The following is a 55,535-nucleotide window of genomic DNA, read 5'->3' on the forward strand; positions in this document are numbered from 1 at the left end:
CCGATCGTCAGGCCGCTTCGCCGCCGCGCGGGCGCACGCCGGGGATCCGCTTGATCACGCCGGTTGCGAGCGCGGTGCCGACGAGCACGATCGCACAGCCTTCGATCATCACGGCCGACACGTGTTCGCCGAGGAACAGCGCCCCCCACAGCAGCCCGAACACGGGGATCACGAACGTCACGGTAATCGCGCGGGCCGGCCCGATATGCGCGATCAGGTAGAAGAAGATGAAATATGCGATGCCCGTGCATGCGACGCCGAGGGCGAGCACCGCGCTCCATGCGTGCACGCCGACCGGCGCGGCCGGCCACGTCGCGATCGCGAACGGCAGCAGCAGGATGGTCGAGCCGATCATGCTGCCGGCCGCGTTGACGAGCGGATCGACGCCGCTGAGCTTGCGTTTCGTATAGTTGGCCGCGATGCCGTACAGCAGCGTCGCGCCGAGGGCGGCCGCGGCGGCGAGCGCGGTCGCGCCGGCGCCCGTGTCGCCGTGCGCATTCGCGATCTGGTTCCACACGAGCGTGAGCACGCCCGCAAACCCGATGACGAGACCGAGCGCGCGCGGCAGAGACAGCTTGTCCTTCAGCCACAGGTAGGCGACGAGCGCGCCCCACAGCGGCGTGGTCGCGTTGATCACCGACGTGACGCCAGCCGACAGCGTCAGTTCGGCGAACGCAAACAGGCAGAACGGGATGCCGGAATTCAGCGCGCCGACGACAAACAGCGGCCACGCATGGCGGCGCAACCGGGCGCCGAGATCGGCCGGTTTGAAGCGCGTCAGCGCGAAGCCCGCGAGAAACAGCGCGCCGATACCCACGCGCAGTGCCATCAGCGGCGCGACGCCGAAATCGACCACGCCGATCCGGATGAACAGGAAGGAGGCGCCCCACAGGGCGGCGAGCACGGTCAGCAGGAAAGCGTTCTTGGGCGACATCGATCGGCGGGGCGGGGACGGGATGCGAGGAATCTTACACCGCGTTACCGCATCGTCGTTTCACGATCGGATGAAACGACAAGAAACGGGAATTTCGCCGCTTCCCGGGGGGGCGGATAGCCGGCCGCGCGTGGCGCGGCCGATCAGATCAGTGATGACGCCAGCCGCCGCGTCCGCCGAAACCGAAATTGAGCGACAGCGCCGGCCCCCAATAACCGCCCCATGCAGGCGCATACGCTGGCGCCGGATAGTAATAGGCGGGGGCCGGATCGACATACACGGGCGCGGGCTGGACCGGCACCGGCGCCGCCGTGTAATAGCCGCCCGGATAGTAGCCGTAGGGGTAGTAGCAGCCGGCAAGCGTCGTGCAGGCAAGCGCCGCGGCGACGAAGGTCCTGTTCATGATGTGTCTCCGGCGGAAGCCGGCCATCGGCAGATGCTTCAAGCTTAGGCCGCGTACCGATGACACGGTATGAAAAACGGTAACCGATCATTTCCGGGCGGCGCGGCCGCGCCTGTTGCGGCACGCATGCGAAAACGGCGCTTCCGCTCTGCGGAAACGCCGTTGAACCGACCGGCCTGCAGCTGGGCGACGCCCAACCGGCCGATGTCGTGCTGGTTACTTGCCGACCTGGTTACCGATGATGCCGCCGGCCGCCGCACCGCCCAGCGTCGACAGCGCGTTGCCGCCGATCGCCGCGCCGGCGACGCCGCCGACACCCGCACCGATTGCCGTATCGCGCTGGCGTCGCGACATCGAATCGCAAGCCGACAGGCTGGCCACGGTCGCGACGAGCAGCGCGCATACCCCAAAACGCCGAATCGAGTTCATGATCGTTGTCCTTGTGGTAGTGAACGGAAGGCGCACGACCGGCTGGCGGCCGCGCATGTCTCCAATCTACGCGCCGTCCCATGACGCTGCTGTAAGGACTTGTTAAGGCTCGCGCGGTTTCGTAATCAATTGTTTCGCACGGCCCCGCAGGCACACGGCATGCGCAAACGACATGCGCAAAAAAGCCCGCTCGAAAGCGGGCTCCGTGCATCGCGATGCAAGCCGGTGCGGCTCGCCGCGCGCGCTTACTGACGGTGGTAGATCTCGGCGCCGGTCTTCACGAACTCGACCGCCTTGACCTCCATCCCCTTCTTCAGCGCTTCGGTTTCCGACACGCCCTGCTGCGCCGCGAATTCGCGCACGTCCTGCGTGATCTTCATCGAGCAGAAATGCGGGCCGCACATCGAGCAGAAGTGCGCGACCTTGGCCGAATCCTTCGGCAGCGTCTCGTCGTGGAATTCGCGCGCCTTGTCCGGGTCGAGACCGATGTTGAACTGGTCTTCCCAGCGGAACTCGAAGCGCGCCTTCGACAGCGCGTTGTCGCGCACCTGCGCGCCCGGGTGACCCTTCGCGAGGTCGGCGGCGTGCGCGGCGAGCTTGTACGTGATGATGCCTTCCTTCACGTCGTCCTTGTTCGGCAGGCCGAGGTGTTCCTTCGGCGTCACGTAGCACAGCATCGCGGTGCCGAACCAGCCGATCATCGCGGCGCCGATGCCGGACGTGATGTGGTCGTAACCCGGCGCGATGTCGGTGGTGAGCGGCCCGAGCGTGTAGAACGGCGCTTCCTTGCACCAGTCGAGCTGGAGATCCATGTTCTCCTTGATCAACTGCATCGGCACATGGCCGGGGCCTTCGATCATCACCTGCACGTCGTGCTTCCACGCGATCTGCGTGAGTTCGCCGAGCGTCTTCAGTTCGCCGAGCTGCGCTTCGTCGTTCGCGTCGTAGATCGAGCCGGGACGCAGGCCGTCGCCAAGCGAGAAGCTCACGTCGTACGCCTTCATGATCTCGCAGATCTCTTCGAAGTGTTCGTACAGGAAGCTTTCCTTGTGATGCGCGAGACACCACTTCGCCATGATCGAGCCGCCGCGCGACACGATGCCCGTCATCCGGTTCGCGGTGAGCGGCACGTACTGCAGGCGCACGCCCGCATGGATCGTGAAGTAGTCGACGCCTTGCTCGGCCTGCTCGATCAGCGTGTCGCGGAAGATTTCCCAGGTGAGATCTTCGGCCTTGCCGTTGACCTTTTCGAGCGCCTGGTAGATCGGCACCGTGCCGATCGGCACCGGGCTGTTGCGGATGATCCACTCGCGCGTTTCATGGATGTGCTTGCCGGTCGACAGGTCCATCACCGTGTCGCCGCCCCAGCGGATCGCCCACGTCATCTTGTCGACTTCCTCGCCGATCGACGACGTGACGGCCGAGTTGCCGATGTTCGCGTTGATCTTCACGAGGAAGTTGCGGCCGATGATCATCGGCTCGGATTCCGGATGGTTGATGTTCGCCGGGATGATCGCGCGGCCGCGCGCGACTTCGTCGCGCACGAATTCCGGCGTGATCTCGGCCAGCGCGTTCGCGCCGAAGGCCGCGGCGCCGAACGCCTGGCCCGGATGCTGGCGGCCCATCATCGCGGCGAGCTTCGCGCCGTTCGGGCCGCTCGACTTCAGGCTCTCGATGTACTCGGCGCGGCGCTGGTTCTCGCGGATCGCGATGTATTCCATTTCCGGCGTGATGATGCCCTGGCGCGCATAGTGCATCTGCGTGACGTTCTTGCCGGCCTGCGCGCGGCGCGGGTTGCGGTGCAGGCCCGGGAAACGCAGCTCGGCCGTGGCCGGATCGGCCGCGCGCTCGAGGCCGTACTGGCTCGACAGGCCGGGGAGCACTTCGGTGTCGCCGCGCGCTTCGATCCAGCGCTGGCGCAGCGCCGGCAGGCCCGCGCGGATGTCGATCTTCGCGTCCGGATCGGTGTACGGGCCCGACGTGTCGTACACGTAGATCGGCGGATTCTTCTCGCCGCCGAAGCCGGTCGGCGTGTCGGCCTGCGTGATTTCGCGCATCGGCACGCGGATGTCGGGTTGCGAACCGGTCACATACACCTTGCGCGAATTGGGCAGCGGCGCGACAGCAGCGGCATCGACGTGGGCGTCGGCGGACAGAAACTTCGGATTGGCGTTCATGCAATCTCCTGATGTGGGGCGCTAGCTAAGCAGGAGACGAGATTCGTGAGGCGGCGGGTTTCGTCAGAGGGATGGCGGCGAAATCCGTACGCTTCCCTGCGCTGGCATTATCCAGATCAGGTTCAAAGGGTATTTCTCACCCGCAATGCCGGTTGTTTGACCGAACGCATTGCAGGACCCCCGCGTTAGCAAGGGCACACGATACACCGGCTTGGCGGCGGTTTCAACCGGGTGCGGCGCGGATGCCGCCGGGCGATGGCCCGCTCGTGGCCGCCGCCGTGCGCACGGTGCGCCGCAGCAAGCGTTGCCGTCGACCCGCCACGCGGCCCCGGACACAAGCGGCGCGCAGTGCAGCATTTCCTTCCCTTATTCCCGGCTTCGAAAAAATTTTCGCAAGCGCTGTCATTTCCGGCCGCGTGCTCCGTCTATTCGGCTCCTAAACCCATGTATCGGAGAGATGTCATGAAAAACGTATTCGTCGCCGCCTGTGTCGCCGCACTCGCTACGATTGCCACGGGGGCCTACGCGCAGAACGATGCGATGTCGAAGGACGGCATGTCGATGTCGAAGGACGCGATGGGCCACGACGCGATGGCGAAGGACGGCGCGATGAAGAAGGACGGCATGAAGAAGCATGCGATGAAGAAGGATGCGATGGGCCACGACGCGATGAAGAAGGGCGACGCGATGAAGAAGGACGCGATGAGCCCGTCGAACTGACGAATGCGGGCGGGGCGCGGCCGCCCGGTTACCGGCGCGCGTCGCGTCCCGCTGCATCATCCCGGGAGTCTTCATCATGCAAACGGTTCCTGTCACGGATCGCGCGGGCGCGCCGCCGCCCGCGCCGACGATCCATCCACGCTGGGTGCGCGCGAGCCATTGGCTCAACGCGCTCGCGGCGGTCCTGATGGCGTTGTCCGGCTGGCGCATCTACGACGCGTCGCCGATCTATCCGTCGTTCACGTTCGCGCACGGCATCACGCTGGGCGGCTGGCTCGGCGGTGCGCTGCAATGGCATTTCGCGGCGATGTGGCTGCTGTTCGGCAACGGGCTGTTCTATCTCGCGATGTCGATCGCGACCGGGCGCTTCGCGCGCAAGTTGCTGCCCGTGACGCCCGCGTCGGTGTGGCGCGACGTACGCGCCGCGCTCGGCGGGCGGCTGTCGCACGACGACCTGAGCGTCTACAACGCGGTGCAGCGTGCCGCGTACCTGACCGCGATCGTCGATCTCGTCGTGCTGGTGCTGTCGGGGCTCACGATCTGGAAGTCCGTGCAGTTTCCGCTGTTGCGCGAATTGTTCGGCGGTTACGACAACGCGCGCATCGTGCACTTCTGGGCGATGGGGCTGCTGGTCGCATTCGTGGTCGTCCACGTCGCGATGGCGTTGCTGGTGCCGCGCTCGCTGCTCGCGATGCTGCGCGGCCGCTGACCCGCGCGTCGCGGGCGAAGGAAATCATCATGTCGGAATCCGAAAAAAACCGGAGCGCGCCGCGCTGGACGCTCGATCGGCAATCGCTCGAACTCGACGTGCGCCGCACGCTCGAGATGCCGTCGCGACGCCTCTTCAACCGGCGCGTGCTGACGCTCGGCGGCCTCGCGATGCTGACCGGCTGCACGCTGCAGGACGACGCGTCGGTCAACACGTTCCTCGAGAAAGTGTCGCGCATGAACGATCGCGTGCAGGCGTGGCTGTTCAATCCCGACCGGCTCGCGCCGACCTATGCCGAAGCCGACATCACGCGACCGTTTCCGTTCAACGCGTACTACGGGATCGACGACGTGCCGCACGTCGACGAATCGACGTATCGGCTCGTGTTGTCCGGCCGTGTAACGGGCAAGCGCGTGTGGACGCTCGACGAGCTTCGCGCGCTGCCGCACGCGGAACAGATCACGCGGCACATCTGCGTGGAAGGGTGGAGTGCGATCGGCCGCTGGGGCGGCACGCCGTTCGGCGCATTCCTCGCGCGCGCCGGCGCCGACACGCAGGCGAAATACGTCGGCTTCAAGTGCGCGGACGACTACTACGAAAGCATCGACATGCCGACCGCGCTGCATCCGCAGACGCTGCTCGCGTTCGATTACGACGGCCGTCGGCTGCCGCCCGAATACGGTTTCCCGATGAAGCTGCGGATGCCGACCAAGCTCGGCTACAAGAACCCGAAGCACATCATGGAAATCTTCGTGACCGATACGTTCCCGGGCGGCTACTGGGTCGATCAGGGCTACAACTGGTTCGGCGGATCGTGAGCGGTGCGCGCGGCGTGCACCGCGTGCGTATGCGTCACGCGGAATCGCGCACCTGCAGATCGACGCGCAGGCCGACTGCCGAGGCCATGTTCACGAGCGCGTCGAGCCCGAACAGGTTGATCTTGCCGCGCATCAGGTCGGAGACGCGCGGCTGCGTGACGCCCAGCTGCTTCGCGGCCTCGGCCTGACTCAGTTCGAGCCGCGCGATGCGCTGCTTGAGCGCGATCATCAGTTCGGAGCGCAGCTTCATGTTCGCGGCTTCCGCCGGCTCGCGCTCGATTGCGTCCCAGACGTTCGCGTAACGTTCATCGGTCATCGTTTCAACTCCATCGTCAGCGTCCGATAGCGGCGGGCGGCGAGGTCGATATCGGTCTTGTTCGTGCGCGTCGATTGCTTGCGCAAGCGGTGCAGGACGTAGACGGCCTCGGTGAAAGTCGCGACGTAGACGATCCGGAATGCGCCGCTTGCATCGCGCAGGCGAATTTCCCGCACGCCGACGCCGATCGTGCGCATCGGTTTCCAGTCGTCGGGTGCGAGGCCGCGCTGCACCTGATCGATCGGGTGGCCGGCTTCGCGTCGCGCAGGCAACGGAAAGCCGCGGAGATCGGCCAGCGCGCTGCCGACGAAAACGACGGGCCTCGGCGGAAGAATGTCTGGATTATACAAAATTTTGTATGGTCTTATGCAGGTGTCGGAAAGAAGCCGCGGGCGCCACCAGGAGCGCGCGCCGTCCGTCACGATAGGCGCGTCACGACGCGCCGGCGCACAAACTGGTCGTCAGGCCGATGCTGGATCAAGGGGGGCGAATGGCGGCGCCGGCGCTCCGCGCCTTGCGTATCCGGCCCCGGATTTCGCCGCACCGCCGCGCGAAAAATGTCGCGCCGAAACATCAGTCGATAGGCTTTCAGACAGGTCCGACGATGCTTTCGAATCCTTGATGCCATAATGCCGAGCGTGTGCAGCCGACGCGGGTGCGCACGTTTTTTTTGCCCGTTTTTGTCCCTTTGCCGCCGCTTGCCGGTTCTCTTTCGTCGCCGTTCGCACTGCCATGTCGTTCCGCACGTTCGCTCTGCCTTCCCGGTCCCGCGTGGACCGTTTGCCGGCATCGCCGGCGTCTTTCAGCGGAGCACGCGGCGTGACGTGCGGGCAGGTGGCTCGATGACGCCGCTCGACCGCCTCCTCGATTTCCTTGCCCGCTTTTCGTTCCGGATCCGCCTGCCGCAAAGCCGCGGCGGCCGCGTGGCGCTCGCGCTCGTCTTCATCTATTTCGTCTGGGGCTCGACCTACAGCGGGCTGCATTTCGCGCTGCAGTCGTTCCCGCCGCTGCTGCTGTCGGGGCTGCGCAACCTGCTCGGCGGGATCGGCCTGTTCATCTTCGCGCTGCGGCGCAAGCCCGAATGGCCGACGCTGCTGGAAATCCGCAACTCGGCGATCGTCGGCACGATGCTCGTCGCGCTGTCGTCCGGCACGATCGCGCTCGGCATGCGCACGGTCAGCAGCGGTTCGGCCGCGGTGATGGTGGCCACGGTGCCGCTGTTCGCGACCGTGATCGCGGCGGTGGCGGGGCGGCCGGTGACGAAGGGCGAATGGGCGGCCGTCGCGCTCGGGATGGTCGGCATCGTCGTGCTGAATTCGGGCGGCGCGGCCGCCGCGAATTCGGCGCTCGGCACGATCTGCGTGCTGGCCGGCGCACTGTTCTGGGCGGGCGGCGCGCATCTCGCGACGCGCCTCAAGCTGCCGTCCGACCTGTTCCTGTCGACGTCGCTGCAGATTGGCCTCGGCGGGCTGATGTCGACGATCGTCGCGTGGCTGCTCGGCGAACGCGTCGAGCAACTGGCCGTCGGGCCCGTGTTCGCGTTCGCGTACCTGATGGTGTTCTGCACGATGGCCGCGTACGTCGCGTACGGCTACCTGATCCGCCACACGAGCCCGATCATCGCGAGCAGCTGCATGTACGTGAACCCGATCGTCGCGGTCGCGCTCGGCGCGCTGCTGCTGGGCGAGCCGGTGACGATGGCGACCGTGGTCGCGACCGTCGCGATCCTCGGCAGCGTCGGGTTGTCGTTCTTGTTCGATCCGGCGCGCCGGCCCGCGGCGGCGGCGACCAGTTCGCCGGCCGTGGCGGCCGAGCAGGCGCCGACGGCGGACGCTTCGCCCGTCGCCGAGCCGATCGCCGCGCCGGAGGCGGCGCCGATCCTCGCGCCTTCCGCTGTTCCGCTCGCGGTGCCGACGCCCGCAGCGGTGATGGATCCCGCCGCGGTGATCGATCCGGCCCCGGCGTTCGCGCCGCCGCCCGCCGCCGTCGAGCCGGCGGCGTCGCGCACCGACGCGTGACGCCGCCGTGGCCGGTCGCGCTCAGCCGCGCCGGCCGCCGCGATGGTGGAACCAGCCGGCGAGCGCCGTAAACAGCAGGCCGGCCGCGCACATGCCGGTCCAGCCGAACGCGCGCCATGCGGCGACGCCGGCCGACGAGCCGAGCGCGCCGCCGATGAAATAGCACACCATGTACACCGTGTTGACGCGGCTGCGCGCCTCGGGCTTCAGCGCATAGATGCGCGACTGGTTCGAGATCTGCGCGGCCTGTACGCCCACGTCCAGCACGATCACGCCGATCACGAGCCCGACGAGGCTCGATCCCGACAGCGCGAAGATCACGAACGACAGCGCGAGCAGCGCGATCGCGAGCGAGATGATCGCGCGCGGGCCGCGCCGGTCCGCGAAGCGGCCCGCATACGGCGCGGCGAGCGCGCCCGCGGCGCCGACGATCCCGAACAGGCCGGCCGCCTGCGGGCCGAGATGGAACGGCGCGCCGGCGAGCAGCAGCGTGAGCACCGGCCAGAACGCGCTGAACGCCGCGAACAGCGCGGCGCCCGTCAGCGACGCCTCGCGCAGCCCGCGCAGTTCGACGGCCAGATGCCACATCGAGCCGAGCAGCTTGCCGTACGACAGCGTCGACGTCGGCGAGCTGCGCGGCAGCCGCAGCACGATCACGACGGCGAGCGCGACGAGCGCCGCGACCGACGCGGCGAACACCGCGCGCCAGCCGAAATACTCGGCGACGAAGCCGGCGGCGGTACGCGCGAGCAGGATGCCGAGCAGCAGGCCGCTCATCACGGTGCCGACCGCGTGGCCGCGTTCGGCCGGCGGCGCGATTTCGGCGGCGAACGGCACGGCCTGCTGCGCGATGGTCGCGAGGATGCCGATCGCGAGGCTGGCGACCGCGAGCACGGCCAGCGACGGCGCGGCGGCCGCCACGATCAGCGCGATCGAGAGCCCGGCGATCTGCAGCAGGATCAGCCCGCGGCGATCGAAACGGTCGCCGAGCGGCGCGAGCAGGAACATGCCGGCCGCGTAACCCAGCTGCGTCGCGGTCGGTACCGCGCCGATCCACGATGCGCCGTCCGGAAAGGCCGAACGGAAGCTGTCGAGCAGCGGCTGGTTGTAGTAGATGTTCGCGACCGATACGCCCGCGATCGTCGCGAGCAGCAACAGCAGGCTGCGCGAGTAGTGGGGCGAGGCGGCGTCGGTCGGACGGTCGGTGGAGGAAGTGGACATGGCGGCAGGCACGGAGTTGGGCGGCCCGGCAGGCGGCGCACGCATCAGGTGCGCCGGCGAGCCGGGCGCCGGTCGAGGCTGCCGATCATACCGGAGCGACGTGAATCCTGCCGGCGGCAGCCGGCGCGACGGGACAGCTACCGCCCGTCACGGCACGCGCCGCGCGTCCCGTGGTCAGTCGACCAGCTCGCCCGTCGGCTCGTAGAACGGAAACGGCCCCGCGCCTTCGTCCACATAGACGTGATGCGACGTCATTCCCGTATCGGGTGCGTGGTGGTGGACCGCGAACGCCGGCGGTTCGAGCCGGAACGCGGATGGCCCATCGGCCCGCAGGTCGAAGGCGACCTGGTGCGCGGGCGACGGCACCGCGGACGCGAGCGTGCCGCCGAAGCGCGTGAACATCGTGCGGTGCACGTGACCGCACAGTACGCGCTCGACGTTCGGATGACCGCGCAGCAGCGCGTCGAGTTTCGCGGTGGCGGCGGGCGCGAGACGCAGCTTGTCCATGTGGCCGATGCCCGACACGAACGGCGGGTGATGCAGCGCGACGATCACCGGCCGCTCGCGTGCGGCGTCGAGCTGTGCGGCAAGCCACGCGAGCCGTGCGTCGCACAGGTCGCCATGGCTCGCGCCCGGCACCTGCGAATCGAGCGCGAGCACGCGCACCGCGCCGACGTCGAGCGCGTACTGGACGAATTCGCCGTCCTGCAACTCGGCGCGATCGGCGAACGCGCGGCGCAATCCGGCGCGGTCGTCGTGATTGCCGATCATCAGGTAGTACGGGATCTCGAGCGCCGCGAGCAGCCCGCGCAGGTTGCCGTATTCGTCGTCATGGCCGAAGTCGGTCAGGTCGCCGGTGACGAGCACGGCGTCGGGCCGCGGCACGAGCGCATTCAGCTTCGCGATGCAGCGCGCGAGCGCGGCCGCCGTGTCGACGCGCCGGTACGCGAGCTGGCCCGGACGCTTGATGTGGAGATCGCTGATTTGAGCAAGCAGCATCGTCGTTCCTCGGAATCGTCTGGTTGTTGTCGCGGCGGTGTGCGCCGCCGTGGGGTGCTGCATGAATGATGCCCGATCGACGCCTTACGCGCCGAGCGCGATCAGACCTTCCGGCGCGATCGCGAGGCCGACCGCCGTGCCGCGTGCGAGCGCGATGCGGCCCGGCACGTCGATCACGAGCGCGTCGGGTGCCGCATGCTCGATCGTGAGGCGCGTGCGCTCGCCGAGGAACGCGCACGCGCCGACCGCGCCGCGCAGCGGCGCATGCGCGGGATCGGCGAGCTGCGCGTCCTCGGGGCGGAAGAACCATTCGTCGGCCGCATGCGGCGTGACGATCGCGCCGCCGGTCGTTTCGAGCGCGCCGTCGCGCCACTGGCCCGCCAGCCGGTTCAGCGTGCCGATGAACTGTGCGACCGTGCGGTTCGCGGGGCGGTAGTAGATCTCGCGCGGCGTGCCGATCTGCTCGATGCGGCCCGCACCCATCACGACGATCCGGTCGCCGAGTTCCATCGCTTCGGCCTGGTCGTGCGTCACGTAGACGGTCGTCACGCCGAGCGTGCGCAGCAGCGTGTTCATGTCGCGGCGCAGCACGTCGCGCAGCTTCGCGTCGAGCGCGGTCAGCGGTTCGTCGAGCAGCAGCACGCGCGGCCGCACCGCGAGCGCGCGCGCCAGCGCGACGCGCTGACGCTGGCCGCCCGACAGTTGATCGACCGGTTTGTCCGCGTGCGCGTCGAGTCGCATCATCGCGAGCAGCTCGTCGACGCGTTCGCGCAACGCACGCGGCTCGGTCTTGCGGATCTTCAGCCCGTAGCCGACGTTGCCGCGCACCGTCAGGTTCGGAAACAGCGCGTAGTTCTGGAACACCATGCCGACCTGCCGGCGCTCGATCGGAAGCAGGGTGACGTCGTCGTCGCCGAACGCGATGGTGCCGCCGGCATCGGGTGTGTCGAGGCCCGCGATCAGGCGCAGCGTGGTCGTCTTGCCGCAGCCCGACGGCCCGAGCAGCACGAGCGTTTCGCCGGCGCCGATCGACAGGTCGAGCGGTTCGAGCACGCGTGTGCCGCAGAAGGTCTTCGCGCAGCCGGTCAGGGTGATGGGAGTGGAATCGAGTTTCATGTCTGCGAAAAAATCAGCGCGGGCGTTGCTTCGGCGCGCGCGTACCGGACGGATCGACGCCGAGCCACTGCATCGCGACGAGCAGCGGCAGCGTCATCAGCAGGAACAGGATCGTGTACGCGCTGCCGACTTCGAGCCGCAGCGACGCATACGTATCGGCGAGCCCGACCGGCAGCGTCTTGGTGTCGGGCGTGTGCAGCATCCACGTGAGGTTGAATTCGCCGATCGACAGCGTGAGCACCGCGAGCGCGCCCGCGACGATGCCGGGCCGCAGGTTCGGCAGCACGATCGTGACGAAGCGCGTGACGAACGGCGCGCCGAGGCTCGCCGCGCCTTCCTCGAGCGTGCGCAGGTCGGCGCCGGCCGCGACGGCCGCGACCGCGCGCACCATGAACGGCAGCGTGAACACGACGTGGCCGACGACGATGAACCACAGGCTCATCCGGAACGCGGTGAAGCCGCCGTACACGACCAGCAGCGCGAGCGCCGAAGCCAGCCCCGGCAGCGCGACCGGCAGCACCAGCGCTTCCTCGATCGCACGCGCGATGCGGTGCTTGCTGCGCGCGAGCGCATAGCCGGCCGGCACGCCGACCGCGAGCACGATCGCGAGCGTCGCGAACGCGACGTAGAGCGACAGCGCGACCGAGCCGTGATACTGCTGCCACACCTGCTCGAGCCAGCGCAGCGTGAGGCCGCTCGACAGGCCGCGGAAATAGTTGACGGTCAGCCCCGCGAGCACCGACATCACGACGGGCACGATCAGGAACGCGCACAGCAGCAGCGTGACGCCCCATTGCAGCGCGGCGATCGCGCGTGCTCCCGCGACGCGCGGTGCGTGCCGGGCGGCAGGCTTCGCGGGCAAGGAAGCCGGAACAGGGGCCGGGGCGGGCGCGGACGAGCCGGAAAGCGATGGCATGCGGAAATCCTCAGGCCGCGGCGGCGGCGGTATGGCCGGTGAAGCGCCGCGCGAGCGCGAGCACGGCCCAGGTGACGATGCCGAGCACGATCGACAGCCCGGCCGCCGTCGCGATGTTCGCGTTCAGCGTGAATTCGGTATAGATCGTCATCGGCAACACGTTCAGGTCGGTGGCGAGCGTAAACGCCGTGCCGAACGCGCCCATCGCGGTCGCGAAGCAGATCGCGCCGGCCGCGATCAGGCCCGGCGCGAGCGCCGGCAGCACGATGTCGACGAAGATGCGCCACGGCGACGCGCCGAGCGAACGCGCGGCTTCCTCGAGCGACGCGTCGAGCTTCGACGCGGCCGCGATCACGGTGACGATCACGCGCGGGATCGAGAAGTACAGGTAGCCGATGAACAGGCCCGCCACCGAATACGCGAAGACCCACTTGTCGCCGGTGAGCTTCGCCGACAGCATGCCGATCAGCCCCTGGCGCCCGGCGAGCATGATCACCATGAAGCCGACGACGACACCCGGGAACGCGAGCGGAAACGTGAGCAGCGCGAGCAGCACGCGCTTGCCGGCGAATTCGCGGCGCGCGAGCAGCAGGCCCGAGATCGTCGACAGCGCGAGCGTCGCGAGCGTGACGCCCGCGGACAGCGCGACCGTCTCGCCGAGGCTCTTCATGTAGCGGGCATTGCCGAGCAGCGCCGCATAGTGCGAGAAGAACGCGCCGTCGGCGGACACTTGCACGAGCGACGCCATCGGCAACAGCCAGAACGCGACGAATACCGCCAGCGCCGGCGCGACGAGCGCGACGCGCCAGCGCAGCGGAAAAGTCAGGTCGAGCATGACGTGGGGCCGGCCGCTTACTGCATCACCTGCAGGTATTGCTGGCCGAACGCCTGCTGCCCGGCCGCCATCTTGCCGAAGTCGACCGACTTCGCCCGCGCGTATTCGCTCGCCGGCAGGAACTTCGCGGCGACGTCGGCGCCGAGCGTCTGTGCGCGCACCGGACGCAGGTACGCGTTGGCCCACAGCTTCTGGCCTTCGTCGGACAGCACGAAATCGAGCACCTTCTTGCCGTTCGCATCGTGCGGCGCACCCTTCACGAGGCTCATCACGTACGGCACCGCGATCGTGCCTTCCTTCGGAATCACGAACTCGACGTTCGCGTTGTCCTTGTATTTCGCGCGATACGCGTCGAAGTCGTAGTCGAGCAGGATCGGAATCTCGCCGGACAGCACGCGCGCATAGGCCGTCTGCTTCGGCACGATCGGCGCGTTCGCCTTCAGCTTGCGGAACCAGTCGAGCGCCGGCTTGAAGTTGTCGAGACTGCCGCCGAGCGCCTGGTTGACGGCGACCGCGCCCGCGTAGCCGACGAACGCGCTCGACGGATCGAGATAGCCGACCATGCCCTTGTATTCGGGCTTCAGCAGATCGGCCCACGAGCGCGGCACCGGCTTGCCGTCCAGTGCGTCCTTGTTCACGAAGAAGCCGAGCGTGCCCGAGTGGATCGCGAACCAGTAGCCTTGCGGGTCCTTCAGGTTCGCGGGAATGTCGTTCCAGTGCGCGGGCTTGTACGGCGCGATCACGCCCTTGTCCTTCGCCTGGAACGCCGACGACACGCCGAGGTAGACGACGTCGGCCACCGGGCTTTTCTGCTCGGCGATCAGCTGCGCGATCGACTGGCCGGAGTTCTTGTTGTCGAACGGCACGCGGATGCCGGTCTTCTGCTTGATCGCCGCGATCTGCGCGGCCCAGTCGGCCCATTCGGGCGGGCAGTTGTAGCAGATCGCCGTTTCGTCGGCGTGGGCCGCGGGGGCGCCGGCGACGAGCGCGGCAACGGCGAGCGGCGCGGCGAGCGCGCGCAGCAGCGAGGTCAGGCGAAAGGACACGGTGGGTCTCCGGACGAGTGGGGTAGCGCTGGGGTAGCGGGGTGATCGGCGGGCGTGACGCGTGCGTTCTGCGATCACGCCTTGCGCAGTTGCAGCTCGGTGGCCGGCGGTGCGATCGTCGCACCGTCGCGCACCGCGTGCGGCAGGATCATCGACGTGCGCTCGATCGCCGCGCCGCCGATGGATTCGACGAGACGCTGCCATGCGTGGCGGCCGATGTCGCGGTTCGGCGTCGCGACGCTCGCGAGCGGCGGCGCGAGCAACTCGCCGATCGCGATGCCGTCGAAGCCGAGCACCGACAGGTCGTCGGGGATCGAGAAGCCCGCGCGGCGCAGGCCGCGCATCACGACCATCGCGAGCAGGTCGTTGCTGCAGAACAGGGCGGTCGGCCGCGTGGCGTGCGCGGTGAGATGCGCGAGCACCGCATCGGGCAACTCGGGCGCGTTGAAGTCGACTTCGACGGGCGGCAGCGTGGCCACGCCGCTTTCCTCGAGTGCCTGCGCATAACCGAGATGGCGCTGGCGGGCGCGATCCGACGCGGCGAGCGAACCGGCCAGCATCAGCACGCGGCGATGGCCGCGCGCGGTCAGCAGCTGCACGCCGTCGTACGCGGCGCGGCGGTTGTCGACCGACACCGACGGACGGCGCTGCGTGTCGTTGTGCATCAGCACGTAGTGCGAGCCGTCGCGGTCGAGCATGTCGAGCAGCGGGTGTGTGTCTGCATCGGCGACGGTGAGGATCAGCCCTTCGACGCGCTGCTCGCGCAGCGTCTCGATCGCATGACGCTCGCGCGCCGCGTCGTATTCGGTCGTCATCAGGATCAGCTTGAAACCGGCCGCGGTCGCGAGCGCGTCGATGCCTTGCAGGCAGTCGGCGAACACCGGGTTCGACAGCGTCGGCACGACGACGCCGACGAGCCGCGTGCGCTCGCCGCGCAGTTGCCGGCCGAGCGGGCTCGGGCGGAACTGCAGCGTATCGATCGCGGTGCGGATCGTCTGCAGCGTGGCGGGGCTGACGGTATGCGGCGCGTTGATCGCACGCGAGACGGTGGCGATCGAGAAGCCCGCGAGGGCAGCGACGTCCTTGATGGTCGAGGTCATGAAATAACGCGATGTAAACGTTTTCGGCCGGGGAATTATCGAAAACGTTTGTGACTTCGCGATGACGCACGCGACGCTTGTTTCGCGACAAGCACGACACAAACGTCAGACGGTTGGGGCCGTCGGACGACGCGCGGTCGATTGTATCGGGGGATGTTGCGGCGCGGGACGAAATCGTCGGCCGTGTCGTATCGGTGTCGAATGCGCGGGTAGACGCAATGCGACGATGAGCGGTGTCGCGATGCGGCGCGGCGGAATGAGGGAACGCATGCGCAAGCAATGGTAGAATCGCGTCCGCCCTCTTGCCGGGGTGATGAAATTGGTAAACATAGCGGACTTAAACGATTGAGTGCCCGGTCGGAAACGGTCGGTGCAGAACCCTTCAAATTCGGCGAAACCCCTGATGTGCGCATCGAGGCAACGCCGAGCCAAGCCTCGCGGCCTCCGCGAGGAAGGTGTAGAGACTAGACGGGGGGCGCCTAAGGCGCACGGGCAGCGGTCACGCCCGCGCGCGACGGTGAAGGCATAGTCCAGCGCACGAACGGTTCGCGCACGCGACGCCGGCTTTGAAAGAAGCAGTGTGACGAAAATCCGCCGCCTTAACTGGCTTGCCGGTTCGAGTCCGGTCCCCGGCACCATCGATTGCGTTGATGCGATTCGATTCGATGAAGGTGTGAAAAACCCGCGAGAAATACAGCGCTCGCGGGTTTTTTATTGGTCCGACGTCGCCATCGACGCAGGGCTGCGCCGCTGGCCGGGACGTGAAGAATGTCGCCGCTTGTCGCGTGTCAGAAAATCCCCAGCCCGCCGTCCGCGCCCCAGACCTGCCCGTTCGCATAGCTCGTTTCCGACGCCGCGAGCGCGACATACAGCGGGGCGATTTCCGCCGGTTGCCCGGGCCTGCCGTACGGCGAGCCCGCCGCATAGTTGACGACCGTCTCCGGTGGCTGACCGCCGCTCGATTGCAGCGGCGTCCAGTAAGGGCCGGGCGCGACCGCATTGACGCGAATGCCGCGCGGCCCGAGCTGTTTCGCGAGCGATCGCGTGAACGCGATGATGCCGGCTTTCGTCGTCGCATAGTCGAGCAGGTTGGCGCTCGCCCTGACCGCCTGGACCGACGTGGTGTTGATGATCGACGCGCCGGGCGGAAGATGCGGGATCGCCGCCTTCGTGATCCAGAACATCCCGTAAAGATTGGTCTTGACCGTCGCATCGAAGTGCTCGGTCGTCATCTCGCCGATCGAATCGAGCGCCTGTTGTCGGGCGGCGTTGTTGACGAGAATGTCGAGGCCGCCGAGTGCTTCCGCCGCGCGTGCGACCAGTCGCTGGCAGAACGTTTCGTCGCGGATGTCGCCCGGCAGCGCGACGGCTTGGCGTCCCGCTGCCCGGATCAGCGCAACGACTTCCCGCGCGTCGGATTCCTCCACAGGCAGGTAGCCGATCGCGACATCCGCCCCTTCGCGTGCGAACGCGATGGCCGCTGCCCGGCCGATGCCGGAGTCGCCGCCGGTGACGAGCGCCTTGCGGCCGACGAGCCGGCCACGGCCGCGATAGCTTTGCTCGCCGTGGTCGGGGCGCGGCTGCATCCGGCTCGCGAGTCCCGGCGGCGCCTGGACCTGATGCGGGAACGGCGGCTTCGGGTACAGATCGACCGGATTCGTCAGGCCCTGCGCGGCGGGCGGCGCGTCGACGGCATGCGCGGTGGACGGGCCGAGTGCGGACATCGCGGCCAGTGCGCCAAGATTGCCGATGACCTGTCGGCGCGACACGCGCATGCCTGCTTCGTTATCGTCGTCTTTCAACAGATGCTCCGTGAGCGAAATCGCGCGTCGCGTTCCGTGCCGTCCGCGCGAAAGTGGATGATCGCCGTACGGCCGGCGAAATCGTCGGCGCGCGACGACGGTGCCGTCACGCGCCGGTACATCGCGTTCATTCGACGCGCAGGATCAGCTTGCCGGTCGTCTGGCCGGTTTCGAGCGCGTGATGCGCGTCGGCAATCGCGTCGAATCCGTAGCTGCCGCCGATCAGCGGCTTCAGCTTGCCGGTCGCGAGCAGTCCGAACAGTTCGCCGAGTGTCCGGCGCACGACGTCGTCGTTGAGGAACGCGTGCAGCGCGAAGCCGGACACCGATCGGCAGCCGAAGATCAACGCATTCATCAGCGCGTCGTCGACCGTCAGGAGTTGACCGCTCGCGGCACCGTAGCTGACGAACCGGCCGTATATCGCAAGGCCCGATACCAATGTGCGCGCGACCGTCCCGCCGATCGAATCGAACACGACGTCCGGGCCCTCCCGGCCGGTGGCATCGCTCAATTGATCGGCCCAGTGCGCGTCGCGATAGCTGATGGCCCGATCGGCGCCCAGCGTTCGCACCGCATGCAGTTTGGCCGGCGCGCCGGCGAGGCCCGTGATCGAGCGCGCTCCGTCGAGTCTCGCCAGCTGGATCAGCATCGACCCGACACCGCCGGCCGCGGCGGTGATCGCGACCGTGCGTGCGGCCACCGGCGTCTCGCGCAGCAGCACGCGGGCCACCAGCCCCTGCAGCATCACGGCGACCGCATCGTCGTCGGAGACTTCGTCGGGAATCGCGGTAATCAGCGCGGCGCCGAGCGTCACGTATTCGGCGTAGCCGCCGGTCGCGCGCATCGCGCCGAACAGCGGCGCCGCGACGCGTGCGCCGATCCGGATGTCGCGGACGTTCGCGCCCACCGCGGCGACGGTGCCGACGACTTCCGAGCCGGGCACCGCGGGCAGCGTCAGCGCCGGGCCCGGATAGGTGCCGGCGCGTTGCAGCGTTTCCGCGAAATTCAGCCCGACGCGCGTGACGCGGACGAGGACCTCGTCGGCGGCAGGCGTCGGACGCTCGATCACGACGGGACGCAGGACGGAAGGATCGCCGACCCGCTCGATCTGGATGGCATGCATGCTGCTCATGGAAACATCTCGCTTGAAAAGGGGGCGTTCGCCCCGGGGGGATGAATGAAGCGCGGACGCGATGCGGCCGCGCAAGTGGGGGTGTTGCCGCAGACGTGACGGATCAGTCCGGTTGCGCGCGGTCGAGCGCGAGACGGCCGGCGCCATGCAGGAACAGCGCGAGCAGGCCGCCTGCCATCGACAGGTTCATCATGAAGAACGTCTGCTGCGTCTGGTCGCCGCCGCCGTGGAAGATCACCGCGGCGATGATCGAGAAGATCGCGAGCCCGAGCGCCGCGAGCCGCGTCATGAAACCGGTGATCAACGCCAGGCCGCCGGCGATCTCGACGACGATCACGAGCGGAAGCAGCGCGCCCGATACGCCCATGTGTTCCATGTACTGCCGGGTGCCCGCATAGTTGAAGATCTTGCTGATCCCGGCGCCGAGATACACGCCGGCGATGAGGAGGCGCACGAGGACGGACAGCACGAGGTTGACGACGGGCGTCCGCACGGTCGTCTTGTACAGTGCGCGGTTGATCGAATTGATCATTGGGAATCCATAATGAATGAGTGGGCGGGCGGTCGAGCCGGCCGGGTGACGGTCTGCTTACGCGTCGAGCGTCGGGTAGTCGGTGTAGCCGGCTTCACCGCCGCCGTAAGCGGTGGACATGTCCGCGTGCGCGAGCGGGCGATCGTGTCGAATGCGCGTGACGAAATCGGGGTTCGCGATGAACGGGTAGCCAAACGACACGAGGTCGGCATGGCCGTCGGCGAGTGCCTGTTGCGCGCGTGCTTTCGTGTAGCCGCCGTTCGCGATGTAGAACCCGCCGAAGGCACGGCGCAATGCGCGGTAGTCGAACGGCGGCGCCTGATCGGCCGCGACCTGCGGAATGCCTTCGACGACGTGAAGATAGGTGGCGAGCCCGGTCAGCCGGTCGGCGAACCGCTCGAACAGCGCCTGCGGCTGGCTGTCCGCGATGCCGCCGAAATGCGGCGTGACCGGCGAAATGCGGACGCCCACGCGCGCGGGACTCACGACGCGTCCGACCGCCCGCACGACGTCGAGCGGCAGCCGGATCCGGTTGTCGATCTCTCCGCCGTACGGGTCGGTGCGCCGGTTGGTACCGTCGCGCAGGAACTGATCGAGCAGATAGCCGTTCCCCGCGTGAATCTCGACACCGTCGAAACCGGCCTGCAACGCGGCCTGCGCCGCATGCGCGTATTGCTCGACGATGCCGGGGATTTCATCGGTGTCGAGTGCGCGCGGCACGGGGTGCGGCTTCGGCCCGTCCGGCGTGAATGCCTGCCCGTCAGGCTGAATGGCCGACGGCGCGACGGGCAGCGCGCCGTCGGGCTGCAGATCGGGATGGCCGATGCGGCCGACGTGCGCGAGTTGGACGAAAATCCGGCCGCCTGCGCGATGCACGGCATCGGTCACGCGTTTCCAGCCGTCGATTTGCGCATCGCTGTAGATCCCCGGCGTGAACGGATAGCCCTTGCCGAGCGGCGAGATCTGCGTGCCCTCCGTGACGATCAGGCCAGCCGACGCGCGTTGGGCGTAGTAGGTGGCGTTGATCGCGCCCGGTGCATCGCCGGCGCCGGCCCGGCTGCGCGTCATCGGCGCCATCACGATGCGGTTGCCGAGTGTGATCCCGCCGAATTCGAGCGGGTCGAACAACGTGGCGCGGGTCGATGCCGCCCGGTCGGGTGAAGCGTGGTCGATCGTCATGATTCCATTTTCCTGTCGTGTTCATGGGTCGTCGACGCGCGAGCCGGGATGCCCGGCGTGCACGCGTCGAACGCTGCTGAACACGAATTTAGGAGAATGCCGTGATCGAAACAATCGTCTAAAATGGATCGTTAAAATCGATTTTCTTGATGGATCATGGAGCGAAGCCCCAATCTGGAGCAACTGCGCGCGTTCATCGCGGTGGTCGAAGCCGGCAGCTTTTCCGGCGCGGCACGGCGGCTCGAGCGCGCGCAATCCGTCGTCAGCTACGCGATCGCCAATCTGGAGTCGTTGCTGGGCGTGCCGCTTTTCGAACGGGGCAAACGGCGGCCGACGCTGACGGCGGCCGGCGAAATCGTCCTGGCCGACGCACGGCGGCTCGACATGCTGACGGGCCAGTTGCTGGCGAAAACCGCCGGGCTGCGCGGCGGGGTGGAAGCCGAGCTGTCGCTGGCGGTGGACGTGATGTTTCCGCTGGCCAGACTCGTCGAGGGGCTGCGTGCGTTCGCCGACGAATTTCCCACGGTCGCGCTCAACCTGACCATCGAAGCGCTCGGCGGGGTGATGAAGCTGGTGGTCGACGGCGGCTGCGCGCTCGGCATCAGCGGGCCCGTGCAAAACTGGCCGGACGTGATCGATGCGACGTCCATGGGCGCGATCGAACTGGTCACCGTCGCCGCGCCCACGCATCCGCTCGCGCAGCGCCGCGGGCGTGTGCCGCTGTCCGACGCGCGCGAATATACGCAGCTCGTGCTGACCGACCGAAGCAAACTGACCGAAGGGCAGTCGTTCGGCGTGTATGCGACGCGCACATGGAGGACCGCGGACCTCGGCGCGAAGCATCGACTGTTGCTCGAAGGGCTCGGCTGGGGTTCGATGCCGATGCATTTGATCGAGGACGATCTGCGGCAAGGCCGACTGGCCGTCGTGCGCTTGTCGGATCGCGATGTGTTTCGATACGGCATGTCGTTGATCCGGCGGGCCGATCGCGCGAGCGGGCCCGCGACGCAGTGGCTGATCGACCATCTGACGCGTCCGGGCGAACTGGAGGCCTGAAGCGCTGCACCGTCTCTGCGCTTCACTGCGCCGAAAACGGCGCCATGTGATACTGGCACGCACGTCGCAGCGGACACCTTCGTCGCCCCCGGCAAACGCGTGCCGCCGACCGCTTCCGTAATCGTTCGCCTCTCGCAAGACCACCCGTCATGACCGACTCGACCCACCACTATTACGAACCGTCGCAAGGCCACGGCCTGCCGCACGACCCGTTGAACGCGATCATCGGCCCGCGCCCGATCGGCTGGATTTCATCCCGCGGCAGCGACGGCACGCTGAACCTCGCGCCGTACAGCTTCTTCAACGCGTTCAACTATCGCCCGCCGATCATCGGCTTTTCGAGCACCGCCGCGAAGGACAGCCTGCGCAACGTGCAGGAAACCGGCGAGTTCGTGTGGAACCTCGCGACGCGCGATCTCGCCGAGCGGATGAACCAGACCTGCGCCGCCGTGCCGTACGACGTGAACGAATTCGAACTCGGCGGCTTGACCGCCGTGCCGTCGCGCCTCGTCGACGTGCCGCGCGTCGCGGAAAGCGGCGTCAACTTCGAATGCAAGGTGACCGACGTGATCCGGCTGCGCGATCATCGCGGCGTCGAGACGCCGGCCACGCTGGTGCTGGGCGAGGTCGTCGCGGTCCATATCCGCCATGACCTGCTGAAGGACGGCGTGTTCGACACGTTCGGCGCGGGCATCATTCTTCGTGCGGGTGGCCCGTCGGCCTATGCGCACGTGACGCCCGACAGCCGCTTCGACATCTTCCGGCCCGACGCATGATCGATCGCGCGCCGCAGTAGGCCGGCAATCGGCGCGGAAGCGCCCGAATCCGAAAAGACCCCGCGGAGATCGAGGATTTCGCGGGGTCTTTTGCTTCGTACCCTCAGAGGAAGCGGGCGCGCCGTTCGTCCGTCCCCCGATGCCCGATCGCCGCTGGCTCGGCGACCCCGCACCGCAGCAGACCTCTCCCGCGCCGCCACCGTGCGCCGCACTCACACGCCGCCTCCCTCCGCCATGGCAAATCTGCTCACCACGAACGAGCGGCTTGGGCATCGACGCCCGTCGCTGCCAGGCATAAATTTCCAAGGTTGACGTGCTTATCCGCGCGTCAGCTCGCGCGCAGGCCGGCAACCGGCCCGCGCGTTCCCAAACAGCGTGAGACACAATCGAGCGTGGAGACGACACGATGAGCCTGTCAGAGCCATTGCGTCTGCATGTGCCGGAGCCCACCGGGCGCCCGGGCTGCAAGACGGACTTTTCCTATCTGCATCTATCGCCGGCCGGCGCCGTTCGCCGCCCGCCGATCGACGTTGCCGCGGCGGACACCGCCGATCTCGCCCGCAGCCTCGTGCGCGTGCTCGACGACAACGGCAAGGCCGTTGGCCCGTGGGCGCCCGATCTCGACGATGCGCGACTGATCGCCGGGCTGCGCGCGATGCTCAGGACCCGCATTTTCGACGCGCGCATGATGATCGCGCAGCGCCAGAAGAAAATCTCCTTCTACATGTTGAGCCTCGGCGAAGAGGCGATCGGCACCGCGCACGCGATGGCGCTGCGCGACGGCGACATGTGCTTTCCGACCTACCGACAGCAGAGCATCCTGATCGCGCGCGACGTGCCGCTCGAGCGGATGATCTGCCAACTGATGTCGAACGAAGGCGATCCGCTGAAGGGCCGCCAGCTCCCGGTGATGTACTCGGACCGCGAAGCCGGCTTCTTCTCCATTTCCGGCAACCTCGCGACGCAGTTCATCCAGGCGGTCGGCTGGGCGATGGCGTCGGCGATCAAGGGCGACACGAAGATCGCGTCCGCGTGGATCGGCGACGGCGCGACGGCCGAAGCCGATTTCCACACCGCGCTCACGTTCGCGCACGTGTACCGCGCGCCGGTCGTGCTGAACGTCGTCAACAACCAGTGGGCGATCTCGACGTTCCAGGCGATCGCGGGCGGCGAGGGCACGACCTTCGCCGGGCGCGGCGTCGGCTGCGGGATCGCATCGCTGCGCGTCGACGGCAACGACTTCCTTGCGATCTACGCGGCGTCGAGCTGGGCGGCCGAACGCGCACGCCGCAATCTCGGCCCGACGCTGATCGAGTGGGTGACCTACCGCGCGGGCGCGCATTCGACGTCGGACGATCCGACCAAGTACCGGCCGAGCGATGACTGGTCCCATTTCCCGCTCGGCGATCCGATCGAGCGCTTCAAGCGCCACCTGATCGTGAAGGGCATCTGGTCGGACAGCGCGCACGACGCGTTGACGGCCGAGCTCGAGGCCGAGGTGATCGCCGCGCAGAAGGAAGCGGAGAAGTACGGGACGCTCGCCGACGACCGGATTCCGTCGCCGGCCTCGATGTTCGACGACGTGTACAAGGAGCTGCCCGCGCACCTGCGCCGTCAGCGCCAGGAACTGGGAGCGTGATCATGGCGCAACACGAGACAGGGACGGCGACGCAGCCGATGACGATGATCCAGGCGCTGCGCTCCGCGATGGACGTGATGCTCGGGCGCGACAGCGACGTGGTCGTGTTCGGGCAGGACGTCGGCTATTTCGGCGGCGTGTTCCGCTGTACCGAAGGACTGCAGAACAAGTACGGCAAGTCGCGCGTGTTCGATGCGCCGATCTCGGAAGGCGGGATCGTCGGCGCGGCGGTCGGGATGGGCGCCTACGGGTTGCGGCCGGTCTGCGAGATCCAGTTCGCCGACTATTTCTATCCGGCATCCGACCAGATCGTGTCGGAAGGCGCGCGGCTGCGCTACCGCTCGGCCGGCCAGTTCACCGCGCCGATGACGATCCGGATGCCGTGCGGCGGCGGCATCTACGGCGGGCAGACGCACAGCCAGAGCCCGGAGGCGATGTTCACGCAGGTGTGCGGGCTGCGCACGGTGATGCCGTCGAATCCGTACGACGCGAAAGGGCTGCTGATCGCGTCGATCGAGAACGACGATCCGGTGATCTTCCTCGAACCGAAACGGCTGTACAACGGCCCGTTCGACGGCCATCACGAACGGCCCGTCACGTCGTGGCTCAAGCATCCGGCGAGCGCGGTGCCCGAAGGCTACTACACGGTGCCGCTCGATACGGCCGCCGTCGTGCGGCCCGGCAACGACGTGACGGTGCTCACGTACGGCACGACGGTGCACGTATCGCTCGCCGCCGCCGAGGAGACCGGCATCGACGCGGAAGTGATCGACCTGCGCACGCTGTGGCCGCTCGACCTCGACACGATCGTCGCGTCGGTGCGCAAGACCGGGCGCTGCGTCGTGGTGCACGAGGCGACGCGCACCTGCGGCTATGGCGCGGAGCTCGTGTCGCTGGTCCAGGAACACTGCTTCTACCACCTCGAGGCGCCGGTCGAGCGCACGACGGGCTGGGACACGCCGTATCCGCATGCGCAGGAATGGGCGTATTTTCCGGGGCCGACCCGGGTCGGTGAAGCGTTGCGACGCGTGATGGAGGCGTGAGATGGGGATTCATGTCATCAAGATGCCGGATATCGGCGAAGGGATCGCCGAGGTCGAGCTGGTGGCCTGGCATGTGGAAGTCGGGCAGACGATCAAGGAAGACCAGCCGCTCGCCGACGTGATGACCGACAAGGCGGCGGTCGAGATTCCGTCGCCGGTGACGGGCAAGGTGATCGAGCTGGGCGGCCGGATCGGCGAGATGATGGCGGTCGGCAGCGAGCTGATTCGGCTGGAAGTCGAAGGCGACGGCAACCTGAAGGCCGGGGCACCGGTGCGGGAAACAAAGGTAGAAACCGCACCGGTCGCGGTGGCGGCACCGTCGAAACCGGTAGCCGACGCATCGGCCGGGTCGTCTGCGCAGCCGGCGGCGCCTCGTGCACCGGCGAAACCGCGCCGCGAGGAACCGGTCGCGCAGCCGCGCGCGGCGCTGGCACCGGGCGAACGGCCGCTCGCGTCGCCGGCCGTGCGTCAGCGTGCGTGGGACATGGGCATCGAGCTGCGCTACGTGCGCGGCACCGGTGAAGCCGGGCGGATCCTGCATGCGGATCTCGATGCATATGCGCGCACCGGCGGCGGCTCGGCGCACGGGGCGCAACCGCGCGGCTACGACGAACGCCACGACGAAACCGAAGTGCCGGTGATCGGCTTGCGGCGCGCGATCGCGCGCAAGATGCAGGAAGCGAAGCGCCGCATCCCGCACTTCAGCTACGTCGAGGAAATCGACGTCACCGAGCTCGAATCGTTGCGCACGGAGCTGAACCGCCGCCACGGCGACACGCGCGGCAAGCTCACGCCGCTGCCGCTGCTGATCCGCGCGATGGTGATCGCGCTGCGCGACTTCCCGCAGATCAACGCGCGGTTCGACGACGAAGCGGGCGTCGTCACGCGCTACGGCGCGGTGCACATGGGCGTCGCGACGCAGACGGACGGCGGCCTCACGGTGCCCGTGCTGCGTCATGCGGAAGCGCGTGACGTGTGGTCGATCTCGGCGGAAATCGCGCGGCTTGCCGACGCGGTGCGCGCGAACCGGGCGCAGCGCGACGAGCTGAGCGGGTCGACGATCACGATCTCGAGCCTCGGCGCGCTCGGCGGCATCGTGTCGACGCCGGTGATCAATCATCCGGAGGTGGGCATCGTCGGCGTCAACCGGATCGTCGAGCGGCCGATGATTCGCGACGGCGCGATCGTCGCGCGCAAGATGATGAACCTGTCGTCGTCGTTCGATCATCGCGTCGTCGACGGCGCGGATGCGGCCGAATTCATCCAGGCCGTGCGCGCGGTGCTCGAACGCCCGGCACTGCTGTTCGTGGAGTGAGCCGATGAAGAACGAACACACCACACTGCTCGTCATCGGCGGCGGCCCGGGCGGCTACGTCGCCGCGATCCGCGCCGGCCAGCTCGGCATTCCGACCGTGCTCGTCGAACGCGACCGGCTCGGCGGCACCTGCCTGAACATCGGCTGCATTCCTTCGAAGGCGTTGATCCATGTGGCCGACGCATTCGAACAGGCGTGCGGCCATGCCGGCGAAGGCGCGCTCGGGATCCGCGTGCGCGCGCCCGAGATCGACATCGCGAAAAGCGTCGCGTGGAAGGACGGCATCGTCGACCGGCTGACGCGCGGCGTCGGCGCACTGCTCAAGAAGAGCGGCGTGCGCGTGCTGCACGGCGAAGCGCGCGTGATCGACGGCAAGACCGTCGAAGTCGTCAGCGCCGGCCACGCGGTGCGGATCGGTTGCGAACACCTGTTGCTCGCGACCGGTTCCGAACCGGTCGAATTGCCGTCGATGCCGTTCGGCGGGCACGTCGTGTCGTCCACCGACGCGCTGTCGCCCGCGACGCTGCCGAAGCGGCTGGTCGTCGTCGGGGCCGGGTATATCGGGCTCGAACTCGGGATCGTCTATCGCAAGCTCGGCGTCGACGTCAGCGTCGTCGAAGCGGCCGAGCGCGTATTGCCTGCGTACGATGCCGAACTCGTGCGGCCGGTTGCCGATTCGCTGGCGCGGCTCGGCGTGCGGCTGTGGCTCGGCCACAAGGTGCTCGGGCTCGACAAGCATGGCGCGGTGCGCGTGCAGGCGGCCGACGGCGCCGAGCAGACGCTGCCGGCCGATCGCGTGCTGGTTGCCGTCGGCCGCCGGCCGCGCGTCGACGGCTTCGGGCTCGAGACGCTGATGCTCGATCGCAACGGCCGCGCGCTGCGGATCGACGACACATGCCGGACCTCGATGCGCAACGTCTGGGCGATCGGCGACGTCGCGGGCGAGCCGATGCTCGCGCATCGCGCGATGGCGCAGGGCGAGATGGTGGCCGAGCTGATCGCCGGCCGGCGCCGCCAGTTCATGCCCGCGGCGATTCCGGCCGTGTGCTTCACCGATCCCGAGATCGTGACGGCCGGCTGGTCGCCGGACGATGCACACGCGGCCGGCGTCGATTGTCTGAGCGCATCGTTCCCGTTCGCGGCGAACGGTCGCGCGATGACGTTGCAGGTGACCGACGGATTCGTGCGCGTCGTCGCGCGGCGCGACAATCACCTGATCGTCGGCTGGCAGGCGGTCGGGCGCGGCGTGTCGGAGCTGGCCGCGGCGTTCTCGCAGTCGCTGGAGATGGGCGCGCGGCTGGAAGACATCGGCGGCACGATCCACGCGCATCCGACGCTCGGCGAAGCGCTTCAGGAAGCGGCGTTGCGCGCGCTCGGACACGCGCTGCATGTCTGACGTGCGAGCCCGACAGGGCGCCGCCGGTGCGGGATGCGCGCATCGGCGGCGCTTGCGGCGGCGGAGGTACGTCATGTCGTTTCATTCGATCCGGAATGATGCAATGCCGACGTTCCGCATGCTCGTGCGGAACGGGCGCGACGGCATGGCGCGGCCGGGCCGTGCATCGAATCGCCCGGAACCCACCTGACAAGGCCGTAATTTTTCGAGACGAGCGGAGGGTTGTCGGCGCCGCGTTGGCCGGCGATCATGTCGATAGCCGGAAACCGGGCCGCCTCGGGCCCGCCAACGCAGGCTCCATACGGAAGAACCGGACATGAAACTGCTGCTCGTCGGCGCGACCGGGCTCGTCGGGCGCCACGTTCTCGACGTCGCGCTGGCCGATGCGCGGGTCGATCAGGTGATCGTCCTCGCGCGCCGGCCGTTGTCGCCGCATCCGAAGATGCGTGCGCTGGAAGTCGACTTCGACCAGTTGCCCGATGCGGCCGACTGGTGGCGCGCGGACGCCGTGATCTGCACGCTCGGCACCACGATGCGGGCGGCCGGCTCGCAAGCGGCCTTTCGGCGCGTCGATCACGACTATCCGCTCGCGGTCGCGCGGCGCGCGCACCGGCACGGCACGCCGACCTACGTGCTGAATTCCGCCCTCGGCGCGGACGCCGCGTCGCGCATCTTCTACAACCGTGTGAAGGGCGAGGTCGAACAGGCGCTCGCCGGTGTCGGCTTCGATTCGCTCACGTACGTGCGACCGGGCCTGATCGGCGGCAGCCGCGACGAGTTCCGGTTCGGCGAGCGGCTGTTCGTGTTCGCGCTGAGCGCCGTCGGGCCGGTGCTGCCGGCGAAATGGCGCGTGAATCCCGCGTCGCGGATTGCGCGTGCGATGCTCGACGCGGCGATCGACGCACGGCCGGGTGTGCAGGTCGTCGCGTCCGACCAGCTCGTCTGACGCCGCGCGGGCGGCGCGCCCGCCAGGCTATTCGTCCGCGTTCGCGTCGAGCACGCCGAACTGCTCGGCGAGCGCCGCCGTGAACGCCTCCAGCGCTTCGCTGCCGTCGGAATTCCGCGGCGTCGCGAGCTGGAACTCGACCGTGTGGCTCAGCTTGCTCGCCAGCAGCCGACGCATCTTCCCGGCAGCGACCCACGGCGCCGCGACGTGGTCGGGCAGGAAGCCGACATGCGCGCCCGACAGGATGAAGATCACGTCGGCATCGACGTTTTCCGAAAACGCGGTCGGCTGCGCATTGCGCAGCGCCGCCCCCGACGTATTCGTCTTGTAGAGCCGCGCGACGTTGCTCGCGCGTGCGATGTCGTTGACCGACACGGTTTTCTTCGCGAACAGCGGATGGCGGGCGCCGCAATGCAGCGACTGGTGCTCGACGAACAGCGGCGCGTAGTGCAGGCCGGCCTGATGGCCGGAGAAATAGCCGATCGCGAGTTGCAGTTCGCCTTTCAGCAGCCGGCGCTCCAGCTCGTCGGGCGGCACCGCGATCATTTCGATCAGCACGTCCGGCGCGCGCTCGCGAAAGCGGCCGACGGCCGCCGCGATCGACTCGACGACGTCCGGCGAGAGCCGCTCGGACAGGCCGATGCGCAATTCGCCGAGCAACGTGCCTGATACGTGCTGCGTGTCGCGCGTGAACACGTCCATCGCGTGCAGGAGGCGGCGCGTCGACTGCAGCACGCGTTCCCCCTTCGGCGTCAACCGGAAGCCGCTTTTGCCGCGATCGCACAGCCGGAATCCGAGCCGCGTCTCGAGCTTGGCCATGTGCGTGCTGATCGTCGACGGCGCCATGCCGAGCGTGCCCTGGGCGGCGCTGAAGCCGCCGCTTTCGACGATCGTCAGAAAGAGCCGCAGCAACTGCACATCCATGTCTCTGAGTCGGGTCAGCATGGCGATACATCGCAGTTTGTGAAGTTGGCTTATGTTAGTTCATATTTTTCGTTGCGTGCGGCGGCGGCAGAATCGGGCACGAGGTCGCCGGCCGTGCGACCGTGTCCTCTTCAGACAGGAATCCGACGATGAGCCAGAACGATTTCGCGTTCACGCGCGACAGCCTCTACGGCACCCAGGCCGAACCCAGTTTCGCGGGCGCGACGAGCTTCATGCGCCGGCGTTTCAGCCGTGATCTCGACGGCGTCGACCTCGCGATCACCGGCGTGCCGTTCGATTCCGCCGCCTCGCACCGGCCCGGCACGCGGTTCGGCCCGCGCGGGTTGCGGATCGCGTCGACGGGCATCGCGTGGGAGCGCCCGTGGCCGTGGTCGTTCGATCCGTTCGATGTGCTGGCCGCGGTCGACTACGGCGATTGCGCGTTCGATCTCGGGCAGCCCGAAGCGGTGCCGGGCGCGATCGAGCGGCATGCCGATGCGATCCTCGCGCGCGGCTGCGCGATGCTGACGCTCGGCGGCGATCACTTCATCACGTATCCGCTGCTCAAGGCGCATGCGAAGGTGCACGGGCCGCTGTCGCTCGTGCATTTCGACGCGCACACCGATACGTGGCCCGACCGCGACGTGAAGCGCATCGATCACGGGACGATGTTCTATCACGCGGCGCGGGAAGGGTGGGTCGTGCCCGAACGATCCGCCCAGATCGGCATTCGCACGACCAACGACGATCCGATGGGCTTCGACATCCAGGATGCGCGCCACGTGCATGGGTCGACGCCCGCCGCGGTCGCCGCGCGCATTCGCGAGCGCGTCGGCGATCACCCGGTGTACCTGACGTTCGATATCGACTGTCTCGATCCGGCGTTCGCGCCGGGCACCGGGACGCCGGTCTCGGGCGGCCTGTCGAGCCATCAGGCGTTCGAGATCCTGCGCCACCTCGACGGCATCAACCTGGTCGGCATGGACGTGGTCGAAGTGTCGCCGCCGTACGATCATGCGGAAATCACGTCGCTGGCCGGTGCGACGATCGCGCTGGAACTGATCTGCCTGTATGCGTCGCGCCGGCGGCAGAAAAAGGAAGCGTCGATCGATGGATGACCTCACCTGGCGCAAGGCCGTTCCCGGCGACGCGGCCGAATGCATCGCGCTGCGGGCGCGCACGCGCGAGAACGCGTTCACCGAAGCGCAGTTGCGCGCGCTCGGCATCACCGTCGAAAGCTGGGACGACGGTATCCGCGACGGCCTGTTCTCGGGCCATGTCTGCTGCGTGCGCGGACGCATGGTCGGCTACTGCTTCGGCGACACCGGTTCCGGCGAGATCGTCGTGCTCGCGATGCTGCCCGAGTATGAAGGAGCGGGGATCGGCAAGCGGCTGCTGCGGCGCGTGATCGACGATTTCGCGGCGAACGGCTTCACGTCGCTGTTTCTCGGCTGCTCGACCGATCCCGCATCGCGTTCGTACGGGTTTTATCGCCATCTCGGCTGGATACCGACCGGGGAACTGGACGACGCGGGGGACGAGATTCTCACGTTTCAGGTCGGGCAGCGCGGTTGATCGCATGTGTGGTTCGGATCTCGGCGTCTGCCCGGTCCGGACGACTGCCTGGCCAGACCACGCACGCGCGGCATTGCAGCATACGCGCCGACGACGCGACGTCGTGACGCTGCGTGTCGACATCGAGGCCGCGCATACCGGCCGGGCTCCCTCCGCCGACGCCATGACGTCTACGCCCGATCGGCGACTTTCGCCGATCGGGCTTTCATTTTTCCGACATCCGGCTTGCGGCAATACTGCGCGGGTGTACCGCGATTGCTCGGACAATTTCGAAAGTCGATCGATACCGGGTAATCACCGATATCTCGCAAGTTGTATATACAAGATCATCCGCTGGCAATGTCGGCACGCGTCGTGCCGGTTGCGCGCCAGCGTGCAGACCGTGCGTGCGTGGCGCATGCCGGCGATCCACGGCGCCCCGCACCCGCAGAGCCGAAAGAGCGGCTCGCAGCTTCCTGTCCCGTTCAAACCATATGTGGTCCTGAGTATTTTGGAGATTGACCCGTGTCAACGAATTCCAGTGGAAAAGCCGGCGGACTGATCGAGGTACGCTCGATCGACTTCATTCCCGACGCCGAGCGCCACGGCGGCCTGCTGAGCCAGTTCACGCTGTGGCTGTCGGCCAACATGCAGATCACGGCCATCGTCACGGGCGCGCTCGCGGTCGTGCTCGGCGGCGACGTGTTCTGGTCGCTGGTCGCGCTGCTGCTCGGCCAGTTCGTCGGCGGCGCGGTGATGGCGCTGCACGGCGCGCAGGGGCCGCAGCTCGGGTTGCCGCAGATGATCTCGAGCCGCGTGCAGTTCGGCGTGTACGGCGCGATGATCCCGATCGTGCTGGTGTGCCTGATGTACATCGGCTTTTCCGCCAGCGGCTCGGTGCTGGCCGGGCAGGCCGTCGCGCAACTGCTGCACGTCGACGACGCGGCCGGCATCCTGCTGTTCGCTGCCGTGATCGTCGTGCTGACCGTGTTCGGCTATCGCGCGATCCATTTCGTCGGCCGGATCGCGAGCGTGATCGGCATCGTCGCGTTCGTCTACATGTTCGCGCAGTTGTTCGCGAACCACGACATCGGCGCGCTGCTCGCGAACCGGCATTTCTCGCTGGCGAGCTTCCTGCTCGCGATGTCGCTGTCCGCGTCGTGGCAGATCGCGTTCGGCCCGTACGTGGCCGACTATTCGCGCTACCTGCCGCGCTCGACGTCGTCGGTCGCGACGTTTGTCGCGGTCGGCCTCGGCTCGGTGATCGGCGCACAGGCGGCGATGGTGTTCGGCGTGTTCGCGGCCGCGTTGGCCGGCAGCCAGTTCGCGCACCATGAGGTGTCGTACATCGTCGGCCTGGGTTCGACGGGCGCCGTGGCCGCGCTCCTGTATTTCAGCATCGCGTTCGGCAAGGTGACGGTGACGGCGCTCAACGCGTACGGCAGCTTCATGTCGATGGCGACGATCGTCAGCGGCTTTCGCGGCAAGGGCGCGGTATCGTCGAAGAGCCGCCTCGTGTACATCTTCGGGATGATCTGCGTGTCGACGCTGATCGCACTCGCGGGCCGTCATTCGTTCCTGAAGGAATTCACCGCGTTCATCCTGTTCCTGCTCGCGTTCTTCACGCCGTGGAGCGCGATCAACCTGGTCGATTATTACTGCTTCACGCGTTCGCGCTACGACGTGCCGGCGCTGTCCGATCCGGACGGCCGCTATGGCCGCTGGAACGTGATGGCCATCACGATCTACGTGGTCGGCATCCTGGTGCAACTGCCGTTCATGTCGACGCACATCTACACCGGGCCGCTCGTCGACGCGCTCGGCGGCACCGACATCTCGTGGATTCTCGGCCTCGTCGTGCCGGCCGTGCTGTATTACGTCGGTGCCCGCGCGTCGCGACGCAGCATTCCGGAACGCCTGATCCTGCCGCTCGAACGCGGCGAAGTTCACCACTGACCACACGTCTCGCGCATCGGGCCGGCAAGCCGCCGGCCTGAGCGCCGAGCCGGGCGCGGCCTGCGCCGGCTCCGTCAACACGATTCCGTATCCCGCGATACCGGAGCGGCCTGCACGCCGCGTCCGGCATCGTTTCAATCTCGATCTATTGAATAGTATGACTAAGAAAAACGAAGCGCACGGCAGCGGTTGCCGCGCGCGGCCGGCGCACGCCGGTCTTCGCTTCACGGTGGCGGTCGCCTGCCTCGCCGGTTCGGGCGCTGCGCTCGCGCAGGATGGCGTCACGCTGTATGGCGTGATCGACGAATTCGCGCAGGTCGTGAATACGGGCACCGGCTATACGGCGGCGATCGACTCGGGCGGGCAGTGGGGCAGCCGGTTCGGCTTGAAGGGCGGCGAGGATATCGGCGGCGGGCAGAAGATCGAGTTCGCGCTGGAAAACGGCTTCAACCCGAACGACGGCTCGCTCGCGAGTGCCGGCACGATGTTCAACCGGCAGGCGTGGGTCGGCATCGCGGGGCAGTGGGGTAAGGTGCGCGCGGGCCGGCAGAACTCGCCGCTGTTCAACGACCAGGGCGGGCAGGATGCGTTCGGCGGCGTCACGCAGGCGTCCGGCATGGACAACCTGACCGTGTTCGCCTTCCGCACGAGCAATACGCTGTCGTACCAGAGCCCGGAGATCGCCGGTTTCCAGGGCGGGCTGTACGTCGGGTTCGGCGAGGCGGGCGGCGTGCGCTCGGCCGGCTCCAGCCGGCAGTTCGACCTGACCTACGAACACGGCCCGTTCGGCGCATTCGTCGCGGGGCAGTGGTTGAAGAACGCCGCGGCCACCACGACCGATCGCACGATCATGGCCGGCGCGTCGTACGCGATCGGCAAGGCCACCGTGTATGGCGGTTTTTCCGCGGTGAAGCGGGCCGACCTCGGGATCGATTCGCGCGTATACGGAGTGTCGGTCAAGTATCAGTTCAATCCTGCCAACATCATCGCGCTCGGTTATGCGTACCTGCACGACCAGTCGTCGCAAGGCAATCATGCGGACCAGCTCGGGCTGATGTACGAATACGACCTGTCGAAGCGCACGAGCTTCTACGGCGCGCTGTCGTACCTGCGCAACCGCAACCAGGCCGGCTACACGCTCGCCGGTGCGGCGAACCCCGGCCTGCCGCTCGCGTACCCGGGCGCGAATGCGCGCGGCGTGCAGCTCGGCATCGTGCATCGCTTCTGACGCACGCAACGCGCCGGGCCGCGTGTGCCCGGCGCGTGCACCGGGCGCACCCGCGCCGTCATTTGCCGAGCCGCTCCGCGAGCGAGTAGCGCTGCATGCAGCGCTCCATCGCGTCGAGAAACGCGTGCTCGGCCGCATTCATCTTGCGGTCGCGATGCCACAGCAGGAACACGTCGACGTCGACGAGCCCGTCGTCGGGCGGCAGCCGCCACAGCCGTTGCTGCGCGATGTCGTCGCGCACGATGTGCTCGGGCAGGCAGCCGATCCCGTAGCCCGCGAAGATCAGCCGCCGCACTTCCTCCAGGCTCGGCGACGACGCGACGATGCGCCCCGTGAAACCCTTCTGGTCGCGGAACACGGTGAGTGGCGACAGGCTGTCGCCGATCTGGTCGCTCGTGAACGACACGAAATTTTCCGCGAGCAGGTCGTCCATCCGTAACTGTGTCTGCCCGAACAACCGGTGATGGCGGCCGCAGTAGATCGCATAGCGCTGGCGCAGGAAGCAGCGCATTTCCAGCTTGTCGTGCGGCGTGCGGCACAGGCCGAGCCCGGCCGTGGCCGTCTTCTGCAGCAGCGACGACAGGATGTCCGACGAACGCATCACCTCGATCTGCAGGTCGATACGCGGATACGCGCGATGGAAATCCGCGAGGAACTCGTCGTAGACGGGCGATTCGATGCGGCTCACGGTCAGCAGCCGGATCGAACCGGTCAGATCGGCCGTGCTGTCGTCGATTTCGGTTTCGAGGCGCGAGATGCCGCCGTAGATGTCGCTCGCGATCCGGTACACGGCCTCGCCCGCCGGCGTCGGCGCGAAGTGCGCGCCGCGCCGCTCGATCAGCCGGCGCTCGAGCGTCTCCTCGAGCCGCCGCAACGCCTGGCTCACGGCCGGCTGCGTGACGTGCAGGCGGGCGGCCGCGCGGCTCACGCTGCGCTCCTGCATGATCACCAGGTAAGTGCGCAGCAGGTTCCAGTCGAGACGGTCGTTCAGGAACGGGGCGAGGTCGGGGCGCATCGGGTCTCCGGACGGGCGGCGGGTAGGGCATTAGTTGAATTTATACGGCGAATAATAACTTGAAATTTGACTAATGATTTGCGGTCACCGATAAAGGAGGGGCGCCGCAGCGTGCGGCGCGAGGCCGCGACAGACGGCCGTCATCACGATATTGCGCGCCGCCCCGCCGCGGCGCGCGTCAGGAGCCCGCATGACCCAGTCCCTTCCTTCCGCCCGCCAGCCGGGACGCGCCGCGACGGCCGCGTTCATCGGCACGATGATCGAGTGGTACGACTTCTACATCTACGCGACCGCCGCCGCGCTCGTGTTCGGCGAACTGTATTTCCCGTCGCATGACCGCTTCGTCAGCACGATGGCGTCGTTCGCGACGTTCGCGGTCGGTTTCTTCGCGCGTCCGCTCGGCGGCGTGATCTTCGGCCATCTCGGCGACCGCATCGGCCGCAAGAAGGCGCTGATGACGACGCTGATGATGATGGGCGTCGCGACCGTGTGCGTCGGGCTGCTGCCCGATTATTCGAAGGTCGGCATCCTCGCGCCGGTGTTGCTCGTCGCGCTGCGCGTCGTGCAGGGGATCGCGGTCGGCGGCGAATGGGGCGGCGCGGTGCTGATGGCGGGCGAGCATGCGCCGCAGGGGCGCCGCACGTTTTTCGCGTCGTTCGCGCAGCTCGGCAGTCCGGCCGGGTTGATCCTGTCGTTGATCGCGTTCCGCGCGGTCACGTCGATGGACAAGGCCGATTTCCTCGCATGGGGCTGGCGCCTGCCGTTTCTCGCGAGTTCGGTGCTGCTCGTGGTCGGCATCCTGATCCGGCTCGGCGTGAACGAGTCGCCGGAATTCGCGCGGGTGAAGGAAGCCAACCGCACGGTGAAGCTGCCGGTCGCGGAAGTGTTCCGTTCCGCGTCGGGGCTCGTGCTGCTCTGCATCGGCGCGAACACGATCGGCATCGCGGGCGTCTATTTCACGAACACGTTCATGATCGCGTACACGACGCAGTACGTCGGCGTCTCGCGTTCGCTGATCCTCGACAGCCTGTTCGCGGTCGCGATCATCCAGTTCTTCGCGCAGCCGCTCGCGGCCTGGATCGCCGAGCGTATCGGCGGCGCGCGCTTCCTCAAGCTCGCGGCGCTGCTCGCGATGCTGTCGCCGTATCCGATGTTCATGCTCGTGCAGGGCGGCACGTCCGCGTCGCTGGTCGCCGGCATCGCGCTCGCCGTGGTGTGCATGGCGGGCTTCTATTCGGTGATCGCGGGCTTCGTCAGCGACGTGTTTCCCGCGCACGTGCGTTATTCGGCGATCTCGCTCGCCTATCAGATTTGCGGCGCGATCGCGGGTGGCCTGACGCCGCTCGTCGGCACGTGGCTCGCGCATCGCTTCGCGGGCCAGTGGTGGCCGCTCGCGGTGTTCTACACGTGTCTCGCCGGCATTTCGCTGCTCTGCATCGTCGCGCTCGATGCGCGCCGCGCCGCGCAGCCGGCTGCCGCCGAAGCGCTCGGCTCGCATTGACCCTCAACGAACGAATTGATCCGGAATGCATATGAACGATCTGCTGGAAATCGACGGCGCCCGCCTGTGGCAGAGCCTGGCCGACATGGCGCGCGTCGGCGCGACGCCGCGCGGCGGCGTGCGGCGTCTCGCCCTCACCGATGACGACCGGCGCGGGCGCGACCTGTTCGCGCAATGGTGCCGCGACGCGGGGATGACGGTGAGCGTCGACACGGTCGGCAACCTGTTCGCCCGGCGTGACGGCGCCGATGCGCACGCCGCGCCGGTGCTGATCGGCAGCCATCTCGACACGCAGCCCGAAGGCGGCCGCTTCGACGGCGTCTATGGCGTGCTCGCCGCGCTCGAACTCGTGCGCACGCTGAACGACGCCGGCATCGGGACCGACAAGCCGCTCGAGATCGTGTCGTGGACCAACGAGGAAGGGGCGCGCTTCGCGCCCGCGATGCTCGGTTCGGCGGTGTTCACGGGCGCGTTGCCGCTCGACGACGCGCTCGCGAAGCAGGACGCCGACGGCGTCACGCTCGGCGCGGCGCTCGACGCGTGCGGCTATCGCGGCACGCGTGCGACGGGCGGTGCGGTCGACGCGTATTTCGAGGCGCATATCGAACAGGGCCCCGTGCTCGAGGCGAACGGCACGACGATCGGCATCGTCACGGGCGGCCAGGCGATCCGCTGGCTCGACGTGACGGTGACGGGCGTGGCCGCGCACGCGGGCACGACGCCGATGCCGTATCGCAAGGACGCGTATTTCGCGAGCGCGCAGATCGCGCTCGAACTCGAACGGATCGTCGCCGCTTATGCGCCGCGCGGGCTCGCGACGATCGGCCAGGTCGGCATCCGCAATGCGTCGCGCAACACGATTGCCGGCGACCTGACGTTCACGGTCGACCTGCGTCATCACGACGATGCGGAAGTCGATGCGATGGAGCGCGACCTGCGCGACGCCTGCGCACGCGTCGCCGCCGCGCGCGGCGTGCAGGTGGCGGTCGAGACCTGCTGGCGCAGCCCGGCGACGCCGTTCGACCGCGCTTGCGTCGGGCTGGTCGCGCAGGCGGCCGCCGCATTCGGCTACACGCACGAACGGATCGTGAGCGGCGCCGGCCACGACGCGATCCTGCTCGCACGCCGCTTCCCGGCCGCGATGGTGTTCATTCCGTGCGTCGACGGCCTGTCGCACAACGAAGCCGAGGATGCGTTGCCCGACGACGTGACGCGCGGCACGAACGTGCTGCTCCATGCGGTGCTGGCGCGGGCCGGCATCGCGGCGCGCGTCGACGCGGCGGCTGCCGCGCACGGCGCCTGATCCGGCGAATCGACGAGGATCCCATGAAAACCTATTTCCATCCCGAACAACTGCTGCACCATCCGCGCAGCTACCTGTCGCGCGGCCAGATGCGCGAACCGCAGGAAGTGCCCGAGCGCGCGGCGCGGCTCGTCGCGGCCGTCCGGTCGCTCGACTTCGACGTGCGCGAGCCGGCCGACCGCGGCACCGCGCCGATCGCGGCCGTGCACGACATGAACTACCTGCGCTTTCTCGAGGACGCGCACCGCGACTGGAAGCAGATGCCCGACGACTGGGGCGACGAAGTGATGTCGAACGTGTTCGTGCGCGATCCGAACCCGCTGCGCGGCGTGCTCGCGAAAGCCGCGCGTTATCTCGCCGACGGCAGTTGCCCGGTGGGCGCGAACACGTGGCGCGCGGCGTACTGGTCCGCGCAGGGCGCGCTGGCGGCCGCGGCCGACGTCAACGACGGCGCCCGCGAAGCCTATGCGCTGTGCCGGCCGCCCGGCCATCATGCGCGCCGCGACGCGGCGGGCGGCTTCTGCTACCTGAACAACGCGGCGATTGCCGCGCAGGCGCTGCTCGGCCGCCATCGCCGCGTCGCGATCCTCGATACCGACATGCATCACGGGCAGGGCGTGCAGGAGATTTTCTACGGCCGCGACGATGTGCTGTACGTGTCGATCCACGGCGACCCGACCAACTTCTACCCGGTCGTCGCCGGTTACGAGGAAGAGACGGGGGCGGGCGCCGGCGACGGCTTCAACCTCAACCTGCCGATGCCGCACGGCGCGCCCGAGTCGGCGTTCTTCGAGCGGCTCGACGACGCGCTGCGCGCGCTCGACCGGTTCCAGCCCGATGCGCTCGTGCTCGCGCTCGGCTTCGACATCTACAAGGACGACCCGCAGTCGCAGGTAGCGGTCACGACCGACGGGTTCGGACGGCTCGGCGGTGCGATCGGCGCGCTCGGGTTGCCGACGGTGATCGTGCAGGAGGGCGGTTATCACCTCGCGAGTCTCGACGCGAACGCGCGCGCGTTTTTCGGCGGGTTTGCCGCGGGGCGCTGACTGAACCGTCGGAACCGGATTGCACGCTGAAAATGACAACGGCCGCATTGCGCGGCCGTAAAAATGCATGCGGAACGAGCCCGGGCAGTCCGGGCGTTGCGTGCCCTTATGAATTCGCGGCGGCCGGCGAGCGGCGGCGCTGCGTGACCTGCAGCATCACGAGTGCGAGCCCGGCGGCGGCGATCAGCGCGCCGACGAGCGGCACCGCCGCGTAGCCGAACCCGGCCGAGATCGCCGCCCCGCCGGCGGCGGCGCCGACCGCGTTGCCGAGGTTGAACGCGCCGATGTTGACGGCCGACGCGAGGCCCGGCGCTTCGTGGGCCGCACGCATCACGCGCATCTGCAGCGGCGGCACGACCGCGAACGTCGCGATCCCCCAGACCAGCAGCGTGACGCCGGCGCCCGCATGGGTGGTGGCGAGCAGCGGGAACGCGGCCATCGTCGCGATCAGCAGCAACAGGAAGCCGATCAGCGTGCCGTCGAGCGAGCGGTCGGCCAGACGGCCGCCCGCGATGTTGCCGATCGAGAAGCCGACGCCGATCAGCACCAGCATCGCGGTCACGAAGCCGGGCGTCGCGCCCGTCAGGTGTTCGAGCGTCGGTGCGACGTACGTATAGAGCGTGAACATCGCGCCGGCGCCGAGCACCGTCGTCCCGAGCGCGCCGAGCACGACCGGGCGCGTCAGCACGGACAGCTCGGCACGCAGGTCGGGCATCTTGCCGGCTTCGCCCTTCGGCAGCGCGGCGAACAGGCCGGCGATCGCGATCAGGCCAAGGCCGGCAGTCGCCGCGAACGACATGCGCCAGCCGATGATCTGGCCGAGCCAGGTCGCGGCCGGCACGCCGCCGACGTTCGCGATCGTCAGGCCCATGAACATCGTCGCGACCGCGCTGGCCTGCTTTTCGCGCGGCACGAGGCTTGCCGCGACCACCGAGCCGAGCCCGAAGAACGCGCCGTGGTTGAGGCTCGTCACGAGGCGGGCGAGCAGCAGCGTCGTGTAGTCCGGTGCGACGGCCGACAGCAGGTTGCCGATCGTGAAGATCGACATCAGCGCGATCAGCGCGGAGCGGCGCGACCAGCGCGCGAGCAGCAGCGTCATCAGCGGCGCGCCGACCATCACGCCGATCGCATACGCGCTGATCAGCATGCCGGCTTGCGGAATCGATACGTGCACGCCGTCGGCGATCACGGGCAGCAGGCCCATCGGCGAGAACTCGGTCGTGCCGATGCCGAACGCGCCGGCGGCGAGCGCCAGCAGCGGCAGCGTGGCGCTGCCGCCGGGGCGGGACGGAGAGGAAGTCGTGGTGTTCACGCAGTGGGCTCCTTGTAAGCGGGGAACAACGGCACGAAGCCATTGAGGACAGCGCGAAGTGTGCCTGCATTACTTTTGCGGAAAAAGCCGCATCCGGACGAAATTATCTTGATTTCATGTCAACAATGCAGCGGCGGCGCGATGCGCGTGGCGTGACGCGTGAGCGGGGCTTCGGCGGGACAGGCGAACGGCGGGGATTTTTCGAAAGATCTTCGTCAAGCATGAGACCGCGATTTCCGGACAGGCAGCGGTGGCTCGGGCGCTTCGTCGTCGCCGGGCGAGTTGGCCTGCGCGACGCTCGGGAAGGCGTCCGGCGGCTGGGGCGGCGACATGCGGCTGCGTGGTCGGCACGCATGGCTTCGAGATAGAGGATGGCGTGCAGCCCGCGTCGCGAAATGGCCGGAAACGCTTCGCTACAACGCGCATCGACAAAAAAGCCCCGACCACAGGGGGACCATGGCCGGGGCGGAAACGCATCCTCTCTTTGGCACGAGGGTTGGATGCGCGCGCAGTATATTTCGGGCCATGACGATTCGAACCGGTGTTAAACGGCCGTTTTTGGTGTCAATTTGAAGATTGCGATGTCGTCGCGTCGGCTGTCGGTGTTCTGAAAGATTCTTCGATGACACGGCGGTGTCATTCCGTGTGCAAAAGCATCGAAACCGACGAGATCGCGGAGCGGATTTTCCGTACGTCGCGTTTGGCGGCGCCAGTCGCGCATCGACCGACTCTGCGCCGCTGCGTCCGGCCCGCGTTCAGCCCGGTTCGCCGGCCGCATCGCGGACCGCCGCGAGAAACCGCGCGACGACGGGCGACGGCGCCGCCGCCGCGCCGTCGAACACGAACTCGATGTCGAAGCGGCTCGCAAGCTCGTCGAGCGCGACGAGCCGGACCGTGCGCGGGCAGGTCGGCGACGCGCTTTCCGGCACGAACGCGCAGCCCATGCCGGCCGCGACGAGGCCGATCAGCGTCGGGATGTCGCTGCCGACCTGCGCGATGCGCGGCGTGAAGCCGGCCTGCTGGCACTGCGTCATCAGGAACCGGTGGTGCGCGGCGGAGCGCTGCGCATCGAACCACACGAACGGGGCGTCGGCGACATCGGCCAGCGTGCGCGGCGCGACGAAGCGGCCGCCCGGCGGCGCGGGCATCGCGAGCACGAAGCGGTCGCTCAGCAGCCGCACACCCGTCAGGTGCGGCGCTTCCTCGCGACGCCACGCCATGATCCCGGCGTCGAGCTGACCGCGCATCAGCGCGCTCGCCTGTTCGGCCGACAGCATCGGCGCGATCGACAGTTTCACGTCCGGGCACGCATCGCGAAACGTCTTGAGGACGTTCGCGACGATCGGCAACGGCAGGCAGTTCGGCAGCGCGCCGAGCCGCAGTTCGCCGAGCTGGCCGGCCGCGCTGCGCAACGCACGTTCGCGGCTGTCCTGCAGCATGGCGAGCAGGCCGGTCGCATCCTGCAGGAAGCTCGTGCCGGCCGCCGTGAGCGTGACGCCGGTCGCGCGACGGATCAGCAGCGGCGTGCCGATCGCATCCTCGAGCTCGCGGATCTGCCGCGACAGCGCGGGCTGCACGATGCCGGCCGCGCGGGCGCCGGCCATCACGCTGCCGGCTTGGGCGACGGCGACGAAGTAGCGCAGGTGACGCAGTTCGATCTGGCGCATGTGGTGTCGGTGCGGTCGGGTAGATATGCCTGTGAAGCATAGCAGACGCCATTCGATGGTATTGGAAAGCATGACCGGCCTGCCGTACGATGACCTTCGTTGCTCCCGCGCTTCGTCGCGCGCCGCATGCGTTTCCTTCTTTCCCACTGCGTTCCGTCCCATGCCGCTTCATATCCCGACCCCCTATATCCGTTCGCACATCGCGTCCCGCCGGCTCGGCAAAACCATCCGGCTGAAGCTCGATGCGTTGCAGCCGTCGGGCTCGTTCAAGCTGCGCGGCATCGGCGCCGTCTGCGAGGCGCGTCATGCAGATGGCGCCCGGCGGTTCGTGTCGTCGTCGGGCGGGAACGCGGGCATCGCGGTCGCGTATTGCGGCCGCGAGCTCGGCGTGCCGGTGCGCGTCGTCGTACCGGAAAGCGCGTCGGCCCGGGCGCGCGAGCTGATCCGCGTCGAAGGCGCGGAACTCGTCGTGCACGGGGCAAGCTGGGCCGAGGCGAATGCGTTCGCGCAGTCGACGCTCGACGAGCACGACGCGTTCGTGCATCCGTTCGACGACCGCGTGCTGTGGCAGGGGCACGCGACGATGATCGACGAGATGGCGGCCGTCGGCCCGAAGCCCGACGCGATCGTGCTCGCGGTCGGCGGCGGCGGTCTGCTGTGCGGCGTGCTGGAAGGGCTGGTGCGCAACGGCTGGCACGACGTGCCCGTCGTCGCGGCTGAAACGGCAGGTGCCGACTGCTATGCGCGCTCGGTCGCGCAGGGGCGTCCAGTCGAATTGCCGGCCATCGCGAGCATCGCGACGTCGTTGGGCGCGAAGCGGCCGTGTGACGCGGCGGTCGAATGGGCGACGCGTCACGCGATCCATCCGGTCGTCGTGTCCGATGCCGACGCGGTGGCCGCGTCGCTGCGGTTTGTCGATGAACACCGGATCGTCGTCGAGCCCGCGTGCGGCGCGGCGTTGGCCGCGCTGGAGCGGCCGGTGCCGGTGCTTGCGTCGGCGTCCGACCTCGCCGTGATCGTCTGCGGCGGCGTGACCGCGACCGTCGAGCATCTGCAGACGCTGCGCGCGACGTTGCGGTAGGTGAGGGCGCCGGCAAGCAATGCAGTCGCGAGACGGCGGGTCGCCCGAGATTTCGCGTTTGGTGGCTGCGGGTTTGGGCGCGCGTGGTCAACCGCGACGCGTCGACGTTGCGTGCCCGTCAATCTCGCGCGGCCACGTGTCGGCCTGCGCACGGCTGGATAGGCGGGAACGACTTCCGGGAAGGATGCGGCGGGGACGTACCGGCGCGCTCCGCCGCCTATGGGCAGGCGCGACGGTTGGGGCGCGTAGTCAGTTCGCGGCGGGTGCGCTCGCGCCGGACGGTGTGGACGATGCGACCGGGTTGGCGGCAGCCGGCGCAGGCGATGCGCTCGATGGTGCCGGTGCCGGTGCCGGTGCGGACGCGGAGGCGGGTGCCGATGCCGCCGACGAAGGCGCGGACGCAGTGGATGACGGAGTGGCGGTGGCTGGCCGTGCGGCCGGACCCGCAGCAGACGCGGGCGCGGAAACCGGCGCGGCCGTCGAGCCGGAGGTCGACGAGGGTGCCGGCGCGGTGGCCGGACCCGAAGGCGGCACGGGCGCCGAAGCCGGTGCCGCAGCCGACGCGGGAGCCGGAGCCGATACAGGCGCCGAGCCCGTAGCCGAAGCCGGCGCAGGTGCGGAAGCCGCCGCAGGCGCCGGCACCGGCCCGGACGCCGCCGGCGCGGCAGCGCGCATCGCCGCCGGCACCGCGACGGCCGATGCCGCGGCCGGCACGGCATTCGCGCCCGACCCGGGCGTGACACCCGGCACCGAAAGCGGCACCGGCGCCGCGGGCGGCGTCGGCACGACCGGCGTCGTCATTTTCATCGGTTCGCCTTGCGGCGTCGGCGCGGGTTCGGGCAGCGGCGCGACGGGCTCCTTCTCGGCGGCCTTCACGGTCGCGCGGTCGCGCCGCGCCGGGTCGATCTTCAGGAAATGCTCGACGAGATTGAAGAACCGCTCGTAGAACACGCCGGCGGGAATCGTCTCGCTGGCGGTCTTGACGAGCGCATCGTCGCTCGAGCCGATCGGCAGCGACAGCGAGCCGAACACGCTGAGGCCGACGCTGGCCGACGTATTCGACTTCTTCAGCGTGTAGCGGTCCTGCACCGCGTTCACGTACGCGATGCTCGACGAGCCGTCCGCGTTCGCGTCCGCGCACACGACGTGAAACTCGATCACGACGTGCATGTCGTTGCTCGGCTGGAAATTCTTGCTGCCGTCGACCGCGTCGTTGCGCGACGACGACACCACGTAGCCCTGGCTCAGCAGCGCGCGCCGCGCGGCCTCGCAGGCCGCGTCGGATTTCGAGTGGAACGTATGCGCATACGGGCTGCTCGTCGCGTCGAACTGTTCCTGCTGGTAGATCGGCTTGGGCGGCGACGAGCATGCCGCCAGCACGGTCGCGGCCGCGAGCGCGCACGAAACGGAAAACAGGCGAAATCGGTTGTGCATGGCGTCTTTCAGAAGGCTCGGCGAGAGGCGGCGCAAGGGCGGTGCCTGGATGGCGCGCGCGTGCACATCTCGTATGGCCGGGGCGACATTATAGTTTCGTTTGATGTCGCGCTCGCTTCAGCCGGCCGGCGCGCCGCGTGCCGCGGCCAGCAATTGCGCCGTCAGCGGATGGTGTTCGCCGCGCCGGGAGCGGATCGCGTGGATCTCCTCGGTCACGTCGCCCGCGCGCCCGAGCCGCCTGAGCCCGCGCAGCAGCGACGCATCGTTCGCGCCGAGTTCGCTCAGCGCAAACACGCCGAGGCCGCGCGCCGCGAACACGGCCATCAGCGCGCTGTCCTCGAACTCGCCGGCCACGCGCGGCACGATCCGCTCGCTTTCCAGCCACCCGTCGAGGCGCGCGCGCAACGCGGAATGCGCGGTCGGCAGCAGCACGGGCAGCTCGGCGAGGCACTGCGGAAAGCGCTGCCGCGCGGCCGGCGTGACGAGTGCCGCGGGCCCGTACCAGTCGACTGGCGACGCCACGAGCCGCTCGCTCGTCACGCGCAGGTTCGACCCGGACGGCGCGCCCTGGCCGGCCAGCACGAGATCCAGATGATGCAGCGCGAGCTCCGCGAGCAGCGCGTCGTGCTCGCCCTCGTGGCACAGCAGCCGCAGCGTCGGCGTATCGAGCACCGGGGCCAGGAGCGCGTGCGCGGCGAGCTTGGAGATGCCGTCCGCGAGGCCGACCGCGAGCCGCACGGTCGGCTGGCTGGCCGCCGCGCGCACGTCGTCGGGAATCAGCCGGCCCATCTCGAAGATGACTTCCGCGCGCGCGAACGCGGCCTGCCCGGCGTCGGTCATCGCCACGCCGCGCCCGGCCGGGCGCAACAACTGGTGCCCGAGCGATTTCTCCAGCTCGCGCACCTGCGCGCTGATCGTCTGCACGGCCATGTCCAGCCGGGCGGCGGCGCGTGCGAAGCCGCCTTCCTTCACGACGACCCAGAAATAGTACAGATGTCGAAAATTCAGCATCGCAGTGGGGACATATCGAAAAAACCGAACCTGAAATCAGATTCTCTCTGATTTTTTCGAAGTGTGGGGCGGCATATCATCAGGCTTTCCACTTTCGTATCGGCCCTCCCATGGACTACCTGCTGACGCTTGCCACCGACCCCGCCGTCTGGGCCGCGCTCCTGACGCTCGTCGTGATGGAAGTCGTGCTCGGCATCGACAACCTGATCTTCATCTCGATCCTCAGCAACAAGCTGCCCGAAGCGCAGCGCGCACGCACGCAGCGCCTCGGCATCGGGCTCGCGCTGGTGATGCGCCTGGCGCTGCTGGGCAGCGTCGCGTGGATCGCGAGCCTGACCGAACCCGTGTTCACGCTGTTCGACCATGCGTTCTCGTGGCGCGACATGATCCTGCTGTCGGGCGGCCTGTTCCTCGTGTGGAAGGCGACCACCGAAATCCATCACCACGTGTCGCACGACGGCGACGCCGCGGGCGGGGCGGCCGGCGCGGCCGGCCTGACGGTGTGGGCCGCGATCGGCCAGATCGTGATGCTCGACATCGTGTTCTCGATCGACAGCATCGTGACCGCGATCGGCATGACCGAGCACGTTCCGATCATGTTCGTCGCCGTGATCGTCGCCGTGACCGTGATGCTGTTCGCCGCGCAGCCGCTCGCGCGCTTCATCGACCGCAACCCGACGATCGTGATGCTCGCGCTGTCGTTCCTGGTCGTGATCGGCATGACGCTGATCGCCGAAGGGTTCGGGTCGCACGTGCCGAAGGGCTACATCTATGCGGCGATGGCGTTCTCGGCGTTCGTCGAGGGCATGAACATGCTGGCGCGGCGCGCGAAGGCGAAGCGGGCGGCGCACGCGGCACGCGACTGAGCCGGCGCGCGTGACGCCGGCCGCTGCGGCGGCCGGTTCGCGCGCCTCATACGGAATCCGGATGAAATTCGCACGGAAAGGAGAAGCGCGATGAAATGTCCTGTCTGCAAGACGCCCGACCTGCTGATGGCCGAGCGCCAGTCGATCGAGATCGACTACTGTCCGACCTGCCGCGGCGTGTGGCTCGATCGCGGCGAACTCGACAAGCTGATCGCCCGGGAAACCGGCGACGCGCCGGTACGTCGCGACGCCGCGCCCGCACAACACGATACGCATGCGCAGCGCGGCCGTGACGATGGCTGGGGGCGCGATGGTCGTTCGTACGACGAGCGTGACCGGCATGACGGCCGGCGTCGCAAGAAGTCGGTGTTCGACCTGTTCGATTTCGATTGAAGCGGGCGTCCGCGCGCGTGAACGCGTGCGGCCCGATACAAGAAAGCCCCGCCGGCAGCGCGCCGGACGGGGCTTTTTCATGCGCGTCGCGTCAGGGCGCGCATCGGCACTTACGCGTTGCCGGCCGTCACGTCGATGCGGCGCGGACGCGTTTGCTCGCGGCGCGGGATCGTCAGCGTCAGCACGCCGTCGCGCAGGTTCGCGTCGATCCGCGACGTGTCGAGGTCGGCGCTCAGCACGAAGGATCGCGCATAGCGCGTCGCGCGCACTTCCGCATGTCGCACGCGCAGGTCGGCCGGTGTGTCGATGTGCGTCGTGGCTTCGATCGTCAGCGTCGTGTCGTGCACCTTCACGTCGAGATTCTCGCGCGGCACGCCCGGCAGGTCGGCGCGCAGCGTGACGCCGCGTTGATCCTCGACGATGTCGACGGACGGGATGATCGCGGGCCGGCGCGCGGCTTCGGCAGCCGCGGGGTGAACGGTGTCGGTTTGGCGTTCGGCCAGGGTCGGGTTCGTGTTCATGTCGATATCCTGAAGATTACTGAATGGTGATCGCGCGCGGCTTCGCCGCTTCGCGCCGGCCGACGCGAATCAGCAGGCAGCCGTTTTCATAGCGGGCGCTGACCTGGTCGGGGTCCGCGTCGCGCGGCAGTTCGACCACACGGCGGAACGCGCCGTGAAAGCGCTCCTGCGCATACGTGCGCACGTCGTCGCCTTCGCGCGGCGCCGGCTTGCGTTCGCCGCTGATCGTCAGCAGATCCTTGTCGATCGACACGTCGAAGTCGGCCGCGGCCATGCCGGGCGCGAACGCGACGATCTCGATCGCGTCGTCGGTGGCGCCGACGTTGAGCGCGGGAAACGCGCCGGGACGCACCGCGCGGATGCCGGACGGGCGTTCGCCGAGCAGGCTCGCCATCTGCCGCTGCACGCGGGCGAATTCGTCGAACAGATCGTGGCCGAAATGGATACCGCTCATGTTGGTCCTCCTGAACAGGGAACGCGGGAGACGTGACGGCGCGACGCCTGCGGCGGGCGCGACGGGTGGCTCCACTGGGTCGATACGGGGGCGGTGCGTGGTAGTCGGCACTGCCCGACGACGCTTAATTAGTGGCCGCCGTCGCGCATTTCAAGAGGGCATCCGCAATCGGCGTCGACGCAGGTGAGCGGGATTCGATGCGACAATCGCTGCGGCATATCTGCAGACCAACGACACGGGACAACCATGGACATTCGACGTATCGCGATCGTCGGCGCCGGCGTGATTGGCGCGAGCTGGACCGCTTTCTACCTGACGCAGGGTTTCGACGTCGTCGTGACCGACCCGGCGCCGCAAGCCGACGCGCGGCTGCGCGACGCGCTGGCCGCGTTCCTCGGCGAGCGGGCCGCCGAACTTGCCGCGCGGCTGTCGTTCGACGCCGATCTCGTGCGGGCGCTCGACGGCGTCGACTTCGTGCAGGAGAACGGCCCCGAGCGACTCGACCTGAAGCGTGCGCTCTATCGCCAGATGGACGACGTGCTGCCCGCGCACGTGCCGATCGCGTCGAGCTCGTCGGGCCTGAAGATGTCCGACATCCAGACCGCGTGCGCGAAGCATCCGGAACGCTGCCTGATCGCGCATCCGTTCAATCCGCCGCATCTGATCCCGCTCGTCGAGCTGGTCGGCGGCGATGCGACCGGCCAGGACGTGATCGCGCGCGTGAAGCAGTTCTACGATGCGCTCGGCAAGCAGACCATCGTCCTCAACAAGGAGATGACGGGCCACGTCGCGAACCGGCTCGCGGCCGCGTTGTTCCGCGAGGTGTATCACCTCGTCGGCGAAGGCGTCGTGAGCGTCGCCGATGCGGACAAGGCGGTCGCGTGGGGCCCCGGCCTGCGCTGGGGGCTGATGGGGCAGTGCCTGACCTATCACCTCGGCGGCGGCGCGGGCGGGATCGCGCACTTCCTCGAACACCTGTCGGGGCCGATCACGAGCTGGTGGGACGACCTCGGCGCGCCGTCGTTCGATCCGGAGGTCGATCGCAAGCTGAACGACGAGCTGCGCGCGATCCAGGGCGAGCGCTCGATGCAGGAACTGGCGACGGAGCGCGACCGGTTGCTCGTCGAACTGATCGACGCGCGGCGCCGCAGCTTCCTGCCCTGATCCGGCGCGCCGGCTATTGCTGCGACGTCGATTGCGGAGCGGGCGGTGTCTGCGCCAGCCAGCCGGGGTTCGTGGCCTGCACGAGTTCGCGGTTGCGCGCGCGGGTCGCGGCGTTCGGCGGGTAGTTGCCGTCGTTCGTCGGCAGTTCGCCGTCGAGATAGGCCTGCTTGAGCTGGTCGATGACTTCCGCGCGCGTCAGGCCCGGTGTGGGGGCCGCCGCATCGGTCTGGGCAAAGGCGGGGGACAGCAGCGCGGCTGCAGCGGTCGCGACGGCGAATCGCAGGACGTTCTTCATGGCGGGCTCCGATCAAGGGGACGGGTACCGGTGGCGCGCGGCGCGATACCGTGCGTTCCGATGGAGCCCATTGTCGCGAGCGGGTGCTGCGCGGACGATGACGCGTTCCGGGCAAAGCTGTCAGGTGCGGCGGGCGCACCCGTGCGGTGCGCGCGGCGCCGCTACAACTCGGCCGCCGCGGTGATCAGCGTGGCTTCGAGCGCGAGCGTCGAACGCGACGCGGCCGCCGGGCGGTCGATCACGTATTCGAGTTCGCCGAGTTCCGGCAGCCCCGCCTCGAGCCGCGCGAGCCCGGCCGGGATCACGTAGCCGGCGAACGCGCTGACGCCGAGCCCCGCGCTCGCGGCCGCCCGCAATACCGCGATGCTGCTGCTCACGACGGCGATCCGGTACGGTCGCCCGACGGCCTCGAGCGATTCGAGCACGCGGCGGCGCGACACGCTCGGCTCCGGATGCATCGCGAGCGGCAGCACGGCCTCGTGGCCGGTGATCCGCGAATCGGGGCCGGTGCACCAGTACAGCGGTTCGCTGCGGATCACGCGGCCGCGCCGGCTGCCGGCGATGCGTTTCGCGAACACGAGATCGTGCCGGCCTTCGTCGAGCGCGTCGAACAGGTCGCCCGACAGCCCGGTCGAGATCGCGAGCTCGACGTCCGGGTTGCGCTGCACGAAGCTCGCGAGCGCGGCCGTCAGGTGCGCCGACGCGAAATCCTCCGACATCGCGAGCCGCACCTTGCCCGACAGCGGCGGCCCGCATACCGACGTGACGGCCTCGTCCATCAGTTCGAGGATGCGCACCGCGTAGCGGAACAGCGCGTCGCCGTGCTGCGACAGGTGCACGTTGCGCGTGTCGCGCTCGAACAGCGGCCGGTCGAGCAGCTCCTCGAGGCGGCGGATATGCTGGCTGACGGTCGATTGCGACAGGTTCACGCGCTCGGACGCGGCGGTGAAGCTGCCGGACTGGGCGACGGCGACGAAACTGCGCAGCAGCTCGGGCGGTAACGGACGCATTGCTAAATCCACTGAATCGGTTTCGACAACTTCATAAATGGCCGGATTTTGCGGCGCTAGTATCGGATCACGCGCCAGTGCGGCCTCCGCGAACGAGGGCGCCGGGCGCGTAGCCCGTGTCGCGCCGCCGGCTGCTTCGGTCAGTCTAAGCCATCCGGCGTCCGGCCCGAAACCGCATCATCCCATCGACCCCGAGAACGTGCTCGCACGACGAGCCGCCGGGCCGCGGCGCCCTGCCGCAGGAGACAGACAGTCCGCCCGGGATCGGCGTGCGGGCCTGACTCCCGCACGCGTCAGGCGCCCGTCACGAAGAGACTGGAGACGACTCATGATCATCTACGGAACCGCGCTGCTGGCGTTCTGCCACCTGGCCGGACTGTTCCTCGGCGACCTGCTCGGCAGCGCGATCGGCGTGAAGACCAACGTCGGCGGCGTCGGCATCGCGATGCTGCTGCTGATCTGCCTGCGCTTGTGGCTGCACCGGCGCGGCTGGCTGCCGAAGGAGACCGAGGCCGGCGTCGGTTTCTGGGGCGCGATGTACATCCCGGTCGTCGTCGCGATGGCCGCGAACCAGAACGTCGTCGCCGCGTTGAAGGGCGGCCCGGTCGCGCTGCTGGCCGCCGTCGGCGCGGTCGCGATCTGCGCCTGCTGCATCGCGGTACTCGTGCGCATGGGGCGCGACGACACGGCCTTCTCGGGCGTGCCGCAATTCGAAGAACAGTGACGGAGGCCGCCATGCTGCAGATGCTCGAAAAAGTCGTCGCCCACAACGGGCTCGTCGCGTCGTTCGCGCTGGTCGGCCTGATCATGTGGCTGTCGTCGATCGCGTCGCGCAAGCTCACGTTCGGCCGCGTGCACGGCTCGGCGATCGCGATCGTCATCGGTCTCGTGCTCGCCTACGTCGGCGGCGCATTTACCGGCGGCGAGAAGGGGCTGGCCGACGTCAAGCTGTTCGCCGGCATCGGCCTGATGGGCGGCGCGATGCTGCGCGATTTCGCGATCGTCGCGACCGCGTTCGAAGTGCAGCCGACCGAGGCGCGCAAGGCCGGGCTCGTCGGCGTCGTGTCGCTGCTGCTCGGCACCGTGCTGCCGTTCATCGTCGGCGCCTGCATCGCGCGCGCATTCGGCTACACCGACGCGGTCAGCATGACGACGATCGGCGCGGGCGCCGTCACCTACATCGTCGGGCCCGTCACCGGCGCGGCGATCGGCGCGAGTTCCGACGTGATCGCGCTCAGCATCGCGACCGGGCTCGTGAAGGCGATCATCGTGATGGTCGGCACGCCGGTCGCGGCCAACTTCATGGGCCTGAAGACGCCGCGCTCCGCGATGATCTTCGGCGGGCTGGCCGGCACCGTCAGCGGTGTGAGCGCGGGCCTTGCCGCGACGGATCGCCGGCTCGTCCCGTACGGCGCGCTGGTCGCCACGTTCCATACCGGCATCGGCTGCCTGCTCGGGCCGTCGCTGCTGTTCTTCACGACGCGCGCGCTGGTCGGCGGGTAGGGCGATGCGACGCGGCCCGCGTGCGGGCCGCCCATCCATCGCGGCGTCCTCTGAGTCGCATTCTGCAACTTCATCAATCGACAGCGGCGCCAGGCTTAGAATGCCGCTGAACCCTCGAAGCGGAGAACTGTTCATGACGGGATGGAATCACGCGCGGCAGGCGCGCGATGCACGCCTCGCGGCCGGCGCGGCTTACGCGCAAGGCAAGCGGGTCGATGCGCGCGACACCGTCGCGCTGCTCGAAGCGGTGCTGCGGCCCGGCGACCGCGTGTGCCTCGAAGGCGACAACCAGAAGCAGGCCGACCTGCTCGCGACGGCGCTCGCCGACGTCGACAGCGCGAAGATCCACGACCTGCACATGGTGCAGTCGGGCGTCGTGCTGCCCGAGCATCTCGACGTGTTCGAGCGCGGCATCGCGAAGCGGCTCGACTTCGCGTATTCGGGCCCGCAGTCGCAACGCATCGCGAAGCTGCTGTTCGGCGGCAAGATCGCGCTCGGCGCGGTGCATACCTATCTCGAACTGTTCGCCCGCTACTTCATCGACCTCACGCCGCAGGTCGCGTTGATCGCCGCCGTGAGCGCCGATCGCGACGGCAACCTGTACACCGGCCCGAACACCGAGGACACGCCGACCGTCGTCGAGGCCACCGCCTTCAAGGACGGCATCGTGATCGCGCAGGTCGACCGCATCGTCGACAAGGTGCCGCGCGTCGACATCCCGGGCGATCGCGTGCATTTCGTCGTCGAGGCCGGCCGGCCGTTCTACGTCGAGCCGCTGTTCACGCGCGATCCGGCCGCGATCACCGAAACGCAGATCCTCACCGCGATGCTCGCGATCAAGGGCATCTACGAGCCGTACGGGATCAGGCGCCTGAACCACGGGATCGGCTTCAACACGGCCGCGATCGAGCTGCTGCTGCCGACCTACGGCGAAAAGCTCGGGCTGAAGGGCAAGGTCTGCACGCACTGGGCGCTCAACCCGCATCCGACGCTGATTCCCGCGATCGAATCGGGCTGGGTCGAGCAGATCCACTGCTTCGGCTCCGAGGTCGGGATGGACGACTACATCCGCGCGCGCTCCGACGTGTGGTTCACGGGCCCCGACGGGTCGCTGCGCTCGAACCGCGCGTTCTGCCAGACGGCCGGCCTCTATGCGTGCGACATGTTCATCGGCTCGACGCTGCAGATCGACCTGTCCGGCCACTCGTCGACGGTCACGGCCGAGCGGATCGCCGGCTTCGGCGGCGCGCCGAACATGGGCAGCGACGCGCGCGGCCGGCGCCATCCGAGCGAGCCGTGGCTGAAGGCCGGCGCGGAAGCCGACCCCGACACGCCGGCGGCGCTGCGGCGCGGCCGCAAGCTGGTCGTGCAGATCGGCGAGACGTTCGGCGACAAGAACGTGCCGATGTTCGTCGAGAAGCTCGACGCGCTGAAGCTCGCGGACAAGCTGCAGCTCGACCTCGCGCCGATCATGGTCTATGGCGACGACGTCACGCACATCGTCACCGAGGAAGGGATCGCGAACCTGCTGATGTGCCGCGACAAGGACGAACGCGAGCACGCGATCCGCGGCGTCGCCGGCTATACCGACGTCGGCCGCGGCCGCGACCGGAAGATGGTCGAGCGGCTGCGCGAGCGCGGCGTGATCCGCCGCCCGGAGGATCTCGGCATCGATCCGCTCGACGCCGACCGCCGCTGGCTCGCCGCGCGGTCGATCAAGGATCTGGTGCACTGGTCGGGCGGGCTCTATGCGCCGCCGGCCCGGTTCCGCAACTGGTGAGGAAGAGGGCATGGAACAGTTGAACTATCGCTTCACCGCGCGCGAACGCGCGAAGGGCGAGCAGGCCGCGGCGCTCGTCGGCGTGGTCGCGTCCGGCAATCTCGAGGTGCTCGTCGAGCGCGTGCTGCCGGGCAACGAATGCGAGATCGACATCCGCACCGCGGCCGTCGGTTTCGGCGCGGTCTGGCAGGCGGTCGTATCGGATTTCGTCGAACGGCGTACGCCGGGCGGCCTGAAGCTGTCGATCAACGACGGCGGCGCGCGGCCCGACATGGTGTCGCTGCGGCTCGCGCAGGCCGTGCGCGCGATCGAGGGGGACGCATGACGAACGACGTGATCCACGACGCACCGGCGTTCGTCGCAAACGCGGCGAGCTGGTACGAAGCGTCGGCGCGACAGCGCATCGACGGGCTGCTCGACGCAGGCAGTTTCACGGAGTTCCTCGGGCCGGCCGAGCGCGTGACGAGCCCGCACCTGCCGCTGTTCGCGCTGCCGCAGCAGTTCGACGACGGGATGGTGGTCGGGCACGGCCGGCTCGACGGCCGGCCCGTGTTCGTCGCCGCGCAGGAGGGCCGTTTCATGGGCGGCGCGTTCGGCGAAGTGCACGGCGCGAAACTCACCGGGTTGCTGCGCGCCGCGCGCGAAGTCGGCAAGCCGGTGCTGATCCTGTTCGATACGGGCGGCGTGCGGTTGCAGGAAGCGAATGCGGGCGAGCTCGCGATCGCCGAGATCATGCGCGCGCTCGTCGACGCGCGGGCCGCCGGCGTGCCGGTGATCGGGCTGATCGGCGGGCGCGCGGGCTGCTACGGCGGCGGCGGATTGCTCGCCGCGTGCTGTTCGGCGCTCGTGGTGTCGGAGCAGGGGCGCATCAGCGTGTCGGGTCCCGAAGTGATCGAGACCAATCGCGGCGTCGAGGAATTCGACTCGAAGGATCGCGCGCTGATCTGGCGCACGATGGGCGGCAAGCATCGGCGCTTGATCGGCGGCGCCGATCGCTACGTGGCCGATACGCCGGACGCGTTTCGCGCGGCCGCGCTCGATCTGATCGGCCGCGCGCCGCCGTTCGATGCGGCGATGCTGCGCGCGGAACAGGCGCGTCTCGAAGCGCGGGTCGAACGGTTCGGCGGCTGCAACGATGCGCTCGACGTGTGGCGTGCGCTCGGGGCCGGTCGGCCGGAAGCGATTCCCGGAATGTCCGACGATGAATTCGCGAAGCTGGCCGATCAACTGCAGGAGCCCCAGCATGACGCTCGATGAAGTACTGAACTCGCTGTTTCCCGCCGGCCATTCGATTGCGCGCAATGGCGGCTTGCTGACGGGCCACGCGGCATTGGCCGGCACGCGCGTCGACGTGATCGGCGTGGCCGACCGCCTGCCGTTCGGCATCGACGAGGCGCTGACGCTCGCGTCGTGCGTGCTCGACACGATCGCGCGTGGCGGCGACACGCCGATCCTCGTGCTGGTCGACAGCGACAGTCAGCGGATGAGCAAGCGCGACGAACTGCTCGGCCTGAACGAAGGGCTGTCGCATCTCGCGAAGTGCCTGATGCATGCGGATCTCGCCGGGCACCGGACGATCGGCGTGCTGTACGGCCACACGGCCGCCGGCGCGTTCATCGCGACCGCGCTCGCGACGCGCACGCTGCTCGCGGTGCCGGGCGCCGAGCCGGAGGTGATGGACCTGCCGTCGATGTCGCGCGTGACCAAGCTGCCGATCGACGTGCTGAAGGAGATGGCGCGTTCGACACCGGTATTCGCGCCGGGGCTCGACAACCTCGTAAAGATGGGCGCCGTCGACGCCGTGCTCGATCCGTCCCGCGCGCTCGACGCGCAGGTCGGCGGATGGCTCGGCAAGCCGGCCGAGCGCATCGACCGGCGCGCGGCGCGCGGCCGGCCGGTCGCGACGGACGTCGCCGCCCGCGTCGAGGCACTCGCGCGTGCCGC

57 protein-coding genes and 1 riboswitch (2 of these 58 cut by a window edge) are annotated in these 55,535 nt (G+C 68.5%); of the genes, 30 read left to right on the plus strand and 27 right to left on the minus strand.

Annotated features, from left to right (window positions below):
* Nucleotides 1-7: 7 nt before the first annotated feature.
* From H0X90_RS05400 to thiC, 4 genes are all read right to left on the minus strand, one after another.
* Nucleotides 8-934 carry a DMT family transporter gene (locus H0X90_RS05400; protein ID WP_006483721.1) on the minus strand — a complete coding sequence of 309 codons (927 nt, stop codon included), beginning with the start codon at nt 932-934 and terminating at the stop codon, nt 8-10.
* A 148-nt stretch (nt 935-1,082) separates the two neighbouring features.
* Entirely contained in the window at nt 1,083-1,337 is a 255-nt protein-coding gene (locus tag H0X90_RS05405) for a hypothetical protein (RefSeq protein WP_006497666.1), read from the minus strand.
* A gap of 216 nt (nt 1,338-1,553) precedes the next feature.
* Nucleotides 1,554-1,766: a glycine zipper 2TM domain-containing protein gene (locus tag H0X90_RS05410; RefSeq protein WP_011545020.1), complete on the minus strand. Its 213-nt coding sequence runs from the start codon at nt 1,764-1,766 to the stop codon at nt 1,554-1,556.
* Between the two features lie 245 nt (nt 1,767-2,011).
* Nucleotides 2,012-3,943: a phosphomethylpyrimidine synthase ThiC gene (gene thiC, locus H0X90_RS05415; protein WP_006483722.1), complete on the minus strand. Its 1,932-nt coding sequence runs from the start codon at nt 3,941-3,943 to the stop codon at nt 2,012-2,014.
* 75 nt (nt 3,944-4,018) lie between these two features.
* Nucleotides 4,019-4,135, minus strand: a riboswitch (TPP riboswitch).
* Nucleotides 4,136-4,405: 270 nt separating this feature from the next.
* Here thiC and H0X90_RS05420 point away from each other — a divergent pair.
* The 3 genes from H0X90_RS05420 (at nt 4,406) to H0X90_RS05430 (ending at nt 6,190) form a co-directional block, all read left to right on the plus strand.
* A complete protein-coding gene (locus H0X90_RS05420; RefSeq protein WP_006483713.1) occupies nt 4,406-4,663 on the plus strand; it encodes a pentapeptide MXKDX repeat protein in 258 nt (85 codons plus the stop codon).
* Between the two features lie 76 nt (nt 4,664-4,739).
* Nucleotides 4,740-5,372: a cytochrome b/b6 domain-containing protein gene (locus H0X90_RS05425; protein WP_048989213.1), complete on the plus strand. Its 633-nt coding sequence runs from the start codon at nt 4,740-4,742 to the stop codon at nt 5,370-5,372.
* 29 nt (nt 5,373-5,401) lie between these two features.
* The gene (locus H0X90_RS05430; RefSeq protein WP_077189612.1) at nt 5,402-6,190 is read left to right on the plus strand and encodes a molybdopterin-dependent oxidoreductase; all 789 of its coding nucleotides are present in this window, start codon (nt 5,402-5,404) and stop codon (nt 6,188-6,190) included.
* A 34-nt stretch (nt 6,191-6,224) separates the two neighbouring features.
* Here the strand turns inward: H0X90_RS05430 and H0X90_RS05435 are convergent, their stop codons facing one another.
* Together H0X90_RS05435 and H0X90_RS05440 are read right to left on the minus strand one after the other, a co-directional pair.
* On the minus strand, nt 6,225-6,506 hold the full coding sequence (locus H0X90_RS05435) for a helix-turn-helix domain-containing protein (protein ID WP_006483720.1): 282 nt from the start codon (nt 6,504-6,506) through the stop codon (nt 6,225-6,227).
* On the minus strand, nt 6,503-6,856 hold the full coding sequence (locus H0X90_RS05440) for a type II toxin-antitoxin system RelE/ParE family toxin (RefSeq protein WP_077189613.1): 354 nt from the start codon (nt 6,854-6,856) through the stop codon (nt 6,503-6,505). The genes H0X90_RS05435 and H0X90_RS05440 overlap by 4 nt, the downstream gene beginning before the upstream one ends.
* A 492-nt stretch (nt 6,857-7,348) precedes the next feature.
* Between H0X90_RS05440 and H0X90_RS05445 the strand changes: the two genes are divergently transcribed.
* Entirely contained in the window at nt 7,349-8,524 is a 1,176-nt protein-coding gene (locus tag H0X90_RS05445) for an EamA family transporter (RefSeq protein ID WP_012492452.1), read from the plus strand.
* Between the two features lie 21 nt (nt 8,525-8,545).
* Here the strand turns inward: H0X90_RS05445 and H0X90_RS05450 are convergent, their stop codons facing one another.
* The 11 genes from H0X90_RS05450 to H0X90_RS05500 form a co-directional block, all read right to left on the minus strand.
* Nucleotides 8,546-9,745: an MFS transporter gene (locus tag H0X90_RS05450; RefSeq protein ID WP_012492453.1), complete on the minus strand. Its 1,200-nt coding sequence runs from the start codon at nt 9,743-9,745 to the stop codon at nt 8,546-8,548.
* Nucleotides 9,746-9,919: 174 nt separating this feature from the next.
* On the minus strand, nt 9,920-10,744 hold the full coding sequence (locus tag H0X90_RS05455) for a phosphodiesterase (protein ID WP_077189614.1): 825 nt from the start codon (nt 10,742-10,744) through the stop codon (nt 9,920-9,922).
* A gap of 84 nt (nt 10,745-10,828) precedes the next feature.
* Nucleotides 10,829-11,860 (minus strand): ABC transporter ATP-binding protein, encoded by a 1,032-nt coding sequence (locus tag H0X90_RS05460; protein WP_060211594.1) that lies wholly within the window; start codon nt 11,858-11,860, stop codon nt 10,829-10,831.
* A gap of 13 nt (nt 11,861-11,873) precedes the next feature.
* Entirely contained in the window at nt 11,874-12,776 is a 903-nt protein-coding gene (locus H0X90_RS05465) for an ABC transporter permease (RefSeq protein WP_034200789.1), read from the minus strand.
* Nucleotides 12,777-12,786: 10 nt separating this feature from the next.
* Nucleotides 12,787-13,611, minus strand: coding sequence for an ABC transporter permease (locus tag H0X90_RS05470; protein ID WP_006481841.1), 825 nt, complete (start codon nt 13,609-13,611; stop codon nt 12,787-12,789).
* Between the two features lie 17 nt (nt 13,612-13,628).
* Entirely contained in the window at nt 13,629-14,657 is a 1,029-nt protein-coding gene (locus tag H0X90_RS05475; RefSeq protein ID WP_006481822.1) for an ABC transporter substrate-binding protein, read from the minus strand.
* Between the two features lie 74 nt (nt 14,658-14,731).
* Nucleotides 14,732-15,757, minus strand: a complete 1,026-nt coding sequence (locus tag H0X90_RS05480) for a substrate-binding domain-containing protein (RefSeq protein WP_006497652.1) — start codon at nt 15,755-15,757, stop codon at nt 14,732-14,734.
* Between the two features lie 788 nt (nt 15,758-16,545).
* Complete coding sequence (locus H0X90_RS05485) at nt 16,546-17,532, minus strand: SDR family oxidoreductase (protein ID WP_034200787.1); 987 nt, start codon at nt 17,530-17,532, stop codon at nt 16,546-16,548.
* Nucleotides 17,533-17,686: 154 nt separating this feature from the next.
* A complete protein-coding gene (locus H0X90_RS05490; protein WP_006497650.1) occupies nt 17,687-18,691 on the minus strand; it encodes a zinc-binding dehydrogenase in 1,005 nt (334 codons plus the stop codon).
* A gap of 103 nt (nt 18,692-18,794) precedes the next feature.
* Nucleotides 18,795-19,223 (minus strand): DoxX family protein, encoded by a 429-nt coding sequence (locus H0X90_RS05495; protein WP_060263113.1) that lies wholly within the window; start codon nt 19,221-19,223, stop codon nt 18,795-18,797.
* 57 nt (nt 19,224-19,280) lie between these two features.
* Complete coding sequence (locus tag H0X90_RS05500) at nt 19,281-20,402, minus strand: alkene reductase (RefSeq protein ID WP_006481845.1); 1,122 nt, start codon at nt 20,400-20,402, stop codon at nt 19,281-19,283.
* A gap of 156 nt (nt 20,403-20,558) precedes the next feature.
* Here H0X90_RS05500 and H0X90_RS05505 point away from each other — a divergent pair, with 156 nt between their 5' ends.
* The 7 genes from H0X90_RS05505 (at nt 20,559) to H0X90_RS05535 (ending at nt 28,573) form a co-directional block, all read left to right on the plus strand.
* Nucleotides 20,559-21,458, plus strand: coding sequence for a LysR family transcriptional regulator (locus tag H0X90_RS05505; protein ID WP_006481749.1), 900 nt, complete (start codon nt 20,559-20,561; stop codon nt 21,456-21,458).
* Between the two features lie 149 nt (nt 21,459-21,607).
* A complete protein-coding gene (locus tag H0X90_RS05510) occupies nt 21,608-22,234 on the plus strand; it encodes a flavin reductase family protein (RefSeq protein WP_006497648.1) in 627 nt (208 codons plus the stop codon).
* 406 nt (nt 22,235-22,640) lie between these two features.
* A complete protein-coding gene (locus H0X90_RS05515) occupies nt 22,641-23,873 on the plus strand; it encodes a 3-methyl-2-oxobutanoate dehydrogenase (2-methylpropanoyl-transferring) subunit alpha (RefSeq protein WP_077189615.1) in 1,233 nt (410 codons plus the stop codon).
* Between the two features lie 2 nt (nt 23,874-23,875).
* Nucleotides 23,876-24,916, plus strand: coding sequence for an alpha-ketoacid dehydrogenase subunit beta (locus tag H0X90_RS05520; RefSeq protein WP_011545040.1), 1,041 nt, complete (start codon nt 23,876-23,878; stop codon nt 24,914-24,916).
* A gap of 1 nt (nt 24,917) precedes the next feature.
* Nucleotides 24,918-26,231, plus strand: a complete 1,314-nt coding sequence (locus tag H0X90_RS05525) for a dihydrolipoamide acetyltransferase family protein (protein WP_077189616.1) — start codon at nt 24,918-24,920, stop codon at nt 26,229-26,231.
* 4 nt (nt 26,232-26,235) lie between these two features.
* Entirely contained in the window at nt 26,236-27,627 is a 1,392-nt protein-coding gene (gene lpdA / locus H0X90_RS05530; protein ID WP_077189617.1) for a dihydrolipoyl dehydrogenase, read from the plus strand.
* Between the two features lie 316 nt (nt 27,628-27,943).
* Complete coding sequence (locus H0X90_RS05535; RefSeq protein ID WP_034200781.1) at nt 27,944-28,573, plus strand: NAD(P)H-binding protein; 630 nt, start codon at nt 27,944-27,946, stop codon at nt 28,571-28,573.
* Between the two features lie 27 nt (nt 28,574-28,600).
* Here H0X90_RS05535 and H0X90_RS05540 read toward each other — a convergent pair whose 3' ends face one another.
* Entirely contained in the window at nt 28,601-29,518 is a 918-nt protein-coding gene (locus H0X90_RS05540) for a LysR family transcriptional regulator (protein WP_059721240.1), read from the minus strand.
* A gap of 128 nt (nt 29,519-29,646) precedes the next feature.
* Here H0X90_RS05540 and speB point away from each other — a divergent pair, with 128 nt between their 5' ends.
* From speB to H0X90_RS05565, 5 genes are all read left to right on the plus strand, one after another.
* Nucleotides 29,647-30,615: an agmatinase gene (gene speB, locus H0X90_RS05545; protein ID WP_006481752.1), complete on the plus strand. Its 969-nt coding sequence runs from the start codon at nt 29,647-29,649 to the stop codon at nt 30,613-30,615.
* Complete coding sequence (locus H0X90_RS05550; RefSeq protein WP_077189618.1) at nt 30,608-31,072, plus strand: GNAT family N-acetyltransferase; 465 nt, start codon at nt 30,608-30,610, stop codon at nt 31,070-31,072. The genes speB and H0X90_RS05550 overlap by 8 nt, the downstream gene beginning before the upstream one ends.
* 103 nt (nt 31,073-31,175) lie before the next feature.
* Nucleotides 31,176-31,613: a hypothetical protein gene (locus tag H0X90_RS05555; RefSeq protein ID WP_227739766.1), complete on the plus strand. Its 438-nt coding sequence runs from the start codon at nt 31,176-31,178 to the stop codon at nt 31,611-31,613.
* Nucleotides 31,577-33,007 carry a cytosine permease gene (locus tag H0X90_RS05560; RefSeq protein WP_006497643.1) on the plus strand — a complete coding sequence of 477 codons (1,431 nt, stop codon included), beginning with the start codon at nt 31,577-31,579 and terminating at the stop codon, nt 33,005-33,007. Before H0X90_RS05555 ends, H0X90_RS05560 begins: the two co-directional genes overlap by 37 nt.
* Before the next feature lie 157 nt (nt 33,008-33,164).
* Nucleotides 33,165-34,235, plus strand: a complete 1,071-nt coding sequence (locus H0X90_RS05565; protein WP_077189619.1) for a porin — start codon at nt 33,165-33,167, stop codon at nt 34,233-34,235.
* A 58-nt stretch (nt 34,236-34,293) separates the two neighbouring features.
* Here H0X90_RS05565 and H0X90_RS05570 read toward each other — a convergent pair whose 3' ends face one another.
* Nucleotides 34,294-35,250: a LysR family transcriptional regulator gene (locus H0X90_RS05570; RefSeq protein WP_006481805.1), complete on the minus strand. Its 957-nt coding sequence runs from the start codon at nt 35,248-35,250 to the stop codon at nt 34,294-34,296.
* Between the two features lie 190 nt (nt 35,251-35,440).
* Between H0X90_RS05570 and H0X90_RS05575 the strand changes: the two genes are divergently transcribed.
* The 3 genes from H0X90_RS05575 to H0X90_RS05585 are packed head-to-tail and all read left to right on the plus strand — an operon-like array spanning nt 35,441 to nt 39,100.
* Entirely contained in the window at nt 35,441-36,751 is a 1,311-nt protein-coding gene (locus tag H0X90_RS05575; protein ID WP_006481843.1) for an MFS transporter, read from the plus strand.
* 31 nt (nt 36,752-36,782) lie between these two features.
* A complete protein-coding gene (locus H0X90_RS05580) occupies nt 36,783-38,054 on the plus strand; it encodes a Zn-dependent hydrolase (RefSeq protein WP_077189662.1) in 1,272 nt (423 codons plus the stop codon).
* A 23-nt stretch (nt 38,055-38,077) separates the two neighbouring features.
* A complete protein-coding gene (locus H0X90_RS05585) occupies nt 38,078-39,100 on the plus strand; it encodes a histone deacetylase family protein (protein WP_006481821.1) in 1,023 nt (340 codons plus the stop codon).
* Between the two features lie 106 nt (nt 39,101-39,206).
* On the opposite strand, the gene H0X90_RS05590 is transcribed toward H0X90_RS05585, so the two are convergent.
* Both H0X90_RS05590 and H0X90_RS05595 read right to left on the minus strand, forming a co-directional pair.
* A complete protein-coding gene (locus tag H0X90_RS05590) occupies nt 39,207-40,412 on the minus strand; it encodes an MFS transporter (RefSeq protein ID WP_006497639.1) in 1,206 nt (401 codons plus the stop codon).
* Nucleotides 40,413-41,167: 755 nt separating this feature from the next.
* Complete coding sequence (locus H0X90_RS05595; protein WP_006481804.1) at nt 41,168-42,079, minus strand: LysR family transcriptional regulator; 912 nt, start codon at nt 42,077-42,079, stop codon at nt 41,168-41,170.
* Between the two features lie 160 nt (nt 42,080-42,239).
* On the opposite strand from H0X90_RS05595, the gene H0X90_RS05600 reads away from it, so the two are divergent.
* Nucleotides 42,240-43,160 carry a pyridoxal-phosphate dependent enzyme gene (locus H0X90_RS05600; protein ID WP_048989200.1) on the plus strand — a complete coding sequence of 307 codons (921 nt, stop codon included), beginning with the start codon at nt 42,240-42,242 and terminating at the stop codon, nt 43,158-43,160.
* Nucleotides 43,161-43,409: 249 nt separating this feature from the next.
* Here H0X90_RS05600 and H0X90_RS05605 read toward each other — a convergent pair whose 3' ends face one another.
* Both H0X90_RS05605 and H0X90_RS05610 read right to left on the minus strand, forming a co-directional pair.
* Nucleotides 43,410-44,594 (minus strand): DUF2242 domain-containing protein, encoded by a 1,185-nt coding sequence (locus tag H0X90_RS05605; RefSeq protein WP_077189620.1) that lies wholly within the window; start codon nt 44,592-44,594, stop codon nt 43,410-43,412.
* Nucleotides 44,595-44,711: 117 nt separating this feature from the next.
* Nucleotides 44,712-45,605, minus strand: a complete 894-nt coding sequence (locus H0X90_RS05610; protein WP_006497636.1) for a LysR family transcriptional regulator — start codon at nt 45,603-45,605, stop codon at nt 44,712-44,714.
* A gap of 110 nt (nt 45,606-45,715) precedes the next feature.
* Between H0X90_RS05610 and H0X90_RS05615 the strand changes: the two genes are divergently transcribed.
* Complete coding sequence (locus H0X90_RS05615) at nt 45,716-46,471, plus strand: TerC family protein (RefSeq protein WP_006485308.1); 756 nt, start codon at nt 45,716-45,718, stop codon at nt 46,469-46,471.
* 90 nt (nt 46,472-46,561) lie between these two features.
* Nucleotides 46,562-46,864, plus strand: coding sequence for a zf-TFIIB domain-containing protein (locus H0X90_RS05620; RefSeq protein ID WP_006485320.1), 303 nt, complete (start codon nt 46,562-46,564; stop codon nt 46,862-46,864).
* Between the two features lie 110 nt (nt 46,865-46,974).
* On the opposite strand, the gene H0X90_RS05625 is transcribed toward H0X90_RS05620, so the two are convergent.
* Complete coding sequence (locus H0X90_RS05625; protein WP_006485316.1) at nt 46,975-47,385, minus strand: Hsp20/alpha crystallin family protein; 411 nt, start codon at nt 47,383-47,385, stop codon at nt 46,975-46,977.
* A 16-nt stretch (nt 47,386-47,401) separates the two neighbouring features.
* On the minus strand, nt 47,402-47,839 hold the full coding sequence (locus H0X90_RS05630) for an Hsp20/alpha crystallin family protein (RefSeq protein WP_006485305.1): 438 nt from the start codon (nt 47,837-47,839) through the stop codon (nt 47,402-47,404).
* A gap of 246 nt (nt 47,840-48,085) precedes the next feature.
* On the opposite strand from H0X90_RS05630, the gene H0X90_RS05635 reads away from it, so the two are divergent.
* Entirely contained in the window at nt 48,086-49,003 is a 918-nt protein-coding gene (locus H0X90_RS05635) for a 3-hydroxyacyl-CoA dehydrogenase NAD-binding domain-containing protein (RefSeq protein ID WP_077189621.1), read from the plus strand.
* Nucleotides 49,004-49,016: 13 nt separating this feature from the next.
* Here H0X90_RS05635 and H0X90_RS05640 read toward each other — a convergent pair whose 3' ends face one another.
* Entirely contained in the window at nt 49,017-49,298 is a 282-nt protein-coding gene (locus tag H0X90_RS05640; RefSeq protein ID WP_077189622.1) for a DUF4148 domain-containing protein, read from the minus strand.
* A gap of 161 nt (nt 49,299-49,459) precedes the next feature.
* Entirely contained in the window at nt 49,460-50,308 is an 849-nt protein-coding gene (locus H0X90_RS05645) for a LysR substrate-binding domain-containing protein (RefSeq protein WP_006497633.1), read from the minus strand.
* Nucleotides 50,309-50,636: 328 nt separating this feature from the next.
* On the opposite strand from H0X90_RS05645, the gene madL reads away from it, so the two are divergent.
* Complete coding sequence (gene madL, locus H0X90_RS05650) at nt 50,637-51,032, plus strand: malonate transporter subunit MadL (RefSeq protein ID WP_034200773.1); 396 nt, start codon at nt 50,637-50,639, stop codon at nt 51,030-51,032.
* Between the two features lie 11 nt (nt 51,033-51,043).
* Entirely contained in the window at nt 51,044-51,811 is a 768-nt protein-coding gene (madM, locus tag H0X90_RS05655) for a malonate transporter subunit MadM (protein ID WP_034200772.1), read from the plus strand.
* A gap of 133 nt (nt 51,812-51,944) precedes the next feature.
* Nucleotides 51,945-53,591, plus strand: a complete 1,647-nt coding sequence (mdcA, locus tag H0X90_RS05660) for a malonate decarboxylase subunit alpha (RefSeq protein ID WP_077189623.1) — start codon at nt 51,945-51,947, stop codon at nt 53,589-53,591.
* Between the two features lie 10 nt (nt 53,592-53,601).
* Nucleotides 53,602-53,916, plus strand: a complete 315-nt coding sequence (gene mdcC / locus H0X90_RS05665) for a malonate decarboxylase acyl carrier protein (protein WP_006485317.1) — start codon at nt 53,602-53,604, stop codon at nt 53,914-53,916.
* A complete protein-coding gene (locus tag H0X90_RS05670; protein ID WP_062884635.1) occupies nt 53,913-54,848 on the plus strand; it encodes a biotin-independent malonate decarboxylase subunit beta in 936 nt (311 codons plus the stop codon). Before mdcC ends, H0X90_RS05670 begins: the two co-directional genes overlap by 4 nt.
* Nucleotides 54,835-55,535: the 5' portion of a biotin-independent malonate decarboxylase subunit gamma gene (gene mdcE / locus H0X90_RS05675; protein WP_077189624.1), read on the plus strand. Its footprint extends 7 nt past the window's final position; 701 of the gene's 708 nt are visible here — the first part of the coding sequence; it begins with the start codon at nt 54,835-54,837; the stop codon falls past the right edge of the window. Before H0X90_RS05670 ends, mdcE begins: the two co-directional genes overlap by 14 nt.
* Nucleotides 55,529-55,535, plus strand: partial view of a malonate decarboxylase holo-[acyl-carrier-protein] synthase gene (gene mdcG, locus H0X90_RS05680; RefSeq protein WP_077189625.1) — the 5' portion only. The gene runs 662 nt beyond the window's last position; only the first 7 of its 669 coding nucleotides appear in the window; the start codon lies at nt 55,529-55,531; its stop codon lies beyond the right edge, outside the window. The genes mdcE and mdcG overlap by 14 nt, the downstream gene beginning before the upstream one ends.

It is taken from the genome of Burkholderia sp. 9775_39 (assembly GCF_015712225.1).
Lineage (GTDB): Bacteria > Pseudomonadota > Gammaproteobacteria > Burkholderiales > Burkholderiaceae > Burkholderia > Burkholderia cenocepacia.

Coding starts and splice junctions, on each gene's coding strand:
- H0X90_RS05635 (WP_077189621.1), top strand. CDS start 48,086: ATGGACATTCGACGTATCGCGATCGTCGGCGCCGGCGTGATTGGCGCG.
- H0X90_RS05670 (WP_062884635.1), top strand. CDS start 53,913: ATGACGAACGACGTGATCCACGACGCACCGGCGTTCGTCGCAAACGCG.
- mdcA (WP_077189623.1), top strand. CDS start 51,945: ATGACGGGATGGAATCACGCGCGGCAGGCGCGCGATGCACGCCTCGCG.
- H0X90_RS05455 (WP_077189614.1), bottom strand. CDS start 10,744: ATGCTGCTTGCTCAAATCAGCGATCTCCACATCAAGCGTCCGGGCCAG.
- H0X90_RS05610 (WP_006497636.1), bottom strand. CDS start 45,605: ATGCTGAATTTTCGACATCTGTACTATTTCTGGGTCGTCGTGAAGGAA.
- H0X90_RS05480 (WP_006497652.1), bottom strand. CDS start 15,757: ATGACCTCGACCATCAAGGACGTCGCTGCCCTCGCGGGCTTCTCGATC.
- H0X90_RS05640 (WP_077189622.1), bottom strand. CDS start 49,298: ATGAAGAACGTCCTGCGATTCGCCGTCGCGACCGCTGCAGCCGCGCTG.
- H0X90_RS05425 (WP_048989213.1), top strand. CDS start 4,740: ATGCAAACGGTTCCTGTCACGGATCGCGCGGGCGCGCCGCCGCCCGCG.
- H0X90_RS05630 (WP_006485305.1), bottom strand. CDS start 47,839: ATGAGCGGTATCCATTTCGGCCACGATCTGTTCGACGAATTCGCCCGC.
- H0X90_RS05400 (WP_006483721.1), bottom strand. CDS start 934: ATGTCGCCCAAGAACGCTTTCCTGCTGACCGTGCTCGCCGCCCTGTGG.
- H0X90_RS05595 (WP_006481804.1), bottom strand. CDS start 42,079: ATGCGCCAGATCGAACTGCGTCACCTGCGCTACTTCGTCGCCGTCGCC.
- H0X90_RS05620 (WP_006485320.1), top strand. CDS start 46,562: ATGAAATGTCCTGTCTGCAAGACGCCCGACCTGCTGATGGCCGAGCGC.
- H0X90_RS05510 (WP_006497648.1), top strand. CDS start 21,608: ATGACCGACTCGACCCACCACTATTACGAACCGTCGCAAGGCCACGGC.
- H0X90_RS05525 (WP_077189616.1), top strand. CDS start 24,918: ATGGGGATTCATGTCATCAAGATGCCGGATATCGGCGAAGGGATCGCC.
- H0X90_RS05460 (WP_060211594.1), bottom strand. CDS start 11,860: ATGAAACTCGATTCCACTCCCATCACCCTGACCGGCTGCGCGAAGACC.
- H0X90_RS05605 (WP_077189620.1), bottom strand. CDS start 44,594: ATGCACAACCGATTTCGCCTGTTTTCCGTTTCGTGCGCGCTCGCGGCC.
- mdcC (WP_006485317.1), top strand. CDS start 53,602: ATGGAACAGTTGAACTATCGCTTCACCGCGCGCGAACGCGCGAAGGGC.
- H0X90_RS05645 (WP_006497633.1), bottom strand. CDS start 50,308: ATGCGTCCGTTACCGCCCGAGCTGCTGCGCAGTTTCGTCGCCGTCGCC.
- H0X90_RS05410 (WP_011545020.1), bottom strand. CDS start 1,766: ATGAACTCGATTCGGCGTTTTGGGGTATGCGCGCTGCTCGTCGCGACC.
- H0X90_RS05520 (WP_011545040.1), top strand. CDS start 23,876: ATGGCGCAACACGAGACAGGGACGGCGACGCAGCCGATGACGATGATC.
- H0X90_RS05505 (WP_006481749.1), top strand. CDS start 20,559: ATGGAGCGAAGCCCCAATCTGGAGCAACTGCGCGCGTTCATCGCGGTG.
- H0X90_RS05565 (WP_077189619.1), top strand. CDS start 33,165: ATGACTAAGAAAAACGAAGCGCACGGCAGCGGTTGCCGCGCGCGGCCG.
- H0X90_RS05430 (WP_077189612.1), top strand. CDS start 5,402: ATGTCGGAATCCGAAAAAAACCGGAGCGCGCCGCGCTGGACGCTCGAT.
- H0X90_RS05570 (WP_006481805.1), bottom strand. CDS start 35,250: ATGCGCCCCGACCTCGCCCCGTTCCTGAACGACCGTCTCGACTGGAAC.
- H0X90_RS05585 (WP_006481821.1), top strand. CDS start 38,078: ATGAAAACCTATTTCCATCCCGAACAACTGCTGCACCATCCGCGCAGC.
- H0X90_RS05550 (WP_077189618.1), top strand. CDS start 30,608: ATGGATGACCTCACCTGGCGCAAGGCCGTTCCCGGCGACGCGGCCGAA.
- H0X90_RS05575 (WP_006481843.1), top strand. CDS start 35,441: ATGACCCAGTCCCTTCCTTCCGCCCGCCAGCCGGGACGCGCCGCGACG.
- speB (WP_006481752.1), top strand. CDS start 29,647: ATGAGCCAGAACGATTTCGCGTTCACGCGCGACAGCCTCTACGGCACC.
- H0X90_RS05515 (WP_077189615.1), top strand. CDS start 22,641: ATGAGCCTGTCAGAGCCATTGCGTCTGCATGTGCCGGAGCCCACCGGG.
- H0X90_RS05485 (WP_034200787.1), bottom strand. CDS start 17,532: ATGCGCGTGTCGCGCCGACAGGTCATCGGCAATCTTGGCGCACTGGCC.
- H0X90_RS05580 (WP_077189662.1), top strand. CDS start 36,783: ATGAACGATCTGCTGGAAATCGACGGCGCCCGCCTGTGGCAGAGCCTG.
- H0X90_RS05600 (WP_048989200.1), top strand. CDS start 42,240: ATGCCGCTTCATATCCCGACCCCCTATATCCGTTCGCACATCGCGTCC.
- H0X90_RS05465 (WP_034200789.1), bottom strand. CDS start 12,776: ATGCCATCGCTTTCCGGCTCGTCCGCGCCCGCCCCGGCCCCTGTTCCG.
- H0X90_RS05495 (WP_060263113.1), bottom strand. CDS start 19,223: ATGATCAATTCGATCAACCGCGCACTGTACAAGACGACCGTGCGGACG.
- H0X90_RS05445 (WP_012492452.1), top strand. CDS start 7,349: ATGACGCCGCTCGACCGCCTCCTCGATTTCCTTGCCCGCTTTTCGTTC.
- thiC (WP_006483722.1), bottom strand. CDS start 3,943: ATGAACGCCAATCCGAAGTTTCTGTCCGCCGACGCCCACGTCGATGCC.
- H0X90_RS05490 (WP_006497650.1), bottom strand. CDS start 18,691: ATGAGCAGCATGCATGCCATCCAGATCGAGCGGGTCGGCGATCCTTCC.
- madL (WP_034200773.1), top strand. CDS start 50,637: ATGATCATCTACGGAACCGCGCTGCTGGCGTTCTGCCACCTGGCCGGA.
- H0X90_RS05420 (WP_006483713.1), top strand. CDS start 4,406: ATGAAAAACGTATTCGTCGCCGCCTGTGTCGCCGCACTCGCTACGATT.
- madM (WP_034200772.1), top strand. CDS start 51,044: ATGCTGCAGATGCTCGAAAAAGTCGTCGCCCACAACGGGCTCGTCGCG.
- H0X90_RS05435 (WP_006483720.1), bottom strand. CDS start 6,506: ATGACCGATGAACGTTACGCGAACGTCTGGGACGCAATCGAGCGCGAG.
- H0X90_RS05535 (WP_034200781.1), top strand. CDS start 27,944: ATGAAACTGCTGCTCGTCGGCGCGACCGGGCTCGTCGGGCGCCACGTT.
- H0X90_RS05615 (WP_006485308.1), top strand. CDS start 45,716: ATGGACTACCTGCTGACGCTTGCCACCGACCCCGCCGTCTGGGCCGCG.
- H0X90_RS05405 (WP_006497666.1), bottom strand. CDS start 1,337: ATGAACAGGACCTTCGTCGCCGCGGCGCTTGCCTGCACGACGCTTGCC.
- lpdA (WP_077189617.1), top strand. CDS start 26,236: ATGAAGAACGAACACACCACACTGCTCGTCATCGGCGGCGGCCCGGGC.
- H0X90_RS05540 (WP_059721240.1), bottom strand. CDS start 29,518: ATGCTGACCCGACTCAGAGACATGGATGTGCAGTTGCTGCGGCTCTTT.
- H0X90_RS05450 (WP_012492453.1), bottom strand. CDS start 9,745: ATGTCCACTTCCTCCACCGACCGTCCGACCGACGCCGCCTCGCCCCAC.
- H0X90_RS05470 (WP_006481841.1), bottom strand. CDS start 13,611: ATGCTCGACCTGACTTTTCCGCTGCGCTGGCGCGTCGCGCTCGTCGCG.
- H0X90_RS05625 (WP_006485316.1), bottom strand. CDS start 47,385: ATGAACACGAACCCGACCCTGGCCGAACGCCAAACCGACACCGTTCAC.
- H0X90_RS05500 (WP_006481845.1), bottom strand. CDS start 20,402: ATGACGATCGACCACGCTTCACCCGACCGGGCGGCATCGACCCGCGCC.